The following is a 56,072-nucleotide window of genomic DNA, read 5'->3' on the forward strand; positions in this document are numbered from 1 at the left end:
ACTGGTCATCATGGCCGCAATCTCGCTGCTGATGAGCCGTGTTATCGTCGATGAACTCCGGAAACTGGACGCAGAACAACGGGAAAGCGCCGACGACGCTGCGGCGTCGTCGCCGCAACTTCCTCGTCGACGATGTTCTCACGCTGTCGAACGCCATGCACACCTGATTCAGTTGTACGTGATGCTCGATTTAGGGTACGAACTCCCGGATTTAGATGAGTTGTTGCTGTGGGCTTCACGTGATCCAAATCCGCATCGTCCGAGATTACGTGAGCAGGTTGAGTCAGGCGAGTTCTGGTAACGAACTCGCCTGACGACCGGGGCAGCCCCTGTCTCAATAGCAGCAGCTCTGGAACGGCAACACNAGGTTGAGTCAGGCGAGTTCTGGTAACGAACTCGCCTGACGACCGGGGCAGCCCCTGTCTCAATAGCAGCAGCTCTGGAACGGCAACACACTTACAGCCGTGAGTGCGCCGCCTCGAAGGTATCACACGACGAATCCGTACTGACTGCTCCAGCGAACCCAGTCTCCTGAGCCAATAGCTTCCCAATTAGGTACAGTTTCCGCTGAGATGCTGCTTCACTCCGCCACTAAACTAGAACAGATGNAACCCAGTCTCCTGAGCCAATAGCTTCCCAATTAGGTACAGTTTCCGCTGAGATGCTGCTTCACTCCGCCACTAAACTAGAACAGATGACGGTGCGCCAGAAGACGAGTCACCCCCCGGTCCGGAACGCGACCGCACAGTCACCCCGTGGGATCGGGTTCGACGTCGAAACGCCCCGCCGACGATCGTGGCTCTGCCTCGAGCGTCGAGTCGTACCGGTGACACCGGACCTGTCTCTCACACGCGTCACCGTCGTCAGGGGAGTCGCGTTCACACACGGTCGGGAACGCGTCGGCGAGTCGGTCGCTCGCGCCCTCGAGGTCGCCGCTGGCGATCGCCTCGACCGCATCGTCGACGGCCCGAGCGGCGTGGGCGTCCGAAATCGTCGTGGGGAGGCCGAAGGCGTCTCGGACGGTCTCCTCGTCGATCGCGGAGCGATCCGTTCGGCCCCGGCTCACGTCGACCGCCGGTGGCAGTTCGCCCGTGTGCACCGAGAACCGAAACGCGGCGATCGCCTCCCAGATGTCGGGCTCGAGGTCGAGACCTGCCGGCGGGATGACCTCGGGACAGCGGGGGTGGAATCGACAGCCCGATGGCGGGTCGCTGGGCTCCGGGACGGCGTCGGTAAGCGGGCGAACGAGTTCCCGATCGGCCGGGTCCAGGCTCGGCACCGAACCTAACAGCACTCTCGTGTACGGATGTGCAGGGGACGCAAGCACCTTCTCGGTCGGGCCCCGTTCGACGATCTCGCCGAGATACATGACGGCGAGTCGGTCACAGAACTGTCTGACGACGTCGATATCGTGGCTGATGAACAGGATCGCGACGTCGAACTCCCGTCGAATCTCGTCGAGCAACGCGAGGACGTCGGACTGGACGCGGCCGTCGAGCGCGCTCGTGGGTTCGTCGGCGACGATCAGGTCCGGATTGAGGACGAGCGCCCGGGCGATAGCGATCCGCTGTTTCTCCCCACCAGAGAACTCGTGTGGATACCGGTCCGCGTCGTCGGCCGAGAGTCCGACGCGCTCGAGAAGGTCGGCGACGATCGCTCGTCGCCGGGCGGCGTCGTCCATGCCGTGGAGCGCGAGCGGTTCTGCGACCGCTTCGCCGACGGTCAGCCGTGGGTTGAACGCGTCGTTTGGGTCCTGGACGATCAACTGGGCGCGTCGGCGGAACGACCGGAGGGCCGCGCCCGACAACTCCGTGACCGACTCGCTGTCGAAGCGGATCTCCCCGCCGGTCGGCTCCTCGAGACGGAGCGTCGACAGCGCAGTCGTCGTTTTGCCGGAGCCGGATTCACCGACGAGGCCGAACGTCTCCCCGCGACGGACCCGAAAGCTAACTCCGTCGACGGCCCGAACGCGACCGACTTCCCGGCGAAGGAACCCCTTCGTGATCGGGAAGTGCGTCTCGAGATCGTCGACCTCTAGCAGCACCTCCCGGTCACCCCTCTCGGCGTCGGCAGTGTCTTCCGGGCCGGCGTCGTCGAGGTCAGTCACGGCTCTCACCTCCGGGGGCAGCGCCGTCGACTGGCCGGGTGTGGTCCGATGTCGTCGACTCGACCGGTTCGACGACCGTTCCGGCGTCCCGGCCCGGCGCGTAGAAGACACAGGAGGTCCGATGCTCGTCGCGTCCGTCGACGGGATAGAAATCGGGTTGTCCGTCACCCCCACAGTCGTCGATCGCGTGTGGACACTCCTCGCGAAACCGACAGCCATCGGCCGGGATCGAGCCTCGAGCCGACCGCTCGTCGCGTCTGGAGACGCCGTCGTGACTGTCCATCAGTTCGCGAGTGTAGGGGTGGGCCGGCCGATCGAACAGTCGCTCGACCGGACCGCGTTCGACGATCGTGCCGCCGAACATGACGAGTACGCGATCGGCGAGAGACGCGACCACACGGAGGTCGTGAGTCACCAACAGAAGGGACATTCCGCCGTCGGTCAGTTCTCGGAAGAGTTCGATCAGTCGCGCCTGGACGGTAACGTCGACGGCGGTCGTCGGCTCGTCGGCGATCAGCAGATCAGGATCGCACGCCAGCGCGATTGCGAGAGCGACTCGCTGTTGCATTCCCCCGGAGAACTCGTGGGGGTAGTCGTCGATACGGGACGGCGCGTTCGGGATGCCTACCCGTTGCAGAAGGTCGACACTGCGTGTACGTACCTCCGTGTCGGTAACGTCCTCGTGTATCTCGATGGCCTCGGCGAGCTGATCGCCGACCGTGTACACCGGGTCGAGCGCGCTCTGTGGGTTCTGGAAGACGTGTGCGATGCGACTGCCCCGGATCGCTCGTCGTTCTGATTCGGTCGCGTCGTGAATCGGCTCGCCGTCGAACTCGATCGTTCCGCCGACGATCTCCGCCGGCGGCTGGGGGACGATCCCGGTCAGTGTCTCGCAGGTGATGCTTTTTCCCGAGCCGGATTCGCCGACCAGACAGACGGTCTCTCCGCGCTCGACCTGAAAATCCACACCGTCGACCGCACGGATCGTCTCCCTCTCGGTTCGGATCATCGTTCGGAGGTTTTGGACCCGCAAGAGCGGCTCCGTCTCCATCGGTTCGGTCGCCGCGTTCGAACTGTCCGTCGCCGTATCGTCCGTACTCATCGTCATGGGTTCTGTCTCGGATCGAGCGCGTCGCGAAGGCCGTCACCGACCAGTTTCAACGACGCGAGAGTCGCCGTCAGGGCGATGGCGGGAAACGTCGAAACCCACCAGATTTCGTGGGGATTCATACTGAGTCCCACGCCGGTCACCGGCGGATCGAGCCCCTCCTGGATCGTCGACCCCCACGAGTAGAGTTCGATGTGGTGGAACCCGAGAAACGCCACGCCGGCCTCGACGAGGACCAACAGCGCGAGCAGGTGAAACACCGCCGGGACGAGGGTGTTCGTGATGTTCGGAACGATGTGGCGTTTCGCGATGTAGACCGGCGACGCGCCGAGGCTTCTGGCGACGAGAACGTGGCCATCCTCGCGACGCTGCAGCGTCTCGCTTCGGACGAGACGGGCGATCCCACCCCAGCTGAGCAGTCCGAACATCACGAGCAACAGGAGCAACGAGACGTTCCAGTACATGTATCCGATGAAGAAGGCGACGATAGCGGGGATACACAGCTGTACGTCGACGTAACTCGTCAGCAGGTCATCGATCCGACCGCCGCGGAACCCGGCGACGACGCCCACGATCGCAGCCAGCGGAACGATGAACGCGGCGGTGAACACGAGCACGTAGAGGGCGATCCGTGCGCCCTCGACGACGAGATATCCCATCGGGTGACCGCGGTGGTTCGTCCCGAGCGGGTAAGTGAGCGAGCCATCGCAGTACCGTGTGATGCCTTCTCCCTCGTGAATCTCGCCGAGGCATTCCGCGTGCCAGCCGGCCTCACTCGTGAACCCGTACGGCGAGTGCAAGCGGTGTTCGAACGCCAGATCGGGAGCGCTGAGAACGACTGGACCGACGATGCCGACGAGCGAAATCACGGCGAACACGCCGACACCGACCGCGTGTATCGGACGCGAGACGAGCCGCGTCAGAACGCGTCGCGTGATGTCGGGACGACGGACGGCCGGGACGACGAGAAACGACGTCAGAACCACCAGTCCCAGCCCGATCACCCAGTCGATCCGCTCGAGTTGCCAGCCGAGCGAAACGGTCCTACTCGTCTCGAGTGCGTACAGCCCCGCGAGCGTGACGACACCGAGTACGAACGCGATCCGTGGCGGCGTCGCGACTCCGCTGGAACGTTCGATCTCGTCCCAGTCTACCCGTTCGAAACGGCGGGTGTCGTCGGTGTCGCGCATGGGGGCGGATGGTCGTAGTGATATACTACCGTTCAATAAATGTTCGCAATAGCCGGTTTCTCGAGACCGTCGACGGGGCGGCGCTCGTTCGAACGTCAGGGTTGGACGCCGCCGTCGGCATCCTGCCCTCGAATTTCGTTCGGATCGAACTCGAGTAAGGGCTCGCCACACTCGCTGCAACCGAGCGCGAGCACCTCGTATGCGCGACAGCAGGATTCGACGGCGTCCTCGGTTAGCTCGATCGGGCCGTCACAGAGCGGACAGGCGACGTGGAACGATCGCAAGGCCTCGAGCAGTTCGATCCGCTGTCCCGGCGGCACCGTCTCCCAGCGGTCGGTCCGAGCGGCCAGCGCGTCGTGAGTCGCGAGGTCGGCGACGAAGGCAGCGTCACCGGGCCACTTGTGGATGCGACGGCCGACTTCGATCGCGGGGTAGTCGCGGTCTTTGACGTCGACGACTGACGGGTCGGTGCCGAACAGGTCCGCGACGACATCGGGATCAGAGTCGAGATCGGACCCGTCACCGACGAGCCGGTCTACCGCCCGTTCGACGCGTGCTGCGAACTCGTCGGTCAGACAGAGGTCGTCGACGTCCTCACACGGTTCGACGGCGTCGATCTCGAGCAAGAACGTCTCTGGGTCGACGGCCTGTCGTTCGTGGCGCTCGATCTCCGCGACGGTTTCCCACTCCTCGGCGGCAGGATCGTCGTCCGCCGGTGGGGCCGCGTTGGAACCGTCTCCTGTCGGTTCCACGCTCGAAGTCCGCGTCTCGGTGACTGGATGGGGTTCCTTGTCGAACAGCGCGAGGACCCGATCGGGGAAATATCGTTTCGTGAGCGTCGGCGTCCCCGGAACGAGGTAGCCACGAAGATAGATGGCAAGCAGTGAGCCGCCGAACGCGACGACTGCGACGCCGCGGGACGCAATCGCAAGCAGTGCGCTCGCGACGAGCGCGATGACGACGTTGACCGCAGTACACGGAAGACATCGATTGTCACCCGTGTACTCTGGATTACGGACGCGCTCGAGGAGCGACGTAGACTGGCCGGACATACCGCGTGGTTGGAATCGTGGCGTGAAAACAGGTGCGGGATAGCGACGTGTACTATTCGACTGCACCGTTCTCGAGCGACGCTCGTCACGCTCGGGAGTTCGGAAACGTCGGTCCGCTCGGCGTCACTGTCCCTGAGTCACACCCCGGCGTCCGGTGTTCGTCAGTGAGTCAGTGAGTCAGTGAAAAGTAGCGGGAGGTAGATTTGAACTACCGATCTGCGGGTTATGAGCCCGCCGGAATCTCCTGGCTATCCCATCCCGCTACCATATCGTAACCGAGTGCACTAATTAAGGGTTGTGATTCGATCGCCGTGTGGGGATTCGTGGCGTTACTCGCGGTGGACCTTCCAGGTGAAGAGGCTCTCGAAGGTGTAGTTGACGAAGAAGCCGACGCCGATCCCGACGACGTTCGCGAGTAGGTACCAGACGCCGAACAGTTCAATCAACGCCGTGTACACGCCAAGTGTCACCAGAAAACCGCCGAATCGGACCGTATACGATCGGAGGAGTCGTTTGAGAAGTGCCCTGGGAGACATCGCCCCGAACGTCGAGAACGTCCAGGATTCGTTGATAGTGAAGATGACAGCGATTGCGACCACCCAGGCGATCACCTTCGCGGAAACGAACCCAAGCTCCGCGAGTTCGACGAGCAACAACAGTACGCCGTTGTCGACCGCCGCGCCGACGACGCCAACGCCGGCGAACTGACTGAACCGAGTCACCGACACCAGCGCTCGAGCGCGCATCCGAACCGCCTCGAGCAGTGAGTCAGTCATCGTCGGCGTTTCGGTCCGGCCCGGATGCGGACCCGGGGCCGGGGCCGGGGCCGGGACTGGAGCCGGCCTCTCCCGGCTCGATCCCGAGGCGTTCGATTACGCGTGTCGGTTCCGATCGTCGCTTCGCGAGTGCGGCGTGGAGTCCACCGCCCGTGTCCCCGATGCGTTTCGCGCGGTGGCGCGCCCGGAGGGCTCCGCGCGCGAGTTCCAGCGGCGTTTCGACCGACGAGACGGTCGAGTCGGGCGCGTCCGCCCACGTGACCGGGACCTCCTCGACGCGATAGCCCAGCGCGTCGACGAGCGCGAGTAGCTCTACGTCCCAGGCGAAACCGTGCTCGCTGAGGTGGGGACAGACCGACCGCCAGGCGTCGGCCTCGATGGCTTTCGCGCCACACTGATAGTCCGACACCGAAATCGAGAGCAACCGCCGAGCGAGCCACGCGAACCCGTCACCGAGTTGCTCCCGGAACGCCGACTGGCTCGAGCGGACGTCGGCTTCCGGATGCCGGCGGGAGCCGATCACCAGTTCCGACTCGCCCTCCCGTATGCGTTCTACGATCCGTTCGACCGAGTGCACCGCCGTGCTCCCGTCCGCGTCGACGAACGCTCGAAGCTCCGTCTCGAGCGCGCAGAATCCGGCGGTCACTGCTGCGCCTTTCCCGCGCCGGCCCTCGACAGCGTTGATCGTCGCGGGGACAGCCTCGAGTCGCTCGACCGTCCCGGGGTCGGGATCGTCGAGTTCGATCCGGATCGTTTCGGGATCGAGACGCTTCTCAAGTTCGATCACGTACGCGCGAAGGGCGTCGACGTTCGGGCGGAACGCCGGAACGACGAGGCCGAGCGTCCGGCTCATTCGTCAGTACCGTCCCATTGATACCCCAAAAACGTGCTGGAAGGGGCCACCGTTGTCAGCTCGGTGACCGAACTCGAGCGAAAAGCGCAAGGCGGGCAACGACAACTCGAGGGCGGGAGCTGTGGACGCAGGCGTTACGGTAGAGAGACTGCGAGACGATTCGGTGGACACGGCCGGCAGCGAGTGTGCGTGTGCTTCGAGGGAGTCGCGGAGTCGTTACATCGCGAGGTCGCCGTTCTCTCGGACGACCTCGATCTCCTCGGCGTCGGCGCGGTCGACATCGAGGAAGTGCGGGATGAAGTTTCGTTTCTCGTAGTCCTCGTACTCGGACTGGTCGCCGACGGTACACCACAGCTGGACCTCCTCGGGTCCGTGCCACTCGCCGTTGCGGTTGATCCCGAAACAGACCAGCTCTTCGCCGTCGTGTTCCACGATGGCTCCCTTTCGAATTCCTGGGTCCCCGTGGATGATGAGCTGTTTCATAGGTCGACGTTCGGAAGAGAGTGGATTAAACGCTTCGAACGAGCACAGCATAGTAACAGCTGCAACGATTTGCACGCTGATCGCCGAACAGTCTGGCGATCAGGTGTGCACTGACGTACAGCGACTACTATAGCTACCGTGACGGACCCGACCAGCCGCTACGCGCTCATCCTTTCTCCCCAGGGACACGGTCGATCGGGACCGTGACGACCATCCAGACCGACCGTCGCCCGACGACGCCGTCCTGTCCTGGGTCGATCCGACGACGGCGAACCAAACGGGTTTTAAACGGCCCCGTCTTAGGCCACGGCAAGTGAGATAACCATGCAGATGCCACGCCGATTCAATACGTACTGCCCGCACTGCCACGAACACCACGAACACGAAGTCGAGAAGACCCGAACCGGTCGATCGACCGGGATGAAGTGGGACGCTCGCCGAACCAAGCGACACACCTCGAGCATCGGTAACTCCGGTCGCTTCTCGAAGGTGCCAGCCGGCGAGAAGCCCACCAAGAAGACCGATCTCAAGTACCGCTGCAGCGAGTGTGGCAAGGCCCACCTCCGCGAAGGATGGCGTGCCGGCCGACTCGAGTTCCAGGAGTGATTACGATGGCAGGAAACTTCTACTCCGTCCGATGTGGTGACTGCGAGAACGAACAGGTCGTCTTCGGCAAGGCCTCCACCGAGGTCGCCTGCGCCGTCTGCGGAACGACGCTTGCCCGCCCGACCGGTGGGAAAGCCGAGATCGAACACGAAGTCATCGAAACAGTCGAGTCACGATGAAATACAGCGGCTGGCCCGACTCCGGCGAACTCGTCGTCGGCAAGATCGACGAGATCGAGGACTTCGGCGTCTTCGTCGACCTCGAGGAGTACGAGGACAAACGCGGCCTCATCCACATCTCGGAGGTTGCCAGTGGATGGATCAAGAACGTCCGCGACCACGTCCGCGAGGGCCAGATCGTCGTCTGTAAGGTGCTCGACGTCGACCAGGACTCCCAGCAGATCGACCTCTCGCTGAAAGACGTCAACGACCACCAGCGCTCCGAGAAGATCCAGCAGTGGAAAAACGAACAGAAGGCCGACAACTGGATGGAGCTCGCGCTGGGTGAGGACACCGACGACGAGACCTACACGGCGATCGCAAACGAGCTGATCGGCGAGCACGGCAGCCTCTACGACGGCTTCAAGCAGGCCGCTATCCACGGCAACGAAGCCCTCGAGGGGACCGATCTCGACGACGACGAAGTCGACGCGATCGTCGACACGGCCCGCGAGAACGTCTCGGTGCCGTACGTCAACGTCACCGGCTACGTCGATCTCGAGAACCCCTCGCCAAGCGGCGTCGACGGTATCCGCAATGCCCTCGAAGCTGCCGAAGGCAACGGCGAGGTCCCCGAGGAAGTCGACCTCGAGGTCAGCTACGTTGGTGCTCCCGAGTACCGCATCGAGGTACAGGCACCCAACTACAAGACCGCCGAGTCGCAACTCGAGGCGAGCGCGGAGCGTGCCGTCGCCGCGATCGAGGACGAAGGTGGCGACGGCGAGTACCACCGCGAACGCCGTACCGACGAGGAGTAACGCGGCTGAATCCAACGGAGTGTCGAGAACGTGAAATCGGATATCCGGGTGTGTTCGGCGTGGCGCGAGCGACACGACCGCCCGGTGTACACCCTTTCTACCGAGTGTCCCGACTGTGGGGCCGACGCCGAAAACAGCGCGCCCGCGCCGTTCGATCCCGAAGACCCGTACGGCGAGTACCGACGGTCTCTTAAGCGTCGCAATCGCTGATATCGGTATGGACGAACTCGAGATCGACGCGGTCGCCGAAGCGGAACTGGACGACCCCGTGCTCGTCGAGGGGCTGCCCGGCGTCGGACACGTCGGCAAGCTCGCGGGCGATCACCTGCTCGAGGAACTCGCGGGCGACAGCACGCTCGTTCGTCGTCTCTACTCCCGCGAGTTCCCGCCCAAGGTCAGCGTCGAGGATGGGGTCTCCGAGTTGACGTGTGCGGAGATACACGCCGTCTCAGTCGAGGACGGTCGCGATCTGCTCGTACTGACTGGTGACCACCAGGCCCAGTCCAACACGGGCCACTACGTGCTGACCGACGCGATTCTCGATATCGCCGAGGAGTTCGGCGCGTCGGAGCTGTTCGCACTCGGCGGCGTCCCGACGGGCGAACTCATCGAGGAGTACGCCGTCGTCGGTGCCGTCAGCGACGAATCGATGTGCGAGCCGTTCGAAGAGGTCGGAGTCGAGTTCCGTGAAGACGAGCCCGCTGGCGGTATCGTCGGGGTCTCGGGGCTCCTGCTGGGGCTTGGCGAGCGCCGTGGCTTCGAAGCGGCCTGCCTGATGGGCGAGACCAGCGGCTACCTCGTCGATCCGAAAAGCGCCCGTGCGGTACTCGAGGTTCTCGAGGAACTGCTCGAGTTCGAACTCGACTACGAGTCGCTCGACGACCGAGCCGAAGAGATGGAGGAAGTCGTCGGCAAGATCCAGGAGATGGAACAGCAACAGCAACAACAGCAGGTACCGACCGACGACGATCTTCGCTATATCGGCTAGGGTCGGATTTCCTCGTCCCCCCAGTCGATCGCAGGTCCAAACGCTATTTTCTCTCGAACACCGACGCTCCGTATGAGCGACTTTCGAGACGCGAACCGATACGACGTCGGCGTCGTCGGTGCGGGGCTTGCCGGTCTGACGGCGACACGAGAACTGGCCGAGGCGGGACTGGACGTGGTCGTCCTCGAGGCCCGCGGGCGCGTCGGCGGGCGTACTGTCGGGGAGTCGCTGTCGACCGGGGAAACGATCGACCGTGGCGCAGAGTGGATCGGAGCCGAACACGACCGCGTCCTCGCATTGGTCGAGGAGTTCGATCTCGAGCTCTCCGAGCAGTACGGGGACGGGCTCGACCGGGTCGCCGTAGCTGGTGACCTGTTCGAACACGAGGATCGAGTCCAGGCGCTGCCGTCCGAATCGGCTACGGAGCTACGCGAGGCTGCAGACCGGGTCGAGTCGCTCCGTCGTGATGTCCCCTTCGAGACGCCCCGGGACGCACCCGAGGCCGACACGTGGGACGCGACGACGGTCGAATCCTGGAAACGAGAGACGATGGAGACCACAGCCGCACGGGAGGCGTTCGACGCGTTCGTTCGTGCGGAGTTCACCGTCGAGCCGAGCGAGATGTCGCTCCTGTACTTTCTGACGGCCGTCGACGCCGCCGGCGGACTCGAGCTGGCGACCGATTCCGTCAGTGTGACCCAGCAACACCGGCTCGTCGGCGGCAGCCAGCAGCTCTCGACGCGGCTGGCCGACGACCTCGAGGACGTGATCGCGATCCGGCTGAACGAGCCGGTTCGCCGGATCGACCGACGCGGCGACGACGTGACGCTCGCGTCTGACGATGACACCTACGTCGTCTCGGACGCCATCGTCGCCGTCCCGCCGCCGCTCGTCGAGCGGATCGATCACGAGCCGCCGCTGCCCGCCCGGCGGCGAGGGCTGGGACAGCGTATGCCGATGGGTGCGGTGATCAAGTTCGTCGCGGCGTACGAGAGCCCGTTCTGGCGCGCCGACGGCTACTCCGGTTCGGTGCTCGCGGCCGACGGAATCGTAGCCGAGGTCGCCGACGGAACCCGTCCGAACACGGATCGCGGACACCTCGTCGGGTTCGTCGCCGGTGCCGACGCCTTCGAGTGGAGCGATCGACCGCTCGCCGAGCGCCGGGAACGAGTACTGGACGACCTCGAGCGCTACTTCGGGACGCAGGCGGCGACCCCCCTCGAGTACGTCGACGAAGCCTGGTCGAAGACGCAGTGGTCGAGTGGTGGGTACAACGCCGTGATGACACCGGGGACGCTGACGAGCTGTGGCGACGCGCTTCGGGAGCCAGTCGAGGGCGTCCACTGGGCGGGATCGGAGACGGCCCTCGAGGGACGTGGCTTCATGGAGGGGGCGATTCGGTCGGGAGAACGAGCCGCAAGCGCGGTTCTCGACGACGCTCGTGAGCAGTGATCGGATACCGAGAGGGCGGACGCACCACAGGGGAGCGATTTGGGCCGCCCTCGGGTACGGTTCGGTCGACCGGCGGAGCAACCGGTAGAGCTACGCCTCGAGCACTTCGTAGGAGACGTCGGCGTCCCGGAGCACGTCGGTAACGCGGCCGACCGCGTCCGTCGTCGCAACCGCGGTGACCTCGAGCCCGCGTTCGGCGGCGTCGGCGGCGACCTCCCCGACGGCGAACGTGACCGCAGGGTCGGCGTCGACGTCCCGACAGGCGACGACCGCCTCGATACCGGTCGCGACGGTCACGTCGGCTCCATCGCAGGTTTCGACGACCGTTTCACGGTCGACGGCCCGGCTTCCGCCCGAGCGGACCGCAGGGACCTGCAACACCGTGACCGAACCGGGCTCGAGGTCGATGACGCCCTCGAAGCTCGTGACGCCGACGTCTGTCCCGGCGTCGGCGTCGGTCGTCGCGACGCCGGTAGCCGGCCCGTCGTCGCCGGGAGTCGCGTGAAGAAGACCGTCCGTGACCGAGAGGGACACGATGTCTCCCTCTTCGAGGTCCTCGGTTGCGATGGCAGCGTCTTCGCCCATCGCACCGAGAACGTCTTCGGTGACGTGATTCGCGAACCGCCGGACATCGCCGGCGGCCTGGAAGAGCCAGTCGACTCCTTCTTTGGTGACGCGGTAGCGCGACCGGCCTTCCTTCTCGACGAGACCGTCGTCGACGAGTTCGCGGATGTACTCGCTGACGGCCTGGCTCGTAACGCCGACTTCCTCGGCGATCTCCCCCTGGCTCACCGCGGGCTGGCGCTCGGCGATCTGAACGAGGATGCGAAACCGCGTCGCGGCCCGCTTGTTGTCGAGGACGTCGACCATATCGAACGCTTTTGGCGAGCGGAGCAAAAAGGTACGCGGTCGCCGGTCGGGGAACGGACGCCGTTTCGGGTTCCGTTCGAGCCCGCCCTCGTGCGAAAACGGAATCGATTCGAATCAAGGGCCGATGGAGTTCTTTTCCCGACACATACTATATTTGATATCGGAGATCGACCGAACAGACTAATTAGGCTTCGAGATAGTTCGGAGGTTATGAACGACCGCTACGACGTAGTGATCGCCGGTGCCGGTCCCGCCGGCGGACAGTGTGCGCGCGACCTCGCGACGAGAGGCTACGACGTCGTCGTCCTGGAAACCGAGTCCGAAGACGGATTCCCCCGACAGAGCAACAAGTCGACGGCTGGGACGTTCCCGTCGATGATGGCATCGTTCGGTATCCCCGACGATGTCGTGATGCAGTACACAGACAGCGTCGTCCTCGAGTCGCCGACGGACCATTACGTCCGGGAGCAACCCGGTGCTGTCCTCGAATTTGCCGACTTCAAACGCTTCCTCGTCGAGGACAGCCGCGACGACGGTGCGGAGTATCGGTTCGGCGCGCGCGTGACGGGTCCGATCATGGAAAACGGCGAGATCGTCGGTGTCGAGTACAACGGCGACGAGGAAGTGTACGGCGACGTCGTCATCGATGCGACGGGGCCGAGCGCCCCGCTGGCGAAAAAACTGGGGGTTAGCGAACTCGAGCGCAAGAACCACGCGGTCGGCATCGAGTACGAACTCGAGGGAATCGACATCGACCGCCCCGGTTTCGCGGACCTCCGGGACGCGATGATGCTGCGTCTCGACCACGAGATCGCACCAGGCGGCTACTCCTGGATTTTCCACACCGGTGCGGACACCGCCAAGGTCGGTCTCTGTTACATCCAGAACGGCTACCACCAGCGGTACGCCAAAGACGGCTACACCATCGACGACTACCTCTCACACTGGCTCGAGACCGATCCGCGGTTCCGGGAAGCCGAACGTATCGAGGGCAAGCAACACCGCGGTTCGGCACATATCCAGATGCCAGGAGCGATGCATACGGATCGGTTCATGGCTATCGGCGACACCGTGCCGACGGTCGATCCGCTCTGGGGTGAGGGTATCAACAAGTGCATGCAGTCGGGACGGATGGCCGCCGCCGCGGTCGATAGCTGTCTCAAACACGGCGACCTCGAGCCGACCGCGGAGAACCTCGAGGTCTACGAGACGCTGTGGCACCGCGAGGTCGCGCCGAACATGCAAAAGCGGCTGCTGATGACAAAACTCCTGTATCTCGCCGAGAACGAACGGTACGACCAGTTGATGGCCGACCTCGGTCGGCTCGACGACAACACCCTGGCGAAGGCAAACCGGGGCGATATCGGAGCGATCCTCAGACTGCTCGAGGCCGGTGATCTGCCGATGCTCGCGACGTTCGCTCGACGGGAAATCGGCCTCGATACGCTGCGGTCGCTTTTCTAACGGCTGAGTTTCGAAGAGCGATAATTTGCCGTTCCGGACCCACGGTGGATGCCGACAAGCGGTCTGGACCGGTTCGCTCGGGTCGCAGTTTGCCGACGGCCGCCGACATCGATGGGGCCGCCGTCGCTTTTTCGGCGGCGGGCGGGAGTTCGAAACCGAAAACAGCAGGGGGTGACGTTTTGCAACGCTACCCGGGCGAACTTCCGATACTGATTCTCCACCGGTTTTAAAATGTCTAATGGTTCCTGAGAGTGTTTTATGTTTTTATGAAACGACACGAAACGACTGACAAGCGGCGTCAGTCGTGAAACAAAATGAATCACAGCTAATGATATATCCGTTATATGGGATCGAACCTGCAAGGGGTGAGTGAGTCGAATCATGTTGCCGACCCCGAATACGGATCCTCACGCTCGCCCCGCCGCCCGGCGAGTGGCGACCGTCGTGAGCGAATCCGTCCTCCCTCCGGTTCGAGCGATCGCGTTCTGGACGACGATTCTGCTGCCCATGCTGGCTTTCGTCGCGCTCGCGACGGGAGTCGCGTCGATTACGCTGCCGACTGCGATCGGATTCCTCGCGGCGTACAGTGCGTGTGCAATCGTCGGTCACAGTCACAGTCCCCACTAACACAATCATGAGTACGAGCGCATCCCAAACCCAGACCCAGACCCAGTCCGAGTCTCAAACCAGCCGTTCCTCCAAAGCACAGCGTCTCGTCGACTACTTCAAGAACGAACTCGAGCGCAAGTCCGGAGACCTCTACGTGAAAGGTAAGTTCATCGCGGACGATGTCGATCTGTCGCCGAAAGAGATCGGCGCGTTGATGGTCCAGTTGCAGGATTCGGTCGACGACCTCGAGATCGAGAAGTGGTCGTACACGTCCGCAACGACCTGGCGGGTCTCGGACGGGTCGTAACCGATGGGAGTACGACAGCCCTCCGACACGGTGTCGATTTCCACGTCCCCGCTTACGGACGACGAACGCGCCCAGGCCGCAGCCGAGGCCGTCGAGCAAGTCGCCGCGACGCTCGAGTCGCGGTCTGCCAAGCGCACGCAAGTAGATTGCGAATAGGTCCTCCAGAAACCTCGGGAAACGGCCCTCCAAGCACCGGCTGCCGTTAGACGCGTTCCGGTAGCCAACCGCCGTCGACTTCGACGTTCTCGCCGCTGACGTAGTCCGTCTCCGGATCGAGGAAGAAGTACAGCGGCTGGATCAGATCTTCGTAACTCGCAGGTCGATCCCGTGGGAGCTCCTCGGGGAATACGTCGGAGTTTTCGACGACGTACGGCGAGATGGCGTTGACGGTGATCCCGTCGTCTTGCGTATCGGCAGCGAGCATACGAGTGAACATCAAGACGCTCGCTTTCGCGGCGAAGTACGGGAAGTTCCGCGGGCTCACCAGCCCCGTCTCCGAGGACGCGTACCCGACGTTGACGATCCGGGCATACTCGGTTTCCTCGTCGCGCATCGCCGGCAGCGCACGCTTCGAGCAGAGGTAGGTTCCGTCGACGTTGGTCGCAAAGACCCGCTTCCAGGTCTCGAACTCGAGGTCGTCCCAGTGGGTGGGGGCGAAATCGCCGACGTTGTTCACGAGGACGTCGACGGTTCCGAGTTCGGACTCGATCGCCGAGAACAGTTCGTCGACGCTATCGGGGTCGGTCACGTCGGCCTGGACGGCCGTCGCTGCTTCGGCTCCCCGCTCGCGGGCCGCGTCGGCAACGTCCTGGGCGGCGTCCGAACTGGTGTGATAGTGGACGGCGGTTTTCGCGCCACAGTCGGCCGTCGCCAGGAGGAGTTCGCGGCCGACGCCTTTCGCGCTGCCCGTGACGAGTACGGTCCGGTTCGAGAGGTCTGGTCCGTCCATGCCGGTGTGGTCGGCGAGCGCGTGGAAAAGTACCCCGGTCGCGGAACCCCGGTTCGAAACACAAACCGTCCGGGAGCGGGTCCGCCAACGGAATCGACGGTCCGGAAGGTCACACCCGGCGAAACGTCCACCGACAAGGGGTTTTACGTCACCCGGGCCGGTTACTGAGTGGTATGACGGTAGCACTCGAGACGGTTCTTCTCGCCGTCGGTCCCGGTGACGCCGATCGTATCGACGAACTCAGCGAGGCGGTACTCGAGGTCGCCGCGCCCGCCGACGCGACGGTCGTCCTCGCACACGTCTTCACCGACGACGAGTACGACGAGGTGCTCGATCGCCTCGAGTTCGAGACTGGCTCCGACGTCGAACCCGACGAGGTCGCGGCCCGCCATTCGACGATCCGCGAACTCGGGAGCGATTTAGCCGAACACGAAGTCGAGTACGACGTACGCGGGACCGTCGGTGATCACGGGCCCGCGATCGTCGACCTCGCGCTCGAGGCCGACGCGGACCGCGTGCTCGTCGGCGGCCGGCGACGCTCGCCGGCCGGGAAGGCGGTGTTCGGATCGACCGCCCAGGAGGTGTTGCTCTCGTCGCCGTGTCCGGTAACGTTCGTTCGCGGGAACGAGTGACGGTTCGGCGCGTCGCCCCGAACGCGGGTCGACACGTTCGACGACTCGAGGCTATTTAAGCGCCCCATCCCAAGGACCGACCGATGTACCACGACGTCCTCATTCCGACGGACGGGAGCGACGACACTCGGCGGTCAATCGAACACGGGTTGGCGATCGCCGAGCGGTTCGACGCGACCGTACACGCCCTGTCGGTCGTTCCGGAAGGCCCCCTCGGGCCCCTCGAGAGCGAGGAGGCGACGCCGGCGGCCCGGCGGGCGGTAGATCACGTCGAGTTCGAAGCCCGACGGCGGGGCGTCGACGCCGTCACCGCTGTTCGACAGGGTGTCCCTCACGAGGAAATCCTCGCGTATGCGGACGCGGAAGGAATCGACGCCATCGTGATGGGGACGCAGGGTCGGACGGGAATCGACCGCGTCCTCGTCGGCAGCGTCACGGAACGGCTCGTTCGTATGGCCGACGTTCCCGTCGTCACGGTTCGGTTGGGTGACAAACTGCGGATCGACGACGAGGACGAGGCCGAACGGATCGCTCGCGACGCTCTCGAGGAACGTGGCACTCCCGCCCAGTCGGTTGCAGGATCGATCCACCGCGTCAGCGGTACCTGGCGAGTGCCGTTCGAGACCGAGGACGGGCCCCTCGAGGTCCGCGTCGACGGTGTGACCGAGGAGGCGGCGGTCGATTCGCTCGAGGCGGACGCGGAGTAGTGGTATCGCTTTTCGACCTGGGATCGTGAGACCGTCGGACCGTCGGGGTCGGAGCAGGCACATGTTCGGGGCGAGTTTCTGGGCCGTCGATCCCCTACGTTCGACCGAGATGAACCCGTTCTCGAGAGGCGCGACGGCGGACGGCGACGGTTTCGACGAAATCGCCGAGTTCGTTCCCGAGAACGTCCCGGACCCCGGGTCGTTTCTCGAGGGTCACGATCTGCTCGTCGACGAAGAGCACGTCGCGTTCCACGAACTGACCGAGGAGTTGTTCGAGGAACGCGGCGTCTACGACGCGACCTTCGGCTACAACCTCGCGCGGCTCAACCTCGATCACCGCCATCCCGAGGCCGGTTACCGGTACGCCGTCGAGGCCGACGATCCGACGGTTCTCCGGGCGGAGTTTACGCCGACGACCGAGTTTTGTCCCCAGGCCGACGCCCTCACGAAAGGTTCCTTCCGGGCCTGGAACGGACTCTCGGACCGTCACCAGTACGAGCTCGTTCGCGTTCGCGTTCGTCGCTCCCACCACCAGGCCGCGGGGCTCAACGACACGCTCGAGCGTCTGGAGAAACAGTTCCTCGAGACCGGACGGGTTCCGGGAGCGGAAGCGTCCGAGGAACGGGCGGACGACGACGAAGCGGGCGAACAGACACGATCGCCGTTCTGATCGATGGGTTCCGAATCGGGCGGAACGCCGGCATCGGCTACGATAACGCGCTGGGCTCGTCTCTTCGTCATCACCGGGGTCGGCTTCTTCGTCGCCTGGCACTTTGCCACACTCGCGGACTACCCCCGCTCGGCGACCGTCTCGCTGGGGCTTTTCGGCTTCGTTTTCCACGTCGTCTTCGGGAAGGCATATGCGCTGGTGCCTTCGTACTTCGCCCGTGATCTCGCCGTGCCACGAGCACCGTCGATCCACCTACCGATGGCCGCGCTCGGAACCGTCGGTGCGTTTTTCGGTACTGCGGTCGTCGGCTCGGCCGCACTCGAGGCGGCGGGACTCTTCCTCTGGTTCGTCGGCTGTCTCGTCTTCGTCGCGACGATCGGCTGGACGATTGGAGACGATCCGACCGGCTCCGAGACGGGGACCGGGAACGTCGACGCGGATCGCAAACGCGTCGACCGGGTTGCCAACGCCGTCGTCCCGCTCGTGCTCGCGTACCTGTTCGTGGGATCGTCGCTCGCGCTGGCGGCCACGCTCGGATCGCTTCCCGGACTGCCCGGACTGTTCTCACTGACTGGGCCCGCCGTGACACACCTGCTCGCCGCGGGAACCGCGACGCTGTCGTCTTCGGAATCGGGTTCCGGCTCCTGCCGCGTCTGCTGGCCGTCGAATCCCCGTTTCCGCTCGTGGTCGTCGTGCTCGTGACCGGGGCGACCGGGCCGGCACTGATCGCAGTCGACTTCTATGGGGGGTCGGTGTTCCAGGTCGGGGCCGTCTTCCAGACGGTCGCGCTGGTCGGATTCGCGGCCGCGTACGGTGATATGTACCGACGGAGCGACAGGTCCCGGGTTGGCGGTCGAACTGTGCTCGTGGCCGTCTTGTTCGGCGTGCTCGCGGCACTGCTCGGAATCTCGTTTGCCGCCCTTCCCGAGGCCGTTCCGGGCAGCGCGTTCGAGGCACACTACCGGCTCGCAGTCGGCGGATTCCTCGGGTTGACGATCGTCGGCGTGACCTATTTCTTTTATCCACCCGGAATCGCGAGTCGCCGATACGTCGACGACCGCACGGCGGGAGCGGCAGTCGTCGCGCTTGGCACCGGCCTCCTCCTCGAGGCCGTCGCCTTGCTCGCGGCCGCGCCGACGGTCGTCGTCGGGCGTGTGCTGTCGGTGATCGGTGCAGTGCTCTACGCGACTGTCCTCGGAACGATATTCAGCGAACGGGGGTTCAGTTAGTGGCCGGATCACCCTCACCGAAGACGATCGAGATCAGGTGCCGTCGACGTCCACGTCGGCGACATCTGCAGGTTCGTCGGAGCCGTCGCCGTCCTCGAGCGTCAGGAACGCCCCCACGATCCCACCAGGACCGTGCCGGTGGATCGTCAGGAGCACGTTCACGACGAACAGACAGAAACCGACCGTCGCCAGCAGCCCGCTCGCTGCACTGACCGCGGCAGGGAGGTCGAAAAGCGGTGCCACAGCCATACCCGCGAAGCCGACGACCGTCAGGGCGAAGTCGGCCCGCTCGAGCCGATCGTCGTAGAGATCGTCGATCATCGGCACCTGCTCGAATCCGAGACGGTCGCTGTACTGCTCGAGCCAGAGGATAAACGGGACGATGTGGTACAGCGAGCCGACGACGACGAACGCGAAGACGCCGAACACGAGGAGGTTCGTCGCGTCGGGGTGGCCGAACAGCCCCGCGGGGCCAAGCGGGTCGACCCACCAGGCCGGGAGCGTGAGGAAGACCCAGGCGTACAGCGAAGCGACGACGATCCAGTATCGATCCGTCATCGGCGACCGTTCCGCGGTCGAGCCGGCGAGAATCCGCGTGACGACGACCGCGACGGCGATCAGGCCAACCAGGAGGAACACGGCACCGATCCGTGCGAGCGGCTCGAGCCCCAGCCCCCGTCCCGCGGCGAAGGCCGCGAGCCCGACCACGAAGAGGGGTTGCTCGAGTGCGAGCAGTCGATCGTCGAGCGCCTCGAGGTCGAACTGCGCGAACATCTTCGCGAGCTGGACGAGCGCGCCGATGATCGTCGCGACGACTGCGCCGTACAGCGCGAGCGTCGCGTGCAAGAGCAAGACGTCGCCGCGGTCGAGGAACGTCCCCTCGAGCAACGGCGTCGTGAAATCGACCGCGAGCAGATAGCCGAGGGGAGCGAGCAGGGCGAAACTGGCTAACGCGACGGCGAAGTGACGCTCCGTGAACTCGAGTGGTCGGGCTCGCCACAGCGTCCGACCGACGTTGTAGACGAACAGCCAGACGCCGACGAGCAGCGGGACAGCGGCGACGGCGAGCCAGGCGAGTTCGCCCGCGAGTAACACGGGGACGAACGCGGCCAGTCCGCCGACGACGAGCCACAACTGAGCGACGGCGAGCCGCCGTGAGTGGATCGATACGCCGGACCAGACGGGCACGAACTGGGTCATCGCGCCCATGATCGTCACGCCGACCCAGCCAAGCAGGAGAACGTGGACGTGTGCGACCTCGGCCAGGCCGGGAAGCGTCCGAACGGCCATCACGGTACCGCCGACGACCCCACCTACCAGAAACGCAAGCGAGAGGACGAAATGGCGGAACGGGATCGCCATCGGCGGCTGCTGATCGGTCCGTAGTCCGCCGGGGATTCGGTTCATGGTTCAGGGTTAGCGTCCCACCGCCGTCCGCTTGTGTCCGAACGTGTTCGGAGTGGCCCTTTCGCGGCTCGACGGCGTAGAAACGGGCATGTCAGCCGACACAACGAGCCAGGAGCGGCGACGCGATCGCGATTGCGATTCCGATTCCGACCACGGGAGCGAAACCGACGCCGACGCCGACACACCGCCCGAACGAGCGACCACTACCGTCGAGGTCCGCTGTACCGGTCACGTCCGCGAGGCCGTCGGGACCCACCAACTCGAGTTTCGGTTCGAGGGTGATCGCCTCCGGGACTTCTTCGAGGCTTTCTTTGCGGAGTACGACGTCGAAGACATGCTCATCGCCGAGACCGAAGAGGAGGCTACGGCCCACGGCTGGGCCGAGTCGCCCGAGGAGCTTCCGGGAACGTGGCGGAAGAACCCCGAAGGCGAACAGACGAGCACCTACGCACGCGTCTGTATCAACGGTCGGTTCAACGAGCACTACGAGGGGTTCGAGACCGAACTCACGGACGACGACCGCGTGGCGTTGATCTACCCGTTTCTGTTCTGTTGTTAGCTGCTTCGGGCCGCCAGGCGAGGATACGAACCGTCGTCCGGAGGCGTTTCGGCCGTCTTCACTCGAGCCCACACTCCGGCACGAGTGAGCCCACGAGCGACGCCGAGTCCGTCACGCATCGCGTCCACACACGTTATTCCATCACGTCAGGAAGTGCCCACAGTCCGATCATGCCAATCGGTCTCGAGTCGCGAAACGACGGCGCGCCGATCGCTACCCGGCCCATTCAGCGAGAATCGCGGACCGATCACCCGAGTCGGATTGCCACCTCACCCGAACGGTTTCCCCGTCGAGATCGTCGGCACAGACGGTCGCGACGTCGCCGGCGGACACCGATCCATCGGCGACGTTCGACGTGGAGTACCCTTTCGGGGCAGCCCACGATCCCGACAGGTCGCGGTTGTCCACCGTCACGTAGAGTTCGTCCGCCGGGATCGAGTCCCCAGCGACGTGTCCGATCTCGATCCCGTCGCCCTTGCAGTCAGCCGAGTCGAACGTGAACGCGGCCTTCGGCTGTGTCTCGAGGGGCATAGAACTGTCGACGATCCCGAACGCGAACACGTGTACCGCGCCGGCCAGAACGACCGTAATAGCGAGCAGCAAGACGACGCCGACGATCGGTGAAACGCCGAGGTCGTCCGATCGCAGCGAGCGATCCCGCGAGTTCTCCGACTGGTCGGGTCCTGACGAAAACGACATCAGTCCGTTCGTCGACCCGCTTCACCCTGGTTATCCGGTGGATAGGGCCGGCCAGGGTCTGGTTACCACCGTCTGTCGGGCCCGGCGACGAGGAGGGCGGGCCGCTATAGCACCAACTGCAACGATTCCACACTGATCGTCGATCCGTCTACCGATCAGGGGCGCACTGACTTGCAGTGGCTACTATCGGGTTTCGACGGAGTCGAAGCGCGGACCCCGACTCTACTGCCTTTTTACTCGTCGGCGAACATGTCAGTGTCTTCCCGACCCCTGGGAACGAGAGGGCTCCTTTCCTTCCCGCTCTCGAAAGATTCGAACAATGCGTCCCGGCAATCTCGACACCTCCGAACGACCGTTCGTCCTCATCTGGGAACTCAGCCAGGCTTGCGAGCTGGCGTGTGACCACTGCCGGGCGGACGCACAGTCCAAGCGCCATCCCGACGAGCTCACGACCGAGGAGGGGAAGCGACTGCTCGAGGACGCCGCCGAGTTCGGCGAGGGGCAACTGGTCGTCCTCTCGGGCGGCGATCCGCTCGTCCGCGACGATGTCGAGGAACTCGTCGCGTACGGCGACGAGCTCGGGCTCCGGATGACGATCACGCCCAGCGGCACCCACTCGCTGACACGGGACCGCATCGAGGCGCTCGCCGACGCCGGGCTCAAACGGATGGCCGTCAGTATCGACGGCGCGACGGCCGAGAGCCACGACGACTTCCGTGGTGAGGACGGCAGCTTCGACGAAACGATCCGGGCCGTCGAACAGGCCCGGGAAGCGGGCCTTCCGGTTCAGGTGAACACGACTGTCTGCGAGCAGACCGTCGGCGACCTGCCCGGGATACGGGACCTGCTGCGTGAGATCGGTGCGGTGCTGTGGAGCGTCTTCTTCCTCGTTCCCATCGGCCGCGGCCGCATCCTCGACCCGATCGACCCCGAGGCAGCCGACGCCGTGATGGCCTGGCTCGACGAGGTCAACGAAGCCGAGCCGTTCGGACTCAAGACCACTGAAGCACCACAGTACCGACGGGTATCGTTACAGCGCAACCGCGAGCGGGATGAACGAGCCGCGGATGTGGCTCCCTCGAGCCGCGAAACCGACGCCAACGACGGGATCGAACGCCGAACGGGGATCATCGCCGGCGACGGCTTCGCGTTCGTGAGCCACACCGGTGAGGTCTACCCGTCCGGGTTCCTCCCCGAGTCGGCCGGCTCCGTTCGAGAACAGCCGGTACACGAAATCTATCGCGAGGCACCGCTGTTCCGGTCGCTCAGGGATCGCGACCGACTCGAGGGCAAGTGCGGAGCCTGCGAGTTCCGTCACGTCTGTGGCGGGAGTCGGTCGCGTGCGTACGCGACCACGGGCAACCCACTCGAGAGCGACCCCCTCTGTCCTCACGTTCCGGAGGGGTACGACGGACCCGTGCCGTGGGACGAGGATCGGTCCGCCACGCGTCAGGACGGGACGCCTTCGCCGGGCGACTGAGACGAATCGTCGGAACCCGCTTGGTTTCGGCATTTCCGGACGAGACGCGACCCTGGCACTCGAACGAAGTCCCGCGTCGGAGTTATCGATCAGACGACACTCTTGGGCTGTGCTCTCGATGCCAGTGCTCGAAAAATCGGGATGTGATCGGCGACCGGGGGGACTGACCGAACAACCACCGCGAAGTGGTAGACGAGACCGACTGAGCGCCCGGTCGCCGGCTGACGATGGCTCGGTGCAACCGTGCGCCGATCGATTCATCGACGCCCGTCTGCAGTCGCACGCGGCGACGACAGTGCTACTAGTACTATCTCGGTGCAGTGACGATCACGGCTGTGATCGTGCCAGTTACGGCGGACGGGTCCCGCGTGCAATCGATCGTTTCGACCGGAGCAGTTTCGATTTTCCCCCGAAGGTGTTCGCGTCGACCGGAACGGACGAATGTCCTGGCCCAGCCGCGGATCGGAACTGGTTCCAGGTCTCAACCGGGGCGACGAACCGAGAGCAGCCCATACGACGGGGAAGACGCCGGTGACCGGATGGGAGAACGGAAAACGGGGACGACCGGATTGCCCGCCTTCGACTACTCGAGGACGACCAGCGTATCGCCCATGTCGACGCTCTGGTCCTCTTCGACGGGAATCTCCGAGACGGTGCCGCCCCGTTCCGCGACGATGTCGTTTTCCATCTTCATCGCCTCGAGGACGACCAGTACGTCACCGGCGGCGACCTCGTCGCCTTCTTCGACCTCGACGTCGAGGATCGTTCCCTGCATCTCGGCGTCGACGGTCTCGCCGTCGCCGGCGATATCGCTGTCACCGCTGCTTTCGCCGCCGGCAGGCTGTGGCGGACTCGCCTGCTCACCGCCGCTTGCATCGATGTCGCCGGCTGGAATCGCGGGCGCACCGTGTTCCTCGAGTTCGACGTCGAAGCGCTTGCCGTTGACCTCGACGGTGAACTCTCGTTCCACGGTCTCCTCGTCCCCGGCACTGCTTTCGGTCGCCGAGCCCCACTGTTGCTGGGCTTCTTCGATCCGGCTCTGATCCATCTCCTCGTCTAAGTACTTCGTCGTGTGCGTACTCTCGACGAACTCCTCGTCGGTGAGCATCAGCCGGTGGAACGGGATGATCGTCGGAATACCCTCGATGTCGTACTCACGGAGGGCACGCAGCGACCGCTCGATACACTCGTCGCGGTCCTCGCCCCAGACGATCAGCTTCGCGATCATCGAATCGTAGTCGGTGACGAGCTCGTCACCCTGGCGCAGGGCGTCGTCGAGCCGAACGCCGATCCCGCCCGGCGGGTCGTACGTTTCTAGCTGTCCGCCGGTCGCTGGCGCGAACTCCTCGGCCGCGTTTTCGGCGTTGATCCGAAACTCGATCGCGTGGCCGTCGAACCCGACATCGTCCTGCTCGAAGTCGATCTCCTCGCCCGCCGCGATCCGTATCTGGCGTTTGACGATATCGTAGCCGGTGATCTCCTCGGTGACGGTGTGTTCGACCTGAATACGGGTGTTGACCTCGAGGAAGTAGAAGTTCGCGTCGGGTCCCAGCGGTCCATCGCGGCCGGGCTCTTCCTCGACGAGGAACTCGACGGTGCCGGCGTTGGTGTAGTCGGCGGCGGCGACGCCACGGCGGGCGGCCTCGCCGATCTGCTCGCGGAGGTCGTCCGTCAGCGCGGCCGAGGGACCTTCCTCGATGACCTTCTGGTGACGACGCTGCAGCGAGCAGTCCCGTTCACCGAGGTGGCGGACGTTCCCGTGCTCGTCGGCGACGATCTGGACTTCGATGTGTCGTGGGTTCTCGAGGTAGCGCTCGAGGTAGACCGAGTCGTTGTCGAAGTAGGCCTCACCCTCGCGCTTGGCGCTCTCGAGTTGGTCCTCGACCTCCGCTTCGGAGCGAACGACCTTCATGCCGCGGCCGCCGCCGCCACCTTCGGCCTTGATGGCGATGGGGTAGCCGTACTCCTCGCCGAACTCCTTGACCTCCTCGGGTTCGGTGACGGGGTCGGTCGTCCCGGGGACGATCGGTACGTCGGCCTCGTCCATGATCTTCCGGGCCTTGGTCTTCTCGCCGAGCGACTCCATCGCCTCGGCGGAGGGGCCGATCCAGGTGATGCCCTCGGCGTCCTCGACCTTGCTCGCGAACTCGGCGTTCTCGGCGAGGAAGCCATAGCCCGGATGAATAGCGTCGGCATCGGCCTTGCGCGCGGCCTCGATGACGGCCTCGTGATCGAGATAGGAGTCGGCCGCGCGGGCGGGGCCGACGTTGTACGCCTCGTCGGCGTAGCGAACGTGTCCGGCGTTCTTGTCGGCGTCCGAGTAGATCGCGACGGTTCCGACGTTTAGTTCTTCACACGCACGCATCACTCGGACGGCGATTTCACCACGGTTCGCCACCAAGACCTTCCTGAACATTCCTGTGGGAACCGTCGTCGGGCCACTACCTTACTTTTTCGCAACCGGTCGGCGTTCGGACGGGATCGCCGTCGACCTGTCACGGCTCCTACCGTGAGGGTTCGATGATCGTTAGACTCTCGGAGAAGTCTCCATCACCGCTATGCGGGACTCACACATCCTCATCGGAAACTGAGGATGCGTTGCTGGACGTTTTCACCGCGAAACGGAAGGTATAACCGGCCGACGGATCGACGATCGAACAGTTGAAACCGACGGTGGGCCTGGACCGCGGTTCGATTCCGTGGGTCGGTAGTGAGGCGGCCACAGCGGCGGGGGAACACCCGTACCCATCCCGAACACGGAAGTTAAGCCCGCCCGCGTCCCGGCAACTACTGGAGTGGGAGACCCTCTGGGAACGTCGGTTCGCCGCCTCGTCATTCATACGTCGACCTACTGCTATCCAGTAGCGGTGAGTGCGGTTTCGTTACACTGGGCGTTCGGTCTATTACGTGAGTGTGGGAGTGTGTGGTCTCGATTGGTGAACGTTTATGTTCCCCTCCCCGTTCAACAAATCGATCGTCTCAGTCTGTGGTAGCGACGCAACTGCCTACAGCTTCGTGTACAGGTTCTCGAGTTTCGACTGTTGTCGGAGGTGAGAGCTAATGGAACGCGTCCCGCTCGAAGAGTTACCTACTCACTCGGCGTGGGCGAAGTACCTGCTCAAGCGAAATCCTGATCGTGATCCGCCGGAGCAGCCGACCGCCTACACTGGGACCGAAACGTACGAAGGTCTGTACACGGGTCTCCGCGAGTGGTATCACGACGACTCGACACCGGCATCGACCACGGAACTCGTCGAACGAATCCGCGGCCCCGACTCGGAGCGAACGCCCGTCTCCGTGGAAGAAACGCTGTTTCTCTTCGATGCGACCGAGATCGTCAAACGGGAGTATGACATCGTTCAGACCGCACTCGATCCCGTGCTCGGCGGCACCGAGACGGTTCTAGACCTTGGCTGTGGTTGGGGGTGGACACTCGATGCAATCGCCGCCGCGTTTCCCGACGTGTGCGTCGTCGGCGGGGAGTACGTTCCCGCCGGCGTCGAGTTCGCACGCGAGGCCTTCGCTGCCGATCGGGACCGAATCGACGTCGATGAGTTCGACTTTTTCGGTGACTGGGAGCTCGTGACGGAGACCAATGGTGAGTGCATCGTCTTCACCAAGGGCGCGCTCGTGACGCTGCCGGAGACGCAGTCGGTCGTGGACCGACTCACAACGCTCGCTGGCGACGGGCACGTCACAGCAGGAGTCCATCTCGAACAAGTCGGACCACATCCAGAGACCGTCCTCGGGAACCTCCGGCGACGGTACTCGCGAGAACGAGGGTACAGCGACAGTATCCTCGAGCAACTACGAGAAGCGCCGGCGTTGAACGTCGTTGACGTTACCTACGACATCTTCGGGTCGAACCCGCTCCATCCGTTGACTCGGATTCGCTGGGAAGCAATCTGAGCGGGTTCGTGTTGCGGTTCCGCGAAAGAGAACAGTGAGCCGGGCTACTGTGCAGATTCGCCCGCCAGACCACAGGACGACTCGCAGTCGCGCCGGACTGATCACGTGGTCGAATTGGTTTCGGCCTGCTAGAACGAACTGTCTCGACCACGCAGCAGGAAAGCTAGATCCGACAGGACCCGTTGAGTGGCCGTGCCGGTCCTCGACGGTCCTCGAGGGACGCCCGCCGTCAGAACCGATCTGTTCGCCCCGCAGCCGACCACGCGTCGGTCGGCGCGTTGCGGGGGACGCGGACATCTCGAGCCTGCTGGGATCGCATTCGGCCTGCGAAAGCCCATCGCTTCTCGTCCCACGTCTCCTCGTCGTCGGCGGCCGCGGCCGCAGCGGCCAAGGCCCGATCGTGGAGGTGGGCACCGATCGCTGCTACGATCGCCGCCGCTTCCTCGTCGTCGGCGTCGTCGGGCAACTCGAGTGAGACGCCCGTGGGAAGTCCGGCCTCGAGAGACGCCGTCGCCGAGTCCGGCTCGGACTCCGCCGTGTTGGAACTGCCCGACGCCGTGCCGCCGTCGGTCGCGACGGCGGTATCGGTCGCTGCCTCGCGAGAGTGGCGTTGAGTCATATCACAGCGGGATGTTGCCGTGTTTCTTCTCCGGGTTCGATTCGCGCTTGGTCTCGAGCATCTCGAGGTCGTCGATCAGCCGCGGTCGGGTCTCGGTGGGGACGATGACGTCGTCGAGGAAGCCTTTGTCCGTGGCGGTGTAGGGGTTGGCAAACTCCTCGCGGTATTCCTCGATGAGTTCGTCTCTGAGCTCGTCGGGGTTTTCGGCTTCCTGGAGCTCTTCGCGGTAGAGGATGTTGACCGCGCCCTGTGGGCCCATGACGGCGATCTCGGCCGTCGGCCAGGCGTAGTTGACATCGGCACCGAGGTTCTTGGAGGCCATGACACAGTACGCGCCGCCGTAGGCTTTCCGCGTGATGACGGTCAACAGCGGGACGGTCGCCTCGGCGTAGGCGTAGAGAAGCTTCGCGCCGTGGCGAATGATCCCGCGGTGTTCCTGGTCCGTCCCGGGCATGTATCCAGGGACGTCGACGAAGGTGACGATCGGGATGTTAAACGAGTCACAGAAGCGGACGAACCGCGAGCCTTTCATCGAGGCGTCGACGGTGAGCGTGCCGGCGTTGACCCGGGGCTGGTTGGCGACGAGACCGACCGAGCGGCCGTCGAGTCGGCCGAAGCCGACGACGATGTTCTGGGCGAAGTTCTCCGCGACCTCGAAGAACGACCCCTCGTCGACGACCGAATCGATGACGTCGGTCATGTCGTAGGGCTTTTGCGGGCTCGGCGGGACGATCGATTTCAGCTTCTCGTCTCGGCGATCCGGGTCGTCCCACGGGTCGACGCGTGGCGGGTCCTCGACGTTGTTCTGCGGCAGATAGGAGAGGAGCCGCTTGATGTCGTCTAAGGCCTGCTCTTCGCTCTCGCAGGCGAACTGGGCGACCCCGGTCTTGTTCGCGTGGGTCATCGCGCCGCCGAGTTCCTCGTGGGTTACCTCCTCGCCGGTGACGGTTTCGGTGACGCCTGGCCCCGTGATGTACATGTGGCTGGTGTCTTTCACCATGAAGATGAAGTCGGTGATCGAGGGCGAATACACCGCCCCGCCGGCGCAGGGCCCCATGATCGAGGATATCTGTGGGACGACGCCGCTGGCTTCCTGGTTCCGGCGGAAGATTTCGGTGAAGCCGGCCAGGCTCTTGACCCCCTCCTGAATCCGGGCACCGGCGGAGTCGTTGAGGCCGACGATCGGGGCACCGACCTCCATCGCCATGTCCATCACCTTACACACCTTCTCCGCGAACACTTCGCCGAGCGAGCCGCCGAAGACGGTGAAGTCGTGGGCGAAAACGAAGACGGTCCGGCCGTTGACCTCGCCGTAGCCGGTCACCACACCGTCGCCGGGAATCTTGCGCTCTTCCATCCCGAACTGGCTGGTCTGGTGGGTCCGGAGCTGGTCGAACTCCGTGAACGTCCCGTCGTCGAGGAAGTAATCGATCCGCTCGCGGGCGGTCATCTTCCCCTTGTCGTGTTGTTTCTCGATCCGTTCTTGGCCACCGCCCTGGCGTGCTTCCTCTCGTAACTCCTCGAGTTCGTCGATGCGGTCTTCCATCGTCACGGTGGAACCACCCCAGTCGATTGCATACGCCGTTGTGTGATGACCATTATGAAAAGGATTCCGTAACTACATCACGATTAATAACTGTCATATTGACAGATACTACTTCGCTACGAAAAGTTATATATAGGGCCTCTTTTATAGTGGGTGGTATGGCACAACGTGAGACATGGGCCACAAGAACAGGGTTCATCCTGGCTGCGGTCGGGAGCGCAGTCGGGCTGGGAAACATCTGGCGTTTCCCGTTCGCGACGGCCGACGGCGGGGGCGCAGCGTTTCTGGTGATGTACCTCCTGTTTATCGCTCTCATCGGCTTCCCTGCGATGCTCGCCGAGTTCGTCGTCGGGCGCAAGAGCAAGCGTAACCCGGTCGGGGCGCTACAGGAGTACGGCGGCGACGCGTGGCGATACGTTGGCGGTATCTTCGTCTTCATCGGCGTCGTCCTCCTGTCGTACTACAGCGTCATCGCCGGCTGGTTTATCCGGTACTTCCTCGAGGGACTCCGCGGTAGCTACGCCGATCATCTCACCGCCTACAACGGCGAAGCGGCTGCGATGTTCGGCGATTTGACGGTCGGTCTCGACGCGTTCGTGTTGCACACCCTCTTCATGGCGGCGACCGTCGGGATCGTCGCCCTCGGCGTTCGTCAGGGTATCGAACTCGCCGTAAAGGTGATGGTTCCCGCGCTGATCGTCCTGCTGGTCGGTCTCGCCGTGTGGGCGTTCACCTTAGACGGAGCCGGAGGCGGCTACTCGTACTACCTCTCGCCGGAGTTCGGCACCATCGCCGACAACTGGACCACACTGTTGCCGGCCGCCGCAGGACAGGCGTTCTTCACGCTCTCGCTCGGTATGGGCGTGATGATCACGTACGCGTCCTATCTCAGTGAAGACCGTAATCTGGCCACGGACGGGCTCACCATCATCGGGTTCGACACCGGGATCGCGTTCCTGGCTGGTCTGGTCGTCTTCCCGATCTTCTTCTCGGCGGGACTGGAGCCCGGCGAGGGCGGTCCGTCGACGATCTTCATCGGGATGACAGAGGCTTTCGCCGACATTACCGGCGGTCAGCTCCTCGGTCTCGTCTTCTTCGGGACTGTCGTAGTGGCTGCCCTCTCGAGTGCGATCTCCCTGCTCGAGGTGGTCACCGCCTACGCGATCGACGAGAAAGGCATGGAACGGTGGAAAGCAGCCGGCGGAATGGGGCTGTTGATCTACGTGATCGGCATTCCGGTGACGTACGATCTCATCTTCCTCGACCTGTACGACGGCTTCATCGACGCCGTCCTGCTGGTCTTCGGCGCGTTGATGGTGATGATCCTCGTCGGCTGGATCGCACCGAAGGTGGCTGTCAACGAACTCTCGAAGGGGATCGGCGATCTCGGGTCGTTCGATCTGGCCTGGATCTGGGCGATCCGCGTGCCGATCATCATCGTGCTGGTCATCTCGCTGTACCTCGGGGCCGTCGACTACCTCGACATCCTCGCGGACTTCTCCGAGTGGCTGGACACGAACCTGTAGTCAGCCCAGCGCCGTTTCGACCCGTCTTTTTTGGCGATCGATCGCGCCCGATAGCGACGGCCACAGGGGCACGGCTCGAGTCACTCGAGGTCCCACTCCTCGTCGTCTACCCGGACCGATGCCAGTTCGTCACGGTCCCCGAGCAGCCGGAAGGAGAAGCCACGGCCGACGCGGGTGACCTGCAGGTCAAGCGTCGTCACGTCGGCAGTGACTTCCGTGCTGTCTGTCGGGTTCGCATCGCGAGAGTCGGGCGGATGGATCTCGTGGTCGTCGTACTGTACGTGGGTCGACTCCACGATCAGATCGTCGTCGTCGTACACGTCCGCATCGATGCCGCCGGCTTCGATCTCGCGCACCTCGAGCCGGTACGTTTCCAGTGACACGTCCGAACGCTCGAGGAGCGACGGAATGGTGGTTCGGCTTACATGCGCCGGCGACGGGGACGGGGATGGGGACGGGGACAGGGACGGAGACGGAAATGAGGACGAAGACGGCGACGATCACACGTCGGTTTCCGTCGTCTCCTCGTCGGCCTCGATCTGGAGCAGCCGTTCGTAGGCTTCGGGATCTTCCCCCGGCTCGAGCGTCGCCGCCTCGATGCGAGCGATGTCTTTGACCGTTCGCGGCCCGAGGACATCGGGGGCGACGAACCGCGACTCGTAGCCGGCGATTTCTTCGAGTGGTTGCCCGTCCTTCCCGATCGCGAGCAACCCCTCGAGGGCGGACTCGACGGCGACACAGCCACGCTGGCCGTCCCGGGATTCGATCAGCAAGTGGGTCGTCGAGGGAGGAAACGACGCTGCGGCCGCTGCCTTGGTCTCGAGCAGGTCGGGTATCGGAACACCCTGCCAGCGGTCGGTGTAGCGGTCGCCGGTCGAACAGACGATCTCGACCGTTCGCTCCTCGACGGGGATGTCGGCGAGCGTCGCCGCGTCTATCGTCGCCGCGTTCTCCCCGATCAACTGGATCGAATCGGCGAGGGTTGGGTGCGGGTTGGTGTCAGTATCGGTATCAGTGTCCGTACCAGTATCGGTATCAGTGTCGGTGTCAGTATCTACGTCGAAATCGGAACCAGTCATCGGGCCCTCGCTGGAGGATTTACCGCCGACGCTCCTAACGGTTCGTCTCGACTCCCAGAAATCGGGAACCCGTACGGAGATGCAGGCGTCCGCCGGCAAATCAAATCCCGTCGTACGGTCCCAGCCGGGTTCCGTCGAGCAAATACGCCTCCCCGTCGGCGAGCCCGTCGGGAAGGAACGGCGAGAGAAACGACTGCTCGGCCAGGTTCACCCACGTTCCGCCGACCAGATCGTTGAACGCCGGCATCACGATCAACCGTGGCGGCTCCACCCCTTCCGAGAGCCACGTCGACGGGACAGTCGCGTCGTCGGTTCCACACCTCGACGCCGCGTCCCGCTCGTGGTCGGCAAACGCCGCCGGATCTGCACGCCCGCGAAGCCACGCGCGCTCGACGCGGCTCCCGCCGACCTCGTCCTCGAGGCGCACGCACGGGTGTTCGTGACCGAGACAGATCGCCTCGACACCGCTTTCGAGCAGTTCGGGCGCGGGCCAGGTGTGACCGTGACAGACCCCGATCCCGCCGATCCTGATCCCATTCCCGGGAACGACAGTGACCTCCGGCACGTCGGCGTTCGGATCGTCCCGTCGTGGTTCGGTGCCGACGGAGTCGTCATCCCCCAGCCACGTTTCGATCTCCCCGTCGTGGTTCCCCTTGACGACAGTCACCGCGAGCGTGGGTGGAAGCGACTCGACGAGCACCTCGAGTTCGCCCCGTTCGGCACCCCCGGGATCGCCGATCGAGTGCATGAGATCGCCGAGGACGACGAGTCGATCGGGGTCGGTGCGATCGACCAGCGTCTGCAGTCGGTCGCGGCGCTCGTCGGCCCGACTCGGCACGTCGACGCCGCGTTCGTAGCGGAGAGCGGCCTCGTAGCCGGCGTGGTAGTCGGCGACGAGCAGGAGTCGTTCACGCTGTGGTGCGTCGTCGGTGCGCTCCCCGTGCTCGACGGTCGCCGTCGCGGCCGCCTCGCCGGGAACGGGTTCCACGCGGACGCCGGCGGCCCTTTCGCGTGTCGTTCGGTCGCGGACCATGAGCCGCGTTCAGATCGGTTTCAGCGTCTCGTCGTCCGGTTCGTAACACTGCCCGCCCATGAGGGCGTCCTGGATGGCGTCCTCGACTGTCGCTTCCTCGACACCGAGATCGGCGGAGACGGTCTCGACAAGTGCCGATCGATCGGCCCCGTCTCCGTCGTCGAGATCGGCCATGGTGTCGACGACGTACTCCTCGAGGTCGACCTCGTCGGGGTCGATCGATTCGGATGTAGAGTCGGCTTCAGTGTCGGTGTCGGTAGCGGTATCGTCCACGTCAGTCGGCTCTTCGTCCCCGGCGTCAGCCGCGTCCTCGGAGTCGGTCTCGTCGACCGTATCGGGTTCGCCGTCGTCGAGACCGGAAGTGGGTGCAGCGCCCAGATCGTCGTCGACGGACGCCTCGGTTCCGGCGTCCGTCTCGCCCTCGAGTTCCTCCTCGGTGTCCGACTCGGTCTCGCCGGCCTGTTCGAGGTCGTCCGGCTCCGGCACGTCGATCCCCGCTTCGCCCGGCTCCTCGACCTCGGTTCCCGTCGTGAACTCGGCTCCGAACTCTTCCTCGAGTTGCTCGCGCTCTTCCGGGTCCATCTCGTACATACCGCCGTCGTCGTCGATGGACGGCTCGGTCTCGGTCGCGTCCGCTTCGGCCGATTCGGCGTCGGGAGACTGCTCGAGACCGTCGTCGTCGTCGTCGTCGTTGTCGGCCGTCTCGGCCGCGGCGGACGCGGACTCGTCTTCGCGTTCGGTCGGGGCGTGCGCTTCTGACGACGGTTCGGTCGACTCGTCGGCTGGTTCGGCGTCGGACTCGGACTCGAGTTCGGACACCCCGGACGCAGTACCGGCAGGGTCCTCGTCGTCCGACGCGCTCGAGGCTGCCGTCGCGGTCGCGGTCGCGGTACCAGCCGCCGACGCCGTCCCGACGGCCTCGGAATCGGCGTCGGTCTCGGCGTCGACGGGACGGTCGGTCACGTCGGTCGCCCCGTGGTCCGTCCCAGCCGTCTCCCCGCCGACGGCGGACTCGAGAACCGCCGGATCGACGTTAGCGTAACCGGCAAGCGACGCGAACGTCGCCCCGGAGCTCGCGTCGTCGTCCGGCGAGCGCTCGAGCGAGCCGACCTGTTCCCGCTCGCCGGCGACGACCTCGACCGCCTCGACCGCGCGGTCACGGACGGCGGCGAGGTACGACGGCGTCGTCCCGTAGTGCTCGCGGGCCAGCGGAATCCCGGATGCAGTACCCGGATCGACGCCCGCGTCACGCAGCGTCTCAGCCAGCGCCTCGCGGTCCGCGTCGCTGGTCCGGTCAGCCTCCGAAACGGTCGCGTAGGTGCCGATCCGGTCGATCGTGTCCTCGGCTGCACTGACGACCCAGCGGTCGCGGGTGTCGGCGTCGACGGTCGCGATGCTTTCGGGACGGATCGAGGTGTAGACCTCGTCGCCGTCGTCGGGCTCGAACGTCCGTGCTTTGCCGGTCACCGCGACGAACGCCGGCGGATCGATGCTCTCGAGCGCGGCGAGTTCGTCGGGCTGGTACTGGCCGGCGTAGACGACGAACGCGCCGGTAGGGTCGACCACGCGAGCGCGAACCATCTCGTCGTTGACGGCCGTCACCTCGGTGAGCGTTCCGACGACGAACAGGCGGTTGAGTCGGGCCCCCGTCGGCGAGACGACGTAGTTGGGCGCACGCTCCTCGTCGCTCTCGGCGTAGGAGACCGAGGCGTCGTCGTACTCGGCCGCGAACAGTCGATAGGCGATTTCCCGACCCGGTACCTCGACGTTCTCGTCGGTCGCGCTCATGCCGTCACCTCCTCGCCGTCGTCAGCCTCAGTATCGATCGACTCGAGGAACGCGTGGGCCCGCCGTTCGGGGTCGTCGTCGCTTTCCGCGAACGTCTCGGCGTCTAGGTTGGCACCGTACTCGTCGACCGAGAGGTGTCCTCGCACGCGGTACTCGCGGCCGACGATCCGCTCGTGGATCCGGTCGGCGACGACTTCCTGATCCATCGCTTCGCGGGCCTGCTCGAGGGCATCCTCGAGCGTGCCGCCGTAGACCTGCTCGGTGAGTTCGTCGTCGAGGACCGCGGTGAGGGTGCCGGTGCCGTCGTCGAGGATCGCCTTCACACGGAGGTCGTCGATCCCCTCGACATCGCCGTGGGTTCGACACTGGCCTTTCTGGACGACGCGGTAACACTCGGGACAACGCTGGATGAGCCCGGAGCCGTCCCGCACTGCGATCACGTTGCCGACGACCTCGACGTCGTAGATGCCGCCGGTCCTGACGGCCTCGCCGACGTCCATCGTCGTCGCGTCCGCGCCGACCTCGATCTCGCGGTCGAGGTCCGTCACCGTCGAGAACTCCGAGACGTTGACCTCGGGGACGCCCCGGAACTCCTGAACGTAGGCGTTCTCGATCCGGACGGTGTTGCCCTCCTCGATTTCGGGTGCCGGGTCCCAGTTGGTAAACGGCAGGCGACCGCTCTCGTCGCCGAAGACGCCGCTCAGAATTTCGGTCTCGCCGTCGCGGCCGTCGATGGTGCGACGCTCACACTCGAGGACGGCGACCTCGATGGAGACTGCACGATCACCGGTCTGGAGGTCGGCGAGGTCGGCGTCACCACCGATCTCGGCGGACACCTCGAGCGACTCCGTCTCGGCGGACACCTCGAGCGACTCCGTCTCGACGGACAGCGACGTGCTCTCGCCGAGGTTGAGTTCGGGCTCGCCGTCCCACTCGCGAACGGAGGCGTTGCCCGCAGTGATCGTATCGCCCGGCGAGAGGCCGAAATCCTCCCAGGACGTGTAGTCGACGACGCCGGTCTCGTCGGCGAGTCGCCCCTCGACGATGACGTGGTCGTCGCCCTGATAGCGGATCGACCGCTTGCCGGCCGTGAGGACGACGCCAGTCACCGTGACGCTCCCGTCGTCGGGCGAGACTTCGGCGATGTCTTTCGATTCGGGCGTCCCGCTACCGCCGGAGCCGTCGCCGTACTTCCGGCGAAGGCTGCCTTTGGCTTCGTCGATCGGAACGCTGTACTCCACCAGGTTTTGCAGGTCGGACTTGACCTCCTCTTTGTCGACACCGAGGTCGGAGGCGAGTTCCTCGGCATGCGCTTCGAGTTCCATTCGATCCCATTTCGAGCGGCTGATTGAAAAGCGTTCCCGGAGCCGGGTACATCGCCTCGGGGTCAGGTGGTTCGAGACGCCAAGGCGTCTCGTCATCACGGACGATCGAAGCTCTTCCGAACGACCCCGAGGCTTTCGCGTGGACTCCGGTTCTATGCCTCAACCGGGGCAGGGGCAGGGGGTCGTACTCCCCGCTCACGTTCAACGTCCCGCGATCTGCTCACGGGCGCACAGTGCCCATTTACATGGTATGCGGGACCCGGTCCCGCACTACTCAAGCGCACATCTACGGGTACGCCTCTATCGCCTGCATTTTGCCGACGACGAGACGCTTCGCGTCTCGTTTGCACACCAGAAATCTCCGATTCTTGGCAACGGCGTTGTAGTCGGCGTAGGTCTCGTACCTGCAGCTTTGACACTCGAACGACTCTCCTGACCGATTGTCGTCGTGAGGAAACCCACAGGTGAAAGTGACCAACGACGGGCTGTACGAGCGGAACTGTTACTCGGGACCGACCGCTGCCGGCGGCTCGACACCCCGCCTCGAGGGAGTCAGGCCGTCGTGAAGCGGCGACGCCAGCCACAGAAGGTAGATCACGAGTACCGTCGTCCCTGCGGTCAGGAGAAACGCCGTGACCGACGAGGTCGCCGGCAACACCTCGAGTGTCGAGAGTCCGAAGCCGCCGCCGAACAGCGACAGTAGCGTCCAGCTGCTGAACTCCGGAAGTCGGGAGACGATCACGTCCCGGTAGTACACCGCGTAGAGAAAGCCGGCGAAGAGCCCGAGTCCTGCCGCCCCCCAGGGTCGGAACTGGGCAGCCGTTCCAGTGACACCACTCGTCGGTGCCGACCACGGAAGCGCGATACCGGACCGGAGAGAAACGAGCCAGGCGAACACGGGGATACCGACGACGAGCACCAGCAATTCCGCCGGCCGGCCGTCCGGTGTCGTCCACTCGCCGTCCTCGCGGAACCACTCGAGAGGCGACTCGGCCATGTCCTTTATTCGGCACCCTGACATTTGAACGTTCCTGATAGCGCCTGATACGTTCACGTCGGGAAACGGGGCGGAGGCCGTTACCGGGACCCGGTTAGTCCTCGGCCCAGTAGTACAGTTCTTCCCGGGGTGCACCACAGTCGGGGCACTCGCCGGGGAGATCAGCCTCGATCCGTCCCATCTCGCCACACTCCCAGCAACGCCACATCACGTAGTCCTTGCCAGTGACGTCGCGCGCTTCGCCGAGGGTTTGCTCGGGTTTCGCTTCCGGGGCGAGGACGTAAAACCCGTCGTCGTCGACACCTCTGACTGTTCCCAGTTCGTTGCCGTCCCCGTCGTAGATCGACTGGCCGATGTCGACGCCCGCGTACAGCTGCCGATCGGATTCTCCCATTGACGACCACCACTATGCTACTACAACACAAAGGCAGTAAAAGCTATCAGGGTCAGAGGGTCGGCGGCCACCCCACTCACTCGGTTTCGAGGTACGACGGTCGCTCGTCGTACTCGATCGGATCACGGACGCCGATCCGCTGGAACGCCTGCAGCCGGTAGGCACAGGCGTCGCAGGTCCCACAGGCTGGCTCGTTTTCCCGGTAACAGCTCCAGGTGTGCTCGTATGGGACCTCGAGGTCGACGCCCAACGTGGCGATATCCGTCTTCGATTGCTCGACGAACGGCGCTTCGATCGCGATGTCGGTTTCGGGTTTCGTACCGACGTCGACTACCTGCTCGAAAGCGTCGAAGAACGCCGGCCGACAGTCCGGATAGCCGGAGAAGTCCTCGCTGTGTGCGCCGATGAACACCGCCTCACAGTCGTTGGCCTCCGCGTAGGAGACCGCCATCGCGAGCAAGTTCGCGTTCCGGAAGGGAACGTACGACGACGGAATCTCGTCGGCGTCCATGTCGGCGTCTTCGACGGCCAGTTCCTCGTCGGTGAGACTCGAGGCACCGATCTTCGAGAGGTGCCCGGTTTCGATCCGCAGGAAGTCCGAAGCTTCGAGTTCTTCAGCGAGCCGACGGGCACACTCGAGTTCGCGGTCCTCGGTACGCTGACCGTAGGAGGTATGCAGGGCGTATATTTCGTAGCCTCGCCGGCGTGCCTCGTAGGCGGCAGTGGCGCTGTCCATGCCCCCGGAAAGGAGGACGACGGCGCGTTTTTCGTCAGTTTCGTTCGATACGGGGTCGTCGGTGGCAGGGTCGGTATTAGTCATCGTGATCGAAGTCGAATCAGGTCTCCGGCGCGTCGTTCCACAGATCCACGTGTAGCCGCGGCGTATACCGGAACCCGTACTCCATGGCGAGGTCCGCAGTCCGGGTCCGGGTCTCGGCGAGCCGCTCGCGGGTCGCACCCTCCGGCATCAGGAGCACGTCCTCGTCGCGGATCGGCACATCGCTGACGTCCCGGAGGTCCTCGAGCAACGCACGGAGGTCCGGCATATCGTCCTCGTCGGTGACGACGAACTTCAGCTGGAACGGGTACGCCTCGACGAGTTCGGAGAGTGCCTCGAGGTCGATGCGTGCGTTTTCGTGGCGCTGTTCCCACTTGCCTTCGTCCTGGCCCATGGCCCCCGACGGCTGTCGTTCGCCGCTGGAAGCTTCCGTCGGTGGGTCGTCCCTGGGATCGCGGTCGGGCGTCGGCGTACTGCTCTCGAGTTTCGGACTGATCGAGGCGAGATCGATCGGCGCGTCGCGGTAGATCGTCCCGTTGGTCTCGACGGTGGTGTGATACCCCAGGTCGTCGAGGCGCTCGAGCAACGCGACGCTCTCTTCGTGCAACAGGGGTTCGCCGCCGGTGAGCACGACGTGATCGGCGTCGTGGGACTCGACCTCCGCGACGATCTCGTCGAGGGACATCCAGGCGTGGGTCGGTTCCCAGGAGGTGTGATAGGAGTCACAGAACCAGCACCGGAGGTTGCAGCCACTCGTGCGGACGAACACCGAGGGAACGCCGGCGAGCGTTCCCTCCCCTTGCAGGGAGTAGAACAGTTCGTTGATCGGCAGGGAGGGCGCGTCACCAGCCTCGGCTTCCGCGTTCTCGTCACGACCGACGCTCGAGTCCACCGAGTCCGAAACCGGCATGTTAGAACCCGCTTCCCCCACAGAGTTCGCTCGTCTCGCTCACCCGTACTGCGATGTCGGTTACGGTGTCGGGGAGGGCCGCCTCGAGTTTCTCCTCGAGGAGTGCGCTCATCACCTCGGCCGTCGGTGGGTACTCGAGGACGACGATACCCTCACCGTCGCCGGCAGCCTCGAACGCCTCGACGAGCGGATCTCCCTCCTCGAGGAGGAACACGTGGTCCCACTCCTCGATCACGTCCGTGATCCGGCCTTTGTCGGCGATCCACCCGTCCTCGGTTACCTCACCGGTGACGGTGACGGCGATCTCGTAGTTGTGGCCATGTGGGCGGGAACACTTCCCGTCGTGATGGCGGAGTCGATGACCAGTGCTGATCCTGATCGGCCGGTCGTGGCCGACTTTCAGTACTCGGTCCGTCCCGACGACACCGTCGTCCGTCTCGGCGGTCGCCCCGCGCTCGAGGCGTCCAACTGAATCGGTCATACCCCAGTATTCTTCCGCGAATACTTAAGGATGATCGAACGGGCCGAGGGAAGCGTGCCGTCGACTCGAGGCCGGCGAGACACTACTGAGGGTGGGGCTCCAGGGTGTCTCGACAGGTGAGGAGAGAAAAACGACGTAGCAACTGCGGTATGGAGAGTTGTGCCGACCGGTATCATATCCGGCATCGGTGATCTCGTCGACACATATATATAAAAGAATATATGATGGTGATCCAAGGTGTGCTCGTTGTGTCGTACTGTTTGTTGTCGGCTCGTTTCTGGCTCGCTCTTTTTGTAGACATTATCTTTTTGACTAACCGAACAAGCTTACTCAGATGTGATAGCAGCGCTTTCTAATCCGGCTGTCGTAGCCTACGCCGCGGCGTTCTTAGTCAGTGGAGTCATTTGTTTGCTCTTGATTCCGCGAGCGAGGAGATTTGAGGACTCCGAGGTACGGGCAGGGCTGGTCTGGCTGTTAGCAACCACAGGAGCGTGGGGACTCCTGAAAACGGCGTTCTTTCTGGTACCAGTTCCGCTTCGCGAACCCACCTACATCCTCGGATTAGTCATAGGGTTTACAACGGTCTGGGCCTGGCTGTACTTCTGTTCTGCATACACCGCCAGACGGTTCCACCGGAACCAGACGCTCCGTCGCATCGGTGCTGGAGTATTCCTCCTCGTAGTGTCGCTTAAACTCACCAACCCGATACACGGACTGTACTTCACCACCAGCGAAACGACAGCCTCTTTCCAGTATCTAGCGGTCGAACACGGCGTCCTTCACTGGAGTGCAACCGGTCTATCCTACGTGCTCGCTGCGATCGGCCTCTTCATGATCTTCGAACTCTACGTGCGTTCGGAGTACGATACACGTCCTCTCGGTATATTAACGGTGCTGCTCGGTCTCCCGGTGGTATTCGACATCGTCGCGATTGCGACACCGAGGCTGATCAACTTTATTTACGCACCGATCGGCGTGGCGATCTTTGCGGTCGGTGTACTACTCGTCTTCCAGGAGCGGCTCTTAGCAGTCAGAACCGCGCTCCCAGGCAGCGCTGCCTCAATTTATCTCGACGGCGATCGTCGAATCACGGATGTTTCCGACGAAGTAGTCAAACTCTTTCCGGGAATCGAACGGGCAATCGGTGACCCGCTTTCCGAGGCACTTCCCGAGGCCACCCCTCATCTGGAAGCTGAGGGTTCTATTTTCGAACTGAGCAAAAATGACGATATGCGGTACTATCTCGTTGAGACCAACCCGGTCGGACTGGCGGACTCCGAAGCACAGGTACTGTCATTCACTGACGTGACCAGACTCGAGAAGAAGCGGCGACAGTTACACCGCCGGGAGCGTGAACTAGATACGCAGAACGAACTATACCGTGCAGTTCTGGCCGCAAGCTTTGATTTCGTCTATCGGATGGACCCTGACGGTCGCCTGACGTTCGTCTCCCCATCGGTCGAGGACGCACTGGGGTACGAACCGGAAGCCCTCGTCGGCGACCGAGCAGACCGACTTACTCCAACCAACGAGGCCAGCGACCAAGCCCACAGGTATCTCGACGACGTACTAGACGGAGAATCACTTCAAATCCAGGATTTCCAATTAGAACACCACGATGGAAAACGTGTGTACGCCGACATCCGGGTGGTGCCTATTTACGAGCCGGGCATCTCGGAGGAAGAGCGGACCGCAGAGACCATCGTCGGCGCACAGGGGATGGTCCGTGAAACAATGGAGCGACACCGACGCGAAAGCCTCATCAGCGTTATCAACCGTGTGTTGCGCCACAACGTCCGCAACAAACTCACGATCATCAACGGCTATGCTGGGAGGCTATCGAACGATCTGGATGGAAAAGCAGCGACGAATGCCGACCAAATCGTTGACACGGCTGATAGTCTTATAGAGCTGACTGAATCTGCTCGAGAAATCGCACAAGTGAGAAGCGAATCGTACAAACTGGAGTCCCATAACGTCGTCCCGATACTCGACGGAGTGGTTACGGAGATCGAAGAGCAGTACCCGAACGCATCGATTTCAGTCGATACGCCGGAGTCGGCCGTGGCACAAACGCTACCCAAGATAGAGACCGCGTTCGTCGAACTCCTCGACAATGCCGCGAAACACAGCGGCGAATCCCCATCGATCGATCTCGAGGTGGCCGTCGGTACCGAGTGGGTCACGGTCACGATAGCGGATGACGGTCCTGGGCTCCCCGAGAATGAGCGGCAAGCCTTGTCAGTTGGAACGGAGGAGCCGCTCGCCCACGGAAGCGGACTCGGACTATGGCTCATCTACTGGGTCGTCACAACCCTCGACGGCGACATCGAGGTTCTGGAAGCAGATCAAGGGACGACAGTCACAATCAATCTCCCGAAATCAGACCTGTAACTCCGAGGTTACGACCGGTTCTCGAGCACGCAGCCACGGACTCGAGCATCGGGAACATGGGTTCGTGTCCCTCGAGACCAAACTCGATGCGTCCGGAGCCGGAACGCCATGGAACCCGTGCTCGAGGACGTTGTCGAGTTCTGCGACAGCCGTGAGATCGACCGCGTGGACGAGCTGTTCCCTTCGACTTGCGGGAGGCGCGTGACCTGAAAACCGCCAGTCTCGCCGCTCGAGGTCTTCGAGAAGTCCGGCGAGGACGGGTGTCGGAATTCACTGAACGCGCCTACGACACACTCTCGTGTCTCGAGTGTGTCCACGAGCCACCGACGCGGACTGGCCGCTGCTCCCGACCGGACACGCGGCGTCGGCGGCCCTGGCGGTCGAAGACATCGTCGGTCCGTTGCGGTCGGTACGGTCGATGGGGTTCCGCCAACTGGGCAGCGTAAACAATAACTCATAAACCGTTCTGCCCCGAACCTACGGTCGCCGAACGCAGTCCCGTGGTGTAGTGGCCAATCATATGGGCCTTTGGAGCCCACGACGGCGGTTCGAATCCGCCCGGGACTACTTCTGTTGCGAGCAAATCCGCGAGCGGCGAATGTCCTCACAGATTCGGTCCCAGCAGACGAGCGGACGCGAGTCTTCGCGGTTCGAACCCGTTTGGTGATCCGGTCTCACCTTCGGCGATGTCGGACGTGAGGTCGCCGTCGGCCGCGAGTTGCAGGAGTAGGCCGCGTCGGACCCGTCGTGACGGTGTCGGACGGATACACATGCACACTCGAGAACACGGTCGTACACGAATCGGCAGTATCGTCTCTTGGTGTTCCTGAACCGTCGGATTCGGGGGAACGCTGATGGACGGAGCCGTCCCACTCGAGAACGACGCGCCGAGCACCCGGTGTTTCCAGAGTGACGACGCAGGGTTCGACGCCGCCGAAAGCCTACCCGGTCCGGATTCTCGACTATCACGAGATCGTCAGCGACATCCCCGAAGGCGACGGTGACGGCGAGGCCGACGACGGTGGGCCCCAGTCCGGAACGACGATCTCCGTCGCCGTCACCTGGTGTCACCTCTGTGGCAGCGCCGTCGTCTACGAGCGGACGGTCGAGGGTCGCACCCTGGAGTTCGGCGTCAGCGGCAAACTCGCGGACGACGACCTCGTGATGGACGATCGCGGGACGGGTTCCGAGTGGAAACAGTCTTCGGGACCTGTATCGACGGCGACTTCGAAGGGGAGTAGCTGACGGCACGACCGGCCGTCTGCTGACGGCCGCGCCCTCGATCGACTGCCGGCGCGGCGGCTGTTCGCGTTCGCGTGGCGGGACGATCACGGACCGGACGCGTTCGACAGTACGTCCAGATAACGGATCGGATAGTTTCTACGGCTGGTTTTGCCCACGGACCCCAGTACAGTTAGCTCGTCAGTGGCGGCCAAACCGTCGCCATCGCCAAGATTTTCGGCATCCCGTGGCGGACTGGCGGTATGGAAGACCGACTGCTCGTTCTCAACAAGGACGCGGATACCGTTTCGTACATCGATCCCGACACGGGAGAGACGACCGCCACGGTCGAGACGAACGTCAACCCCCACGAGGTCGCCGTCTCGCCCGACGGCACGCACGCGTACGTAACATGTTCGTTAGGTGGCTCACTCGAGGTGCTCGACAACGAGGTCCCCGAGGTGATCGACCGGTTCGAACACGATCTGTTCGACTTTCCACACGGGCTGGCCGTCCGCGAATCGGCCGACGAACTGTGGCTGGCGTCGACCTACAGCAGCCAGGTGTTCGTCTTCGATATCGCCGACTCCGCGGCAATCGAGTTGCTCGAGGTGTTCCCGACCTACCAGGACAAGTCACACATGGTCACGTTCTCACCCGACGAGAAGCGAGCCTTCGTGGCCAACATCGGCAGCGACAACGTCACGGTGATCGACGCCGACGAACGACGGATCGTCGGCGATCCGCCGGTCGGCGAGGGTCCCGAAGGAATCGGCGTCGACCCCGAGACGGGTGAGGTGCTGGTCGCGAACCAGGACGACGGTCGTCTCTCCGTGATCGATCCCGAGACGCTCAAGGACGCCAACACGGCGTTGCTCGGAGAGACGCCGATCAGGGTTGTCCTCTCGCCCGACGGACGGTATGCACTCGTACCCAACCGGGAGTCGAACGATGTCTCCGTGATCGACACCGAACACGTCCGTGACGGAGAGCGACGGCCCTGGGAAGTCGCCCGAATACCGGTCGGCATCTGGCCCGGTGGGACGGTCTTCTCCCCGGACGGCGACCGCGCGTTCGTCGCAAACAACAAGACCAACGACGTTTCGGTGATCGACATCGACGCCTTCGAGGAACTCGAGCGGTTCGACGCGGGGATTCATCCCGATGGGATCGCGTACCGCAGCGGATAGTCCACGACCACGGGACCCACCGACTACCGCGGACAACATCCCAGCGTCTCGAAGCCGGAATCGATGTCCTCGCGGGCGGTCTCGGTCTCGCGGGCGGCCTCGCTCGGAACCGCACCCGGACCGAATCGCTCTGCTCCGTTCGAACGGCGTCGACCGCTCCACAAAACCGTGTGGTCTGTTTTCGTATGACAACTACTGGTCTGAGCGCACACCGTCGATACGACCACCGTTCCGCGGGAAACAGAGAGAAATAAAGTCGGATGAAACGTCGTCAAACGGGACAAATCAACGTTGACGACCGTCTGTTTATTAGGGACGCCGGATCGGATGCCCGGACACACATGACTTACGACTGCCCCGAACGTCCCACAACGGTGGATCGTGATACGGTCCGTACGGTTGGAAAGTTGCTGCTCGCGACGCTCGCAGCGATACTGCTTCTCTCGTTGATGTCGTTGCTTCCCGGCATCGACCGCGTGATCCCCGGAACACCGGTCACGTTCGTCGCCGTCGTCGGCGCGATCGTGACGGTCGCGATCGTCGCTTTATTACTGTATCTCGCGCCTGCACTCGCGTCGCTGCTTCGGTCGACGCTCGAGGGGCCACCGTCGATCGTCGACGACGTCGCTTCGATCGTCCAGTTGTTCGTCGTTCTCGTGGCCGTGCTGGTGGCCCACCGAGGGCTCGAGCCGGCGATTGCCCCACTGCTTGGCGACCTCGCGTGGACCTACGACGTAGTTTTCCTCGTGATCGCGCTGGGGCCGCTCGCGATCCTCGCAGCGCGGATCTACGTCTCGATCGATCCGATTGCGGAGCTGTTCGCCGATCGGGTCGTCGGTGACGAGGGTGGCACGGACGAGGCCGACTCGAGTCGAAAGATCGATACGGACGACGGAACGACCCGTACGGGAGGTAAGTAACTATGTCATCGAACGCGAACGACGAACGCTTGCCGTTCATCGCGGGAGCCGTCACCGGCGCTGCTGCGTGGGTGGTCGGCTATCTCGTCACGTATCTGATCGTCGCGACCGACATCCGGGAGTCGCCGCTACACCAGGCGGTCGAAGCCTTCGACGGCGAGGCGGCGACCTACGAGATGGTCGGTTGGGTGTTCTACAACGCCCACCTGGTCGATACGGTGTTTCGGGACGTTCCGCTCCTTGGAACGCACGCAGCGACGTACATCGGCAGTGAGCAGGGATTCACGCCAGTTCTCTACGCGGCCCCCGTGGGGCTCCTGCTTGCGGCAGGTATCGGGCTCGCGACCTACCGCGGTGTCTCGGCACCGACGGACGGACTGCTCGCGGGAATGACGGCACTCCCGGGCTATCTCGTTCTCACCGTCGCCGGCGTCTTCCTCTTCGAGGTGACCGTCGGCGGCGCGAGCGGCGCTCCCGATACGATTCCCGCAATCATCCTCGCCGGCGTGATCTACCCGGCGGTCTTTACGGGCACTGGCGGGGCGATCGCTGCCGCACTCGCGGATCGAACATGACGAAGTGTCGTCGGTAGGGAGTGGATCGATCCCGTCGTTTTCTCACCCGATGAATCGTTCGACGATTTCGTCGAAACGACCGCATCGAACGCCCGAACGTGGATTATTAACCACTATCGTTTTCACGAACCAAACCTATTCCCCCCTCGAGTCCCTAGCACGGGTGATGACCCAATCCGACGTCGACACCGACGCGGACGCAAGCGGGGAGGCGGACGCGGAAGGATCGCTCCGAGAGCGCGTCGAGCAGTGGATCAGTCGAGAGATGCCGATCATTCAGATGCACGGCGGAACCAGCGCCGTCAGGAAAGCCGACCCCGAAACCGGCGAGGTCGTCGTCGAACTCGGCGGCGGCTGCAAGGGGTGTTCGGTCAGCGACGTAACCACGGGCAATATCGAGGCAGCACTCATCGAGTGGCCCGAGGTAGAGGAGGTGACCGTCCGCGTACCGGACGCCCGCGACTCGCTTGGGGGGCCCGACCAACCCGAGTCGATCATGGGTGTCGACCGCACCGAAGGCGGTCGCGGCGACTGGGGCTCGTCGAACCCGGGCAAGGACCACCTCTGATACGGGCCGCCGTACGTCGCATGCGCCCGACCGCCGTTCGAGACGCGAGCAGGTATGCGACTGTTGTGGCGCGGTCGGCGTGTACCGAGCGAGTACAACAGCCTGTGTCTCGTTGGCACGGTCGGTCAGTTTTGGGAACGCCTATATCCTTTTACGACTCAGATACGGAGTCATACACCATGACGACGTGTGGACGCCCCCCGACGGGAGGTGACGGTGATGGGTGACGAGTACGCCGACGACCGAACGGGCACCGCCCCCGACTCCGAAGTCAATACCGAGTCCGACGCGGAGACGGACGGCGGCGTTCGTGCCTACACCGTCCGCCTCGAACTCGTCGACGAGCCCGGCGAGTTGCTCCGTGCGCTCGCGCCGATCGCCGACAACGGCGGCAACCTGCTAAGCATTCACCACGAGCGGGGCAACATCACACCCCGCGGACACATCCCCGTCGAAGTCGACTTCGAGTCGCCCCCGGAACGGTTCGACGATATCGTCGACGGGCTACGTGAGGCCGGCGTCAACGTCATTCAGGCCGGGGAGGAACACTACGGCGAGGAGATCAGCGTCGTGCTGGTCGGCCACCTCGTCGAGAACGACCTCTCGGATACACTCTCACGGATCGAATCCGAAATCGACGCGGCCGTCCTCGATCTCTCCCTGGCTGCCCCTCAGGGGACCGAATCCGTCTCGAGCGCCCGTCTCCGGTTGGCGATCGACTCCGGGCGCTCGAGTCAGGCCCTCGAGGCTATCCGTTCGATCGGCTCGGAGAAAGAACTAACCGTAGTCGAGCCGCTGGTCGGAGGTGAGACGGCGTGAAGCTCGCGATTCTCGGTGCTGGCGATGTCGGCCGATCGGTCGCGACGCTGTCGGGCGACTACGGACACGAGGTCGTCGCGCTCGCGGACTCCTCGAGTGCGACCGTCGACCCCGACGGGATAGCCGTCGACGACGCAGTCTCCCGAAAGGAGCGGGGCGAAGTCGTCGGGACGGCAGCTCCCGAGGACGTCTTCGAGACCGAGTACGACGTCCTCGTCGAGGCGACGCCGACAACCCTGGACGACGCCGAACCTGGGTTCAGCCACGTCACGCGCGCCCTTGAGGCCGACCGTCACGTCGTGCTCGCGAACAAGGGTCCCGTCGCGGAACGGTACGAGGAACTGCGCTCCCTCGAAGCAGAAAGCGCCGGTTCGATCCGGTTCGAGGCGACGGTCGGCGGCGCGATTCCGGTGCTCTCGACGATCGAGGACTGTACGCCCCAGGCCGTCACCGCCGTTCGGGGCGTTCTCAACGGTACCGCGAACTTCATCCTCACCCGGATGGCTGCGGAGGGACTCGACTACGAGCACGTCCTCGCGGAGGCACAGGACCTCGGCGTCGCCGAGGCCGATCCGACGTTCGACGTCGACGGCACCGACGCCGCGTTGAAGTTCGTCATCCTCGCGAACGTACTCAACGACGGCGGCTTCTCACTTTCCGACGCGACGGTCGAGGGTATTCAGGACATCCCCGGCAGCGCGCTCGACCTCGCCGCCGAGGACGGACGGACGATCCGGCTGATCGGGGAAGCCACTCGTGACGGCGTCCGTGTCGGGCCACGACTGGTCCCCGAAAACGGCGCACTCGCCGTCACGGGCACGCGAAACATCGTTCAGATCGAAACCCGGCACGCGGGTTCGCTGCACTCGAGCGGGCGCGGTGCTGGTGGCCCCGAGACGGCGACAGCGGTGCTGTCGGACGTTGGGCGCTTGGAGTAGCGGTCGCAGTTCGATCCGGTTTGCGTGTCCGTCGCGAAACTCGATCGGATCGAACTCGATCCGTTACTCCTGGTGACAATGTTTGTTTCGCGTGTGTCTGTCCGACGGACCTCGATAACACCTTTCCCTTCGAGTCACTCAGTAGGAGACGGTGATCCCGCTATCAGATCGGCCGGCAGCGAGTGGACACGCGCTCGAAAAGCGTGTGGGTATAACACAAACCGCAAGACGGCGTCGGGATCATCTGAATACGCTTTCGAAATGGTTTTAACCGCAACGAGCGAAAGAGACCGATATAAGCGCCTCTGCGCGTGAGCTACAACAATGAGCGAACAACACCAGAACCTGGCCATTATCGGTCACGTTGACCACGGGAAAAGTACGCTCGTGGGCCGACTCCTCTACGAGACGGGGAGCGTACCCGAGCACGTCATCGAACAGCACCGCGAGGAAGCCGAAGAGAAGGGTAAGGGCGGCTTCGAGTTCGCCTACGTGATGGACAACCTCGCCGAAGAGCGAGAGCGTGGTGTCACCATCGACATCGCCCACCAGGAGTTCTCCACCGACGAGTACGACTTCACCATCGTCGACTGTCCTGGCCACCGCGACTTCGTCAAGAACATGATCACTGGCGCGAGCCAGGCCGACAACGCCGTCCTCGTCGTCGCTGCCGACGACGGCGTTGCACCCCAGACACAGGAGCACGTCTTCCTGGCCCGTACCCTGGGTATCGACGAACTCATCATCGGCGTCAACAAGATGGACGTCGTCGACTACAAGGAGTCTACCTTCGACGAGGTCGTCGACGAAGTCAACCAGCTCCTCCAGCAGGTCCAGTTCAACACGGACGACGCCTCGTTCATCCCGATCTCGGCGTTCGAAGGAGACAACATCGCCGAAGCCTCCGACAACACCGACTGGTACGACGGCGAGATCCTGCTCGAGGCTCTGAACGCCCTGCCGGAGCCGGAGCCGCCGACGGACGCGTCGCTCCGACTCCCCATCCAGGACGTCTACACGATCTCCGGTATCGGTACCGTCCCCGTCGGACGTATCGAGACCGGTATCATGAACACGGGCGACGATGTCGTCTTCCAGCCCTCGGACGTCGGTGGCGAGGTCAAGACCATCGAGATGCACCACGAAGAGGTGCCCAAGGCCGAACCCGGTGACAACGTTGGATTCAACGTCCGCGGCATCGGTAAGGACGACATCCGCCGTGGTGACGTCTGTGGTCCTGCCGACGATCCGCCGAAGGTCGCCGAGACCTTCCAGGCCCAGATCGTCGTCATGCAGCACCCGTCCGTGATCACGTCCGGTTACACGCCGGTCTTCCACGCCCACACCGCACAGGTCGCCTGTACGATCGAGTCCATCGACAAGAAGATGGACCCGTCCAGCGGCGAGGTCGCCGAGGAGAACCCCGACTTCATCCAGTCGGGCGACGCTGCAGTCGTGACGATCCGACCGCAGAAGCCCCTCAGCATCGAGCCGTCCAGCGAGATCCCAGAACTCGGGAGCTTCGCCATCCGCGACATGGGTCAGACCATCGCGGCCGGGAAGGTCCTCGAAGTCAACGAGAAATAAATGCAGCAGGCACGCGTTCGACTCGCGGGCACGAGTCCCGACGACCTAGACGACATCTGCGACGACGTCCGCGAGATCGCGAACAACACCGGCGTCAACCTCAGCGGTCCGATTCCGCTGCCGACGAAGACCCTCGAGGTGCCGACCCGGAAATCGCCTGACGGCGAGGGCACCGCGACGTGGGAGCACTGGGAGATGCGCGTCCACAAGCGCCTCATCGACCTGGACGCCGACGAACGCGCACTCCGACAGCTCATGCGCATCCAGGTGCCAAACGACGTCTCGATCGAGATCGTCCTCGAGGACTGATCGCGAATCACTGATCGCGATTGGTGCCGGGTTCGTTACCGGACGCCACTTTCCATTTCCTTCGTTTTCAGGTAGTAGCCGCCGTTCTCGACCCCGCCGTTCTCGACCCCGCCGTTCTCGACCCCGCCGTTCGAGAGCCCGTGGTGACGCACACACCATCTTCTCGAGCGAGGGTAGAAGTCCACCGTCATCAGTACTCCGTCGCAAGTACTGATCGGCTACCGTTCTCGGCCGAGCTGTACGTTTTGCCAACCGTTACTCCTGCCGGACGGGTTCGTCCGACGAGAGCGGTACCGAACGCCTACCGAGGAAATGCTGTCCTTCATCGTGGCGAACCTGCGTAAGGCGTGCAGACTTTTGGGCCTCGCCCCCTGAGTTGCGGTATGCCACGCGGGAGACGAAATCGACCGCGGCCGCGGACGTCCTCCGATGCAACCCCGAACTCGCGGCCCAACGGAGGTCGAGGGAGTGGCACTGCCGGCGACGACGGCTCCGCAAGCCCCATCCTCGAGGTGCTCGCCGTTTTCGTCGTCGTCTACCTCCTTCAGGGAGTGGCCGCGTTCGTGGGAGCGATGACTGGCCTGTTCGTGCTCACGCCGCCGATCGTGGACAACCCCTGGACGATCGTCACCAGCGTCTACGCCCACGCTGGCATCGGCCACCTCCTCTCGAACAGCGTCGCACTGATGCTATTTGGCTGGCCGATCGCCCGTACGACGACGCGGCTGCGCTTCCATGTCTTCTTCCTCGCTACGGGTGCGCTCGCCGGCATCTCCCAAATCTTCGTGACCGGCGTCGCCGCAGCCGTGCCGCTGGTTCCCGCGACACCGACCGGTGGCGTGCTCGGAGCCAGCGGTGCCGTCTTCGCGCTGCTGGGCTATCTGGTCGCCTCGAACCGCTTCTCCTCGAGCATCGCGTCTATCGTCGAGGTTCCACGCTGGCTCACCGTACTGGTGTTCGTCGGCCTCGCGGCTGCGGTAACACTCGCGACCGCCGCCCCGCGAGTCGCGTTGATCGCTCACTTCACGGGCTTCTTCCTCGGATTGCTCGCCGGCCGGGCGCACGTATTGTAAGGTGGCGGCCGTTTCGGGTCGGACCGATGTATGAAACGATCTACCGCTCGCGGGGGCAGAGAGCCGTGGTGACGACTGACGGCCCGTCTGCGAAACACAAGCTACAAATACCGACACGGGGTTAGGAACGGGTGCGGGCTCGTAGATCAGTGGCAGATCGCTTCCTTCGCAAGGAAGAGGCCTCGGGTTCAAATCCCGACGAGTCCACTTCTCCCGATTTCTTATCACACCCAGTGCGTTCTCCGTTTACACCTGGTCGCTCGCGCAATTCCTGTCTTCTCTCTACACACTCCGCTCACGGCGGAGACAGCGCCGGCGTCCTCGTCTTCGCGACGTACCGGTGCGGTCTTGTGGCGGGACACGATACTATCGGCTATGCCAGTCCCGAAATCCGAGTTCGACGAACTGCCACCCTGTGACTTCTACACTCCGGCGGAGCTACTCGAGGAAGGTCAGATGTACACCGTCTACGAGATCGCGCGACTCTTACAGGGGCTCGAGCCCGACGCCGAAATCGAGCAGGAGACCGAGAACATCCTGCTAGACTGGGCGATTCCGTGGATCATGGTCAACGCCGACGGTCTGGTGGTCGCCGAGCCACGCAGCGACGACGAACCGGGCTACTACGGACTGAAAGAGTAACGGGGCGATGCTGCTGCTCGTCGTCGGCATGGATCGCGTCGATGCCGGCAAGACCACCTTCTCGGTCGGGTTGCTCGAGCGGACCGGCGGCGTCGGCTACAAGCCGCGTGCGGGCAACGACTACTGGTTCGATCACGCCGACTGCCGGCGAGCCCTCACGGAAGGCCGGCTCTACGGTAAGGACGCTGCTCGCCTCGCAGACGCTGAAACGCGGGGCCACAGCCCCGAGGAACTGAATCCCGTCCACCGCCTGTGGCGGCCNGTGGCGGCCCGCCCCCGGTGGCGGAGGCGGGCTGCTCGGCCGCTCGGACCGGGAGTTCCTGGTCGACCGGATCGGTCGACAGGGCGAGAACCCGACGTACGTCCGTAATGCCGCTGCGTCGATTCCAGAAGCGGTGTCCGAGCCACTCCCACTCGAGGATGCGATCACGGTCCGGACCGTCGAGGAACTCAACGAGGTGGCCACGAGACACCACGTTCCGGCCTTCGAGGAGTTCGCCACCGAGATCGAAACGGCAGATCTCGCAGTCGTCGAGTCCTACGGCGATGTCGCTCGCCCGCTCGAGTCGCTCGATCCTGCGACGGTCGCCGCTGTGGCTGCCGTCGAACCCGGTCGGGCGACGATCTATCGCGGTGACCGGTACTGTCGGGCCTGTGAGATCGCGAGTTCGAGCCCGCGGGGCGGTACGCTCGAGAAGCGAGTCGGTGATGTCGTCGACTACCTGGACCCCTACGAGCGGGTTCCGTTGCCGCCGCTTGTCGACGACGACCGGACCGATCCGCGCTCGGTTGCGACGGCGTACGAGGACGCTTACGACGCGATGCTGGCTGCGGCTCGTGACCGGGAGTCGTAGTCGTAGTCACAGTCGCAGTCCCGGTGCTTGTCGTCGTCATCGGAGCCGTCGAAAACCCGGTCGACTCCGTCGCCTCTCCCCAGAACCCTGACCGCACCGCTCAGGCCTGTCGAGCCATCCGCGCAGCGAGTTCGACGTGATCGGCGGGGTTCGTCATCACGCTCGGGCCGTGGCCGGTGTGCAGCTCCGTGAGGTCCTCGTCGACGTGCTCGAGTACGCGGTCGATGCTCTCGACGAGCGTTTCGCGGTCTCCCTCCGGCAGGTCCGTACGGCCGAAGCTCCCGTTCTGGAAGACGAGATCGCCGGCAAAGAGCACGCCCGCCTCCTCGGAGTAGAAACAGAGGTGGTCGTCCTTGTGACCGGGCGTGTGCAACGCCACGTACTCGTGGTCTCCGAGCAGGACCGTCTCTCCGTCGTCGATCTCGTGATCGACGCCGTCGATCGACGGATCGCACCCCCAGACATCGACGTCGAACCTCTCTTTTACGGCCTCGAGATTACCGACGTGGTCACGGTGGGTGTGGGTGAGAACGAGAGCGTCCAACCCGTCGACGCGAGAGCGGACCGCGTCGACGACGTCGAAGTTTGCCCCGGCGTCGATCAGCACTGTCCGCTCGCCGTCGATCAGGAAAACATTGCTCGTAAACGCCTGCACACCCTGCGCAAGGTTGTCGATCATGCGCTCGAGTAGGGCATCGTCCGGTTTGTGCGTGTCGACCGGTGGCTCCGGGCTTTGGATATCAGGTTTCGCGTTCCCCGACTGGGACGGATCACTCACAAGCATTTTTAGCTCTGGCACGTAGTGTGAGACGAATGCATCGGTCGGACTCCGCGGGGGTGCTCGCAGTCGCCGTTCTGGTGTTGCTCGTCGGTTTCGGGACGCCGGCGATGGCGATAAGCCCCAGCGGAAGCGCCGCCGCGGGCGTTCCGGCCGAACCGGTCGTCGATACGACAGACCCGTCGTTCGCCGCGACCACCGGCTCCGTTCCTGCGTCGACCGCCGGGTTCGGTGGCCAAGCGAACGTCGACTCCCGTAATTTCGATACGACAGAGTTCGAGATCACCGTCCATGAGAACGGCAGCGCAGTTTGGACGTTCCGATACGAACAGCGATTCGACGGCGACGACGCCGCCGAACAGCGCGAACGCTTCGAAGCGTTCGTCGAGGAGTTCGAATCCGACGATCAAGAAGTCCCCCTCTACGAACGGTTCACGAACCAGGCCGAGGCGATGGCGGAGGGTACCGAAGCGACGGACCGGGAGATGGAAGCGACCGACTTCAACCGCTCCGCCGAGATCGAAGACCGACTCAATCCGGTCGGCGTCGTCGAGATGTCGTTCACCTGGAACGGGTTCGCCGATACCGACGGCACTGCCGGTGCCGAGGACAACGGCGACCGGGTCGTCGTCGGCGATGTCTTCGATGGTATCTACCTCGCGGAGGATCAATCGATCGTCATCGAACCCGGCGACGGTCTCGAGTTCCGGAGCGCCGAACCCGAACCCCGGTACGTCGGCCAGAACATAGAGAGCGCGACCTCGGTAAGTTGGACCGGCGAACGCGAGTTTATCGACGGGCACCCGCGTGTCGTTCTCGTGCCTGAACGCAACGGGGACGGGACGGGAACGGGGTCCGACACCGACGCTAGCCCGCTGTCGTCCGTGACCGGTGGCGACACGTCTTGGGTCGTCCCGATCGTCGTCGTGGTTGCACTCCTCCTCGCCGTCGGGGCTGGCATCGCCTGGTACCGACGCCACTCCGGTGACGGCTCGTTTGCCGACGCCGAAACCGACTCCGAGTCCCACGGGGCGACGGCTCGAGACGGGCACCGACCGGAGTCCGATTCGACCGCCGGTAGTGCCCAACCCGATAGACCGGGTGAGTCCGGGATGGCGGACGAGTCCGTAACGGAGGCCGACGCCGTACCGGAAGAAGAGTTGCTCACCGACGAAGACCGCGTCGTCAAACTCATCCGCGAGAACGGCGGTCGCATGAAACAGGTCAACATCGTCGAGGAAACCGGCTGGTCGAAGTCGAAAGTGAGCATGCTCCTCTCGGATATGGAAGAAGAGGGAACTATCAGCAAGCTTCGTGTCGGTCGAGAAAACATCATCAGCCTCGAGGGCTTCGAGCCGGAAGCGACGAAATCCCCGTTCGAGGAGTAACTGTTCTCTACTACCGGAGTAGTGGTCCACCCAATTCCCAGCCGATCGTCCGTGCTGTGACTACCGGATGTCGGTACCTCTCTTCCCCTCGCCGTACCCGTGCTATCTCGAACCAAAATCGAGGCGAAACGGAATGCTTAAACATTACTCCCCGTTACGATAGAGTACACTCGCGGAACGCTCCGATAGTGTAGTCCGGCCAATCATATTGCCCTCTCGAGGCAATGACCGGGGTTCGAATCCCCGTCGGAGCACTACTTCCCTCTTCCTTCCGGCGATTTAGCCTGTGACCGATACGGTATTTGACCAATGTCACAGGGCAATTCGATTCAGACAAAATCGGTAATCGGCCGCCGTCTTGCGATTGGCCGTATTGCTAGACCATGTCGGTTCGAACGAACCACTCGTTTAGAGAAGGTGACACCCGGGGTGGTTAGCCGATGACTCTCCCGGAGAGCATCACGGTGGTAACCGAGCCAGCAGAAGAGTTCCTCAATCAAAAACAACTGGTGGATTATCGATCGGAACGCGAAGACTGCCTATCCTGGCTACTTGCCTTCGGAAAGGAGCCAAAAAAGGCGGACGGATACGCTCTGGGAACGGTTAAACCACGAGCGTACCGAATGGATCAGTTCTACCGATGGATCTGGGAACAGGAAGGCGGATACACCGCACAGCTTTCAGAGGACTACGCTGACGATTGGATGCGACATCTCGCTCAAGAAGATTACAGTGGAACCCACCAAACGAACTGCCAGAAAGCGGTGAAGATGCTCTTCAAGTGGTGGGAACACGAGCGTGGTGGATCTGCGTGGGATCCGGAAATCACCTTCAGCGATGTAGATAGTTCGAGCCCGAAGGATTACCTGACCCGCGATGAACGGACACAAATTCGCAATGCATCTCTCGAGTATGGAAGCATCCCCGAATATTCGAACGTCACGCCGGCTGAACGTGACCGATGGAAACAGTATCTCGCGCAGCGTTTCGAAAAGCCGAAAGCGGACGTCACCCCGGAAGATTGGGACCGAGCGAATAGCTGGAAAATACCGTCGTTAGTCTGGGCGAGTATGGACGCAGGCTTGCGACCGGTCGAAGTCGAACGAGCCTCACTCGAGTGGGTTGATACCGATAACTGTGTGCTACGAATCCCTAAACGGGATAGTGCTAAATCGAACGAGTCCTGGATCGTCAGCCTTCGGGAACGAACGGCTACCTTCTTAGAATAGCCCGTTGCACGCTTTCGAAATTAGCTCCG

At 63.8% G+C, this 56,072-nt stretch carries 58 protein-coding genes, 4 tRNA genes, 1 rRNA gene and 3 pseudogenes; 39 read left to right on the plus strand and 27 right to left on the minus strand.

The annotated features are described in order from the left end of the window. A pseudogene (locus C446_RS17945) lies at positions 1–301 on the plus strand (IS4 family transposase); the annotation flags it as partial. Between the two features lie 447 nt (positions 302–748). On the opposite strand, the gene C446_RS08205 reads toward C446_RS17945, so the two are convergent. The 8 genes from C446_RS08205 to C446_RS08240 all read right to left on the minus strand — a co-directional run bounded on the left by C446_RS08205 (position 749) and on the right by C446_RS08240 (position 7,569). Then, positions 749–2,107, minus strand: coding sequence for an ABC transporter ATP-binding protein (locus tag C446_RS08205; protein ID WP_204365912.1), 1,359 nt, complete (start codon positions 2,105–2,107; stop codon positions 749–751). Continuing rightward, entirely contained in the window at positions 2,100–3,215 is a 1,116-nt protein-coding gene (locus C446_RS08210) for an ABC transporter ATP-binding protein (protein ID WP_006672626.1), read from the minus strand. The genes C446_RS08205 and C446_RS08210 overlap by 8 nt, the downstream gene beginning before the upstream one ends. After that, positions 3,212–4,405 carry an ABC transporter permease gene (locus C446_RS08215; protein ID WP_006672627.1) on the minus strand — a complete coding sequence of 398 codons (1,194 nt, stop codon included), beginning with the start codon at positions 4,403–4,405 and terminating at the stop codon, positions 3,212–3,214. The genes C446_RS08210 and C446_RS08215 overlap by 4 nt, the downstream gene beginning before the upstream one ends. Positions 4,406–4,500: 95 nt before the next feature. Further along, entirely contained in the window at positions 4,501–5,457 is a 957-nt protein-coding gene (locus C446_RS08220; RefSeq protein ID WP_006672628.1) for a hypothetical protein, read from the minus strand. Positions 5,458–5,645: 188 nt separating this feature from the next. Next, positions 5,646–5,720, minus strand: a tRNA-Met gene (locus C446_RS08225). Between the two features lie 66 nt (positions 5,721–5,786). Further along, entirely contained in the window at positions 5,787–6,233 is a 447-nt protein-coding gene (locus tag C446_RS08230) for a GtrA family protein (RefSeq protein WP_006672629.1), read from the minus strand. Beyond that, on the minus strand, positions 6,226–7,086 hold the full coding sequence (locus tag C446_RS08235; protein WP_006672630.1) for a glycosyltransferase: 861 nt from the start codon (positions 7,084–7,086) through the stop codon (positions 6,226–6,228). The genes C446_RS08230 and C446_RS08235 overlap by 8 nt, the downstream gene beginning before the upstream one ends. Before the next feature lie 216 nt (positions 7,087–7,302). Then, complete coding sequence (locus C446_RS08240; RefSeq protein ID WP_006672631.1) at positions 7,303–7,569, minus strand: HAH_0734 family protein; 267 nt, start codon at positions 7,567–7,569, stop codon at positions 7,303–7,305. Positions 7,570–7,893: 324 nt separating this feature from the next. Between C446_RS08240 and C446_RS08245 the strand changes: the two genes are divergently transcribed. The 6 genes from C446_RS08245 (at position 7,894) to C446_RS08265 (ending at position 11,591) form a co-directional block, all read left to right on the plus strand. Further along, complete coding sequence (locus C446_RS08245; protein WP_006672632.1) at positions 7,894–8,175, plus strand: 50S ribosomal protein L44e; 282 nt, start codon at positions 7,894–7,896, stop codon at positions 8,173–8,175. A 5-nt stretch (positions 8,176–8,180) separates the two neighbouring features. After that, positions 8,181–8,354: a 30S ribosomal protein S27e gene (locus C446_RS08250; RefSeq protein WP_006672633.1), complete on the plus strand. Its 174-nt coding sequence runs from the start codon at positions 8,181–8,183 to the stop codon at positions 8,352–8,354. Then, entirely contained in the window at positions 8,351–9,151 is an 801-nt protein-coding gene (locus C446_RS08255; RefSeq protein ID WP_006672634.1) for a translation initiation factor IF-2 subunit alpha, read from the plus strand. Before C446_RS08250 ends, C446_RS08255 begins: the two co-directional genes overlap by 4 nt. 30 nt (positions 9,152–9,181) lie before the next feature. Continuing rightward, on the plus strand, positions 9,182–9,361 hold the full coding sequence (locus C446_RS17950; RefSeq protein WP_006672635.1) for an RNA-protein complex protein Nop10: 180 nt from the start codon (positions 9,182–9,184) through the stop codon (positions 9,359–9,361). 7 nt (positions 9,362–9,368) lie between these two features. Beyond that, the gene (locus tag C446_RS08260; RefSeq protein ID WP_006672636.1) at positions 9,369–10,139 is read left to right on the plus strand and encodes a proteasome assembly chaperone family protein; all 771 of its coding nucleotides are present in this window, start codon (positions 9,369–9,371) and stop codon (positions 10,137–10,139) included. A 72-nt stretch (positions 10,140–10,211) separates the two neighbouring features. Then, positions 10,212–11,591, plus strand: a complete 1,380-nt coding sequence (locus tag C446_RS08265) for a flavin monoamine oxidase family protein (protein ID WP_006672637.1) — start codon at positions 10,212–10,214, stop codon at positions 11,589–11,591. Positions 11,592–11,681: 90 nt separating this feature from the next. On the opposite strand, the gene C446_RS08270 is transcribed toward C446_RS08265, so the two are convergent. Continuing rightward, the gene (locus C446_RS08270) at positions 11,682–12,461 is read right to left on the minus strand and encodes a DUF7839 domain-containing protein (protein WP_006672638.1); all 780 of its coding nucleotides are present in this window, start codon (positions 12,459–12,461) and stop codon (positions 11,682–11,684) included. A 210-nt stretch (positions 12,462–12,671) separates the two neighbouring features. Here C446_RS08270 and C446_RS08275 point away from each other — a divergent pair, with 210 nt between their 5' ends. The 4 genes from C446_RS08275 to C446_RS19065 all read left to right on the plus strand — a co-directional run bounded on the left by C446_RS08275 (position 12,672) and on the right by C446_RS19065 (position 14,997). After that, positions 12,672–13,925 carry a digeranylgeranylglycerophospholipid reductase gene (locus tag C446_RS08275; protein ID WP_006672639.1) on the plus strand — a complete coding sequence of 418 codons (1,254 nt, stop codon included), beginning with the start codon at positions 12,672–12,674 and terminating at the stop codon, positions 13,923–13,925. Between the two features lie 444 nt (positions 13,926–14,369). Then, a complete protein-coding gene (locus C446_RS08280; RefSeq protein ID WP_239639481.1) occupies positions 14,370–14,552 on the plus strand; it encodes a hypothetical protein in 183 nt (60 codons plus the stop codon). 7 nt (positions 14,553–14,559) lie between these two features. Then, positions 14,560–14,841, plus strand: coding sequence for a DUF7123 family protein (locus C446_RS08285; RefSeq protein WP_006672641.1), 282 nt, complete (start codon positions 14,560–14,562; stop codon positions 14,839–14,841). Between the two features lie 3 nt (positions 14,842–14,844). Further along, positions 14,845–14,997, plus strand: a complete 153-nt coding sequence (locus tag C446_RS19065; RefSeq protein WP_160162960.1) for a hypothetical protein — start codon at positions 14,845–14,847, stop codon at positions 14,995–14,997. A gap of 46 nt (positions 14,998–15,043) precedes the next feature. On the opposite strand, the gene C446_RS08290 is transcribed toward C446_RS19065, so the two are convergent. Beyond that, complete coding sequence (locus C446_RS08290; protein ID WP_006672642.1) at positions 15,044–15,790, minus strand: SDR family NAD(P)-dependent oxidoreductase; 747 nt, start codon at positions 15,788–15,790, stop codon at positions 15,044–15,046. Positions 15,791–15,963: 173 nt separating this feature from the next. Here C446_RS08290 and C446_RS08295 point away from each other — a divergent pair, with 173 nt between their 5' ends. The 5 genes from C446_RS08295 to C446_RS19985 all read left to right on the plus strand — a co-directional run bounded on the left by C446_RS08295 (position 15,964) and on the right by C446_RS19985 (position 19,028). Beyond that, entirely contained in the window at positions 15,964–16,422 is a 459-nt protein-coding gene (locus C446_RS08295; RefSeq protein ID WP_006672643.1) for a universal stress protein, read from the plus strand. An 83-nt stretch (positions 16,423–16,505) separates the two neighbouring features. Next, a complete protein-coding gene (locus tag C446_RS08300) occupies positions 16,506–17,129 on the plus strand; it encodes a universal stress protein (protein ID WP_006672644.1) in 624 nt (207 codons plus the stop codon). A gap of 61 nt (positions 17,130–17,190) precedes the next feature. Then, complete coding sequence (locus tag C446_RS08305; protein ID WP_006672645.1) at positions 17,191–17,799, plus strand: hypothetical protein; 609 nt, start codon at positions 17,191–17,193, stop codon at positions 17,797–17,799. A 3-nt stretch (positions 17,800–17,802) separates the two neighbouring features. Beyond that, positions 17,803–18,501: a hypothetical protein gene (locus C446_RS19980; RefSeq protein WP_239639482.1), complete on the plus strand. Its 699-nt coding sequence runs from the start codon at positions 17,803–17,805 to the stop codon at positions 18,499–18,501. Continuing rightward, positions 18,492–19,028, plus strand: coding sequence for a hypothetical protein (locus tag C446_RS19985; protein WP_239639483.1), 537 nt, complete (start codon positions 18,492–18,494; stop codon positions 19,026–19,028). Before C446_RS19980 ends, C446_RS19985 begins: the two co-directional genes overlap by 10 nt. A gap of 33 nt (positions 19,029–19,061) precedes the next feature. On the opposite strand, the gene C446_RS08315 is transcribed toward C446_RS19985, so the two are convergent. Next, complete coding sequence (locus C446_RS08315) at positions 19,062–20,435, minus strand: heme-copper oxidase family protein (RefSeq protein WP_006672646.1); 1,374 nt, start codon at positions 20,433–20,435, stop codon at positions 19,062–19,064. An 88-nt stretch (positions 20,436–20,523) separates the two neighbouring features. Here C446_RS08315 and C446_RS08320 point away from each other — a divergent pair, with 88 nt between their 5' ends. Next, positions 20,524–20,994 (plus strand): ubiquitin family protein, encoded by a 471-nt coding sequence (locus tag C446_RS08320; RefSeq protein WP_006672647.1) that lies wholly within the window; start codon positions 20,524–20,526, stop codon positions 20,992–20,994. A gap of 213 nt (positions 20,995–21,207) precedes the next feature. Here the strand turns inward: C446_RS08320 and C446_RS08325 are convergent, their stop codons facing one another. Further along, positions 21,208–21,693 (minus strand): type IV pilin, encoded by a 486-nt coding sequence (locus C446_RS08325; RefSeq protein WP_006672648.1) that lies wholly within the window; start codon positions 21,691–21,693, stop codon positions 21,208–21,210. A gap of 319 nt (positions 21,694–22,012) precedes the next feature. On the opposite strand from C446_RS08325, the gene C446_RS08330 reads away from it, so the two are divergent. Continuing rightward, positions 22,013–23,173, plus strand: coding sequence for a TIGR04053 family radical SAM/SPASM domain-containing protein (locus C446_RS08330; RefSeq protein WP_006672649.1), 1,161 nt, complete (start codon positions 22,013–22,015; stop codon positions 23,171–23,173). Between the two features lie 583 nt (positions 23,174–23,756). On the opposite strand, the gene C446_RS08335 is transcribed toward C446_RS08330, so the two are convergent. Continuing rightward, on the minus strand, positions 23,757–25,589 hold the full coding sequence (locus C446_RS08335) for an acetyl-CoA carboxylase biotin carboxylase subunit (protein WP_006672650.1): 1,833 nt from the start codon (positions 25,587–25,589) through the stop codon (positions 23,757–23,759). 295 nt (positions 25,590–25,884) lie between these two features. Here C446_RS08335 and rrf point away from each other — a divergent pair. Together rrf and C446_RS19515 are read left to right on the plus strand one after the other, a co-directional pair. Beyond that, positions 25,885–26,006: ribosomal RNA gene (gene rrf, locus C446_RS08340) — 5S ribosomal RNA — on the plus strand. A 227-nt stretch (positions 26,007–26,233) separates the two neighbouring features. Beyond that, complete coding sequence (locus C446_RS19515) at positions 26,234–27,082, plus strand: class I SAM-dependent methyltransferase (protein ID WP_006672651.1); 849 nt, start codon at positions 26,234–26,236, stop codon at positions 27,080–27,082. 229 nt (positions 27,083–27,311) lie between these two features. Here the strand turns inward: C446_RS19515 and C446_RS19990 are convergent, their stop codons facing one another. Together C446_RS19990 and C446_RS08355 are read right to left on the minus strand one after the other, a co-directional pair. Then, positions 27,312–27,701 carry a hypothetical protein gene (locus tag C446_RS19990; RefSeq protein WP_006672652.1) on the minus strand — a complete coding sequence of 130 codons (390 nt, stop codon included), beginning with the start codon at positions 27,699–27,701 and terminating at the stop codon, positions 27,312–27,314. Position 27,702: 1 nt separating this feature from the next. Further along, positions 27,703–29,247 carry an acyl-CoA carboxylase subunit beta gene (locus tag C446_RS08355; protein ID WP_006672653.1) on the minus strand — a complete coding sequence of 515 codons (1,545 nt, stop codon included), beginning with the start codon at positions 29,245–29,247 and terminating at the stop codon, positions 27,703–27,705. Positions 29,248–29,405: 158 nt separating this feature from the next. On the opposite strand from C446_RS08355, the gene C446_RS08360 reads away from it, so the two are divergent. Further along, a complete protein-coding gene (locus tag C446_RS08360; protein WP_006672654.1) occupies positions 29,406–30,773 on the plus strand; it encodes a sodium-dependent transporter in 1,368 nt (455 codons plus the stop codon). Positions 30,774–30,853: 80 nt separating this feature from the next. Here C446_RS08360 and C446_RS08365 read toward each other — a convergent pair whose 3' ends face one another. The 11 genes and pseudogenes from C446_RS08365 to C446_RS08410 form a co-directional block, all read right to left on the minus strand. After that, positions 30,854–31,156 (minus strand): hypothetical protein, encoded by a 303-nt coding sequence (locus tag C446_RS08365; protein ID WP_006672655.1) that lies wholly within the window; start codon positions 31,154–31,156, stop codon positions 30,854–30,856. A gap of 117 nt (positions 31,157–31,273) precedes the next feature. Next, on the minus strand, positions 31,274–31,852 hold the full coding sequence (locus C446_RS08370) for a molybdopterin-dependent oxidoreductase (RefSeq protein ID WP_006672656.1): 579 nt from the start codon (positions 31,850–31,852) through the stop codon (positions 31,274–31,276). Between the two features lie 100 nt (positions 31,853–31,952). Next, a complete protein-coding gene (locus C446_RS08375) occupies positions 31,953–32,885 on the minus strand; it encodes a metallophosphoesterase (protein WP_006672657.1) in 933 nt (310 codons plus the stop codon). A gap of 9 nt (positions 32,886–32,894) precedes the next feature. Next, positions 32,895–34,673, minus strand: coding sequence for a hypothetical protein (locus tag C446_RS08380; protein WP_006672658.1), 1,779 nt, complete (start codon positions 34,671–34,673; stop codon positions 32,895–32,897). Beyond that, positions 34,670–35,998 (minus strand): Single-stranded DNA binding protein, encoded by a 1,329-nt coding sequence (locus C446_RS08385; RefSeq protein WP_006672659.1) that lies wholly within the window; start codon positions 35,996–35,998, stop codon positions 34,670–34,672. Before C446_RS08385 ends, C446_RS08380 begins: the two co-directional genes overlap by 4 nt. 272 nt (positions 35,999–36,270) lie before the next feature. Beyond that, a pseudogene (locus tag C446_RS20590) lies at positions 36,271–36,464 on the minus strand (hypothetical protein); the annotation flags it as partial. 36 nt (positions 36,465–36,500) lie between these two features. Continuing rightward, positions 36,501–36,995 carry a hypothetical protein gene (locus C446_RS08390; RefSeq protein WP_006672660.1) on the minus strand — a complete coding sequence of 165 codons (495 nt, stop codon included), beginning with the start codon at positions 36,993–36,995 and terminating at the stop codon, positions 36,501–36,503. Positions 36,996–37,089: 94 nt separating this feature from the next. Beyond that, positions 37,090–37,389: a DUF7130 family rubredoxin-like protein gene (locus C446_RS08395; RefSeq protein WP_006672661.1), complete on the minus strand. Its 300-nt coding sequence runs from the start codon at positions 37,387–37,389 to the stop codon at positions 37,090–37,092. Positions 37,390–37,465: 76 nt separating this feature from the next. Further along, a complete protein-coding gene (gene queC, locus C446_RS08400; RefSeq protein ID WP_006672662.1) occupies positions 37,466–38,209 on the minus strand; it encodes a 7-cyano-7-deazaguanine synthase QueC in 744 nt (247 codons plus the stop codon). A 16-nt stretch (positions 38,210–38,225) separates the two neighbouring features. Next, positions 38,226–39,077 (minus strand): 7-carboxy-7-deazaguanine synthase QueE, encoded by an 852-nt coding sequence (locus C446_RS08405; RefSeq protein WP_006672663.1) that lies wholly within the window; start codon positions 39,075–39,077, stop codon positions 38,226–38,228. A gap of 1 nt (position 39,078) precedes the next feature. Beyond that, positions 39,079–39,558 carry a 6-pyruvoyl trahydropterin synthase family protein gene (locus C446_RS08410; protein WP_006672664.1) on the minus strand — a complete coding sequence of 160 codons (480 nt, stop codon included), beginning with the start codon at positions 39,556–39,558 and terminating at the stop codon, positions 39,079–39,081. A gap of 336 nt (positions 39,559–39,894) precedes the next feature. On the opposite strand from C446_RS08410, the gene C446_RS08415 reads away from it, so the two are divergent. The 15 genes and pseudogenes from C446_RS08415 (at position 39,895) to C446_RS08485 (ending at position 52,648) form a co-directional block, all read left to right on the plus strand. Further along, entirely contained in the window at positions 39,895–41,952 is a 2,058-nt protein-coding gene (locus C446_RS08415) for an ATP-binding protein (RefSeq protein WP_083861094.1), read from the plus strand. Positions 41,953–42,446: 494 nt separating this feature from the next. Then, positions 42,447–42,519: transfer RNA gene (locus C446_RS08420), tRNA-Gln, on the plus strand. Between the two features lie 342 nt (positions 42,520–42,861). Next, positions 42,862–43,197: a DUF3179 domain-containing (seleno)protein gene (locus C446_RS08425; RefSeq protein ID WP_006672666.1), complete on the plus strand. Its 336-nt coding sequence runs from the start codon at positions 42,862–42,864 to the stop codon at positions 43,195–43,197. A gap of 239 nt (positions 43,198–43,436) precedes the next feature. Next, entirely contained in the window at positions 43,437–44,363 is a 927-nt protein-coding gene (locus tag C446_RS08430) for a YncE family protein (protein WP_006672667.1), read from the plus strand. A 374-nt stretch (positions 44,364–44,737) separates the two neighbouring features. Next, a complete protein-coding gene (locus C446_RS08435; protein WP_006672668.1) occupies positions 44,738–45,283 on the plus strand; it encodes a hypothetical protein in 546 nt (181 codons plus the stop codon). A 2-nt stretch (positions 45,284–45,285) separates the two neighbouring features. Further along, positions 45,286–45,858 (plus strand): hypothetical protein, encoded by a 573-nt coding sequence (locus C446_RS08440; protein ID WP_006672669.1) that lies wholly within the window; start codon positions 45,286–45,288, stop codon positions 45,856–45,858. 166 nt (positions 45,859–46,024) lie between these two features. After that, a complete protein-coding gene (locus tag C446_RS08445; protein ID WP_006672670.1) occupies positions 46,025–46,426 on the plus strand; it encodes a NifU family protein in 402 nt (133 codons plus the stop codon). A gap of 189 nt (positions 46,427–46,615) precedes the next feature. Further along, on the plus strand, positions 46,616–47,245 hold the full coding sequence (locus C446_RS08450; protein ID WP_006672671.1) for a hypothetical protein: 630 nt from the start codon (positions 46,616–46,618) through the stop codon (positions 47,243–47,245). Beyond that, the gene (locus C446_RS08455; protein ID WP_006672672.1) at positions 47,242–48,183 is read left to right on the plus strand and encodes a homoserine dehydrogenase; all 942 of its coding nucleotides are present in this window, start codon (positions 47,242–47,244) and stop codon (positions 48,181–48,183) included. Before C446_RS08450 ends, C446_RS08455 begins: the two co-directional genes overlap by 4 nt. Before the next feature lie 324 nt (positions 48,184–48,507). Then, positions 48,508–49,770, plus strand: coding sequence for a translation elongation factor EF-1 subunit alpha (gene tuf, locus C446_RS08460; RefSeq protein WP_006672673.1), 1,263 nt, complete (start codon positions 48,508–48,510; stop codon positions 49,768–49,770). Beyond that, positions 49,771–50,079 (plus strand): 30S ribosomal protein S10, encoded by a 309-nt coding sequence (gene rpsJ, locus C446_RS08465; protein ID WP_004215311.1) that lies wholly within the window; start codon positions 49,771–49,773, stop codon positions 50,077–50,079. Positions 50,080–50,462: 383 nt separating this feature from the next. Next, positions 50,463–51,152, plus strand: a complete 690-nt coding sequence (locus C446_RS08470; protein WP_049920109.1) for a rhomboid family intramembrane serine protease — start codon at positions 50,463–50,465, stop codon at positions 51,150–51,152. Between the two features lie 135 nt (positions 51,153–51,287). Continuing rightward, a tRNA-Ala gene (locus C446_RS08475) sits at positions 51,288–51,359 on the plus strand. A gap of 168 nt (positions 51,360–51,527) precedes the next feature. Then, complete coding sequence (locus C446_RS08480; RefSeq protein WP_006672675.1) at positions 51,528–51,794, plus strand: DUF5827 family protein; 267 nt, start codon at positions 51,528–51,530, stop codon at positions 51,792–51,794. 7 nt (positions 51,795–51,801) lie between these two features. After that, positions 51,802–52,648, plus strand: a pseudogene (locus tag C446_RS08485) (ATPase). 100 nt (positions 52,649–52,748) lie between these two features. Here C446_RS08485 and C446_RS08490 read toward each other — a convergent pair. Beyond that, entirely contained in the window at positions 52,749–53,327 is a 579-nt protein-coding gene (locus tag C446_RS08490) for an MBL fold metallo-hydrolase (RefSeq protein ID WP_006672676.1), read from the minus strand. A gap of 134 nt (positions 53,328–53,461) precedes the next feature. Between C446_RS08490 and C446_RS08495 the strand changes: the two genes are divergently transcribed. The 3 genes from C446_RS08495 to C446_RS08505 all read left to right on the plus strand — a co-directional run bounded on the left by C446_RS08495 (position 53,462) and on the right by C446_RS08505 (position 56,043). Continuing rightward, complete coding sequence (locus tag C446_RS08495; RefSeq protein WP_006672677.1) at positions 53,462–54,814, plus strand: helix-turn-helix transcriptional regulator; 1,353 nt, start codon at positions 53,462–53,464, stop codon at positions 54,812–54,814. Between the two features lie 179 nt (positions 54,815–54,993). Next, positions 54,994–55,068: transfer RNA gene (locus C446_RS08500), tRNA-Glu, on the plus strand. Between the two features lie 186 nt (positions 55,069–55,254). Beyond that, positions 55,255–56,043: a site-specific recombinase xerd gene (locus C446_RS08505; protein WP_193363530.1), complete on the plus strand. Its 789-nt coding sequence runs from the start codon at positions 55,255–55,257 to the stop codon at positions 56,041–56,043. The last annotated feature ends 29 nt before the right edge of the window (positions 56,044–56,072 follow it).

It is taken from the genome of Halobiforma nitratireducens JCM 10879 (assembly GCF_000337895.1).
In the GTDB taxonomy this organism is placed as follows: Archaea; Halobacteriota; Halobacteria; order Halobacteriales; family Natrialbaceae; genus Natronobacterium; species Natronobacterium nitratireducens.

Excerpts from the sequence above, each read along its gene's own strand:
- C446_RS08210 (WP_006672626.1), bottom strand. The coding sequence starts at position 3,215 with ATGACGATGAGTACGGACGATACGGCGACGGACAGTTCGAACGCGGCG.
- C446_RS08215 (WP_006672627.1), bottom strand. The coding sequence starts at position 4,405 with ATGCGCGACACCGACGACACCCGCCGTTTCGAACGGGTAGACTGGGAC.
- C446_RS08220 (WP_006672628.1), bottom strand. The coding sequence starts at position 5,457 with ATGTCCGGCCAGTCTACGTCGCTCCTCGAGCGCGTCCGTAATCCAGAG.
- C446_RS08230 (WP_006672629.1), bottom strand. The coding sequence starts at position 6,233 with ATGACTGACTCACTGCTCGAGGCGGTTCGGATGCGCGCTCGAGCGCTG.
- C446_RS08235 (WP_006672630.1), bottom strand. The coding sequence starts at position 7,086 with ATGAGCCGGACGCTCGGCCTCGTCGTTCCGGCGTTCCGCCCGAACGTC.
- C446_RS08240 (WP_006672631.1), bottom strand. The coding sequence starts at position 7,569 with ATGAAACAGCTCATCATCCACGGGGACCCAGGAATTCGAAAGGGAGCC.
- C446_RS08245 (WP_006672632.1), top strand. The coding sequence starts at position 7,894 with ATGCAGATGCCACGCCGATTCAATACGTACTGCCCGCACTGCCACGAA.
- C446_RS08250 (WP_006672633.1), top strand. The coding sequence starts at position 8,181 with ATGGCAGGAAACTTCTACTCCGTCCGATGTGGTGACTGCGAGAACGAA.
- C446_RS08255 (WP_006672634.1), top strand. The coding sequence starts at position 8,351 with ATGAAATACAGCGGCTGGCCCGACTCCGGCGAACTCGTCGTCGGCAAG.
- C446_RS08260 (WP_006672636.1), top strand. The coding sequence starts at position 9,369 with ATGGACGAACTCGAGATCGACGCGGTCGCCGAAGCGGAACTGGACGAC.
- C446_RS08265 (WP_006672637.1), top strand. The coding sequence starts at position 10,212 with ATGAGCGACTTTCGAGACGCGAACCGATACGACGTCGGCGTCGTCGGT.
- C446_RS08270 (WP_006672638.1), bottom strand. The coding sequence starts at position 12,461 with ATGGTCGACGTCCTCGACAACAAGCGGGCCGCGACGCGGTTTCGCATC.
- C446_RS08275 (WP_006672639.1), top strand. The coding sequence starts at position 12,672 with ATGAACGACCGCTACGACGTAGTGATCGCCGGTGCCGGTCCCGCCGGC.
- C446_RS08285 (WP_006672641.1), top strand. The coding sequence starts at position 14,560 with ATGAGTACGAGCGCATCCCAAACCCAGACCCAGACCCAGTCCGAGTCT.
- C446_RS19065 (WP_160162960.1), top strand. The coding sequence starts at position 14,845 with ATGGGAGTACGACAGCCCTCCGACACGGTGTCGATTTCCACGTCCCCG.
- C446_RS08290 (WP_006672642.1), bottom strand. The coding sequence starts at position 15,790 with ATGGACGGACCAGACCTCTCGAACCGGACCGTACTCGTCACGGGCAGC.
- C446_RS08295 (WP_006672643.1), top strand. The coding sequence starts at position 15,964 with ATGACGGTAGCACTCGAGACGGTTCTTCTCGCCGTCGGTCCCGGTGAC.
- C446_RS08300 (WP_006672644.1), top strand. The coding sequence starts at position 16,506 with ATGTACCACGACGTCCTCATTCCGACGGACGGGAGCGACGACACTCGG.
- C446_RS08305 (WP_006672645.1), top strand. The coding sequence starts at position 17,191 with ATGTTCGGGGCGAGTTTCTGGGCCGTCGATCCCCTACGTTCGACCGAG.
- C446_RS19980 (WP_239639482.1), top strand. The coding sequence starts at position 17,803 with ATGGGTTCCGAATCGGGCGGAACGCCGGCATCGGCTACGATAACGCGC.
- C446_RS08315 (WP_006672646.1), bottom strand. The coding sequence starts at position 20,435 with ATGAACCGAATCCCCGGCGGACTACGGACCGATCAGCAGCCGCCGATG.
- C446_RS08320 (WP_006672647.1), top strand. The coding sequence starts at position 20,524 with ATGTCAGCCGACACAACGAGCCAGGAGCGGCGACGCGATCGCGATTGC.
- C446_RS08325 (WP_006672648.1), bottom strand. The coding sequence starts at position 21,693 with ATGTCGTTTTCGTCAGGACCCGACCAGTCGGAGAACTCGCGGGATCGC.
- C446_RS08330 (WP_006672649.1), top strand. The coding sequence starts at position 22,013 with ATGCGTCCCGGCAATCTCGACACCTCCGAACGACCGTTCGTCCTCATC.
- C446_RS08335 (WP_006672650.1), bottom strand. The coding sequence starts at position 25,589 with ATGTTCAGGAAGGTCTTGGTGGCGAACCGTGGTGAAATCGCCGTCCGA.
- C446_RS19515 (WP_006672651.1), top strand. The coding sequence starts at position 26,234 with ATGGAACGCGTCCCGCTCGAAGAGTTACCTACTCACTCGGCGTGGGCG.
- C446_RS19990 (WP_006672652.1), bottom strand. The coding sequence starts at position 27,701 with ATGACTCAACGCCACTCTCGCGAGGCAGCGACCGATACCGCCGTCGCG.
- C446_RS08355 (WP_006672653.1), bottom strand. The coding sequence starts at position 29,247 with ATGGAAGACCGCATCGACGAACTCGAGGAGTTACGAGAGGAAGCACGC.
- C446_RS08360 (WP_006672654.1), top strand. The coding sequence starts at position 29,406 with ATGGCACAACGTGAGACATGGGCCACAAGAACAGGGTTCATCCTGGCT.
- C446_RS08370 (WP_006672656.1), bottom strand. The coding sequence starts at position 31,852 with ATGACTGGTTCCGATTTCGACGTAGATACTGACACCGACACTGATACC.
- C446_RS08375 (WP_006672657.1), bottom strand. The coding sequence starts at position 32,885 with ATGGTCCGCGACCGAACGACACGCGAAAGGGCCGCCGGCGTCCGCGTG.
- C446_RS08380 (WP_006672658.1), bottom strand. The coding sequence starts at position 34,673 with ATGAGCGCGACCGACGAGAACGTCGAGGTACCGGGTCGGGAAATCGCC.
- C446_RS08385 (WP_006672659.1), bottom strand. The coding sequence starts at position 35,998 with ATGGAACTCGAAGCGCATGCCGAGGAACTCGCCTCCGACCTCGGTGTC.
- C446_RS08390 (WP_006672660.1), bottom strand. The coding sequence starts at position 36,995 with ATGGCCGAGTCGCCTCTCGAGTGGTTCCGCGAGGACGGCGAGTGGACG.
- C446_RS08395 (WP_006672661.1), bottom strand. The coding sequence starts at position 37,389 with ATGGGAGAATCCGATCGGCAGCTGTACGCGGGCGTCGACATCGGCCAG.
- queC (WP_006672662.1), bottom strand. The coding sequence starts at position 38,209 with ATGACTAATACCGACCCTGCCACCGACGACCCCGTATCGAACGAAACT.
- C446_RS08405 (WP_006672663.1), bottom strand. The coding sequence starts at position 39,077 with ATGCCGGTTTCGGACTCGGTGGACTCGAGCGTCGGTCGTGACGAGAAC.
- C446_RS08410 (WP_006672664.1), bottom strand. The coding sequence starts at position 39,558 with ATGACCGATTCAGTTGGACGCCTCGAGCGCGGGGCGACCGCCGAGACG.
- C446_RS08430 (WP_006672667.1), top strand. The coding sequence starts at position 43,437 with ATGGAAGACCGACTGCTCGTTCTCAACAAGGACGCGGATACCGTTTCG.
- C446_RS08440 (WP_006672669.1), top strand. The coding sequence starts at position 45,286 with ATGTCATCGAACGCGAACGACGAACGCTTGCCGTTCATCGCGGGAGCC.
- C446_RS08445 (WP_006672670.1), top strand. The coding sequence starts at position 46,025 with ATGACCCAATCCGACGTCGACACCGACGCGGACGCAAGCGGGGAGGCG.
- tuf (WP_006672673.1), top strand. The coding sequence starts at position 48,508 with ATGAGCGAACAACACCAGAACCTGGCCATTATCGGTCACGTTGACCAC.
- rpsJ (WP_004215311.1), top strand. The coding sequence starts at position 49,771 with ATGCAGCAGGCACGCGTTCGACTCGCGGGCACGAGTCCCGACGACCTA.
- C446_RS08470 (WP_049920109.1), top strand. The coding sequence starts at position 50,463 with ATGCCACGCGGGAGACGAAATCGACCGCGGCCGCGGACGTCCTCCGAT.
- C446_RS08480 (WP_006672675.1), top strand. The coding sequence starts at position 51,528 with ATGCCAGTCCCGAAATCCGAGTTCGACGAACTGCCACCCTGTGACTTC.
- C446_RS08490 (WP_006672676.1), bottom strand. The coding sequence starts at position 53,327 with ATGATCGACAACCTTGCGCAGGGTGTGCAGGCGTTTACGAGCAATGTT.
- C446_RS08495 (WP_006672677.1), top strand. The coding sequence starts at position 53,462 with ATGCATCGGTCGGACTCCGCGGGGGTGCTCGCAGTCGCCGTTCTGGTG.
- C446_RS08505 (WP_193363530.1), top strand. The coding sequence starts at position 55,255 with ATGACTCTCCCGGAGAGCATCACGGTGGTAACCGAGCCAGCAGAAGAG.